Origin of the sequence: Pseudomonas sp. PS1(2021) (genome assembly GCF_020405165.1) — a bacterium.
Taxonomy (GTDB): domain Bacteria; phylum Pseudomonadota; class Gammaproteobacteria; order Pseudomonadales; family Pseudomonadaceae; genus Pseudomonas; species Pseudomonas aeruginosa.
The window spans coordinates 2,542,571-2,599,472 of sequence record NZ_CP084484.1 but is presented as its reverse complement, the minus strand read 5'-3'; the positions used below and the strand labels follow the sequence as shown (position 1 = coordinate 2,599,472).

48 protein-coding genes (2 of these 48 cut by a window edge) are annotated in these 56,902 nt (G+C 68.1%); 20 read left to right on the top strand and 28 right to left on the bottom strand.

Features of this window, described 5'->3' with window-relative positions; genetic code table 11:
- The 3 genes in view from LE197_RS12265 to LE197_RS12255 are tightly spaced (at most 22 nt apart) and all read right to left on the bottom strand, a layout consistent with a single transcriptional unit that may run on beyond the window.
- Positions 1-1,072, bottom strand: partial view of an MFS transporter gene (locus LE197_RS12265; RefSeq protein ID WP_003161607.1) — the 5' portion only. It extends 98 nt beyond the left edge of the window; 1,072 of the gene's 1,170 nt are visible here — the first part of the coding sequence; it begins with the start codon at positions 1,070-1,072; its stop codon lies beyond the left edge, outside the window.
- Positions 1,073-1,076: 4 nt separating this feature from the next.
- On the bottom strand, positions 1,077-1,319 hold the full coding sequence (locus LE197_RS12260) for a DUF1272 domain-containing protein (protein ID WP_003088038.1): 243 nt from the start codon (positions 1,317-1,319) through the stop codon (positions 1,077-1,079).
- 22 nt (positions 1,320-1,341) lie between these two features.
- On the bottom strand, positions 1,342-2,346 hold the full coding sequence (locus tag LE197_RS12255) for a GlxA family transcriptional regulator (RefSeq protein ID WP_023099698.1): 1,005 nt from the start codon (positions 2,344-2,346) through the stop codon (positions 1,342-1,344).
- A gap of 248 nt (positions 2,347-2,594) precedes the next feature.
- Between LE197_RS12255 and LE197_RS12250 the strand changes: the two genes are divergently transcribed.
- Positions 2,595-3,800 carry a sensor domain-containing diguanylate cyclase gene (locus LE197_RS12250; RefSeq protein ID WP_003108722.1) on the top strand — a complete coding sequence of 402 codons (1,206 nt, stop codon included), beginning with the start codon at positions 2,595-2,597 and terminating at the stop codon, positions 3,798-3,800.
- A gap of 49 nt (positions 3,801-3,849) precedes the next feature.
- On the opposite strand, the gene LE197_RS12245 is transcribed toward LE197_RS12250, so the two are convergent.
- A complete protein-coding gene (locus LE197_RS12245; RefSeq protein ID WP_003098204.1) occupies positions 3,850-4,125 on the bottom strand; it encodes a hypothetical protein in 276 nt (91 codons plus the stop codon).
- A gap of 284 nt (positions 4,126-4,409) precedes the next feature.
- On the opposite strand from LE197_RS12245, the gene LE197_RS12240 reads away from it, so the two are divergent.
- Positions 4,410-5,273, top strand: a complete 864-nt coding sequence (locus LE197_RS12240; protein ID WP_003098205.1) for a LysR family transcriptional regulator — start codon at positions 4,410-4,412, stop codon at positions 5,271-5,273.
- Here the strand turns inward: LE197_RS12240 and LE197_RS12235 are convergent.
- The 6 genes from LE197_RS12235 to LE197_RS12210 form a co-directional block, all read right to left on the bottom strand.
- Complete coding sequence (locus tag LE197_RS12235) at positions 5,261-6,418, bottom strand: HPP family protein (RefSeq protein ID WP_003113608.1); 1,158 nt, start codon at positions 6,416-6,418, stop codon at positions 5,261-5,263. The genes LE197_RS12240 and LE197_RS12235 overlap by 13 nt on opposite strands.
- 91 nt (positions 6,419-6,509) lie before the next feature.
- A complete protein-coding gene (locus LE197_RS12230; protein WP_023108909.1) occupies positions 6,510-6,731 on the bottom strand; it encodes a hypothetical protein in 222 nt (73 codons plus the stop codon).
- Positions 6,732-6,733: 2 nt separating this feature from the next.
- On the bottom strand, positions 6,734-8,176 hold the full coding sequence (gene ccoN, locus LE197_RS12225) for a cytochrome-c oxidase, cbb3-type subunit I (RefSeq protein WP_023108908.1): 1,443 nt from the start codon (positions 8,174-8,176) through the stop codon (positions 6,734-6,736).
- 331 nt (positions 8,177-8,507) lie between these two features.
- Positions 8,508-9,431 (bottom strand): DUF808 domain-containing protein, encoded by a 924-nt coding sequence (locus tag LE197_RS12220; RefSeq protein ID WP_003098208.1) that lies wholly within the window; start codon positions 9,429-9,431, stop codon positions 8,508-8,510.
- Positions 9,432-9,546: 115 nt separating this feature from the next.
- Positions 9,547-10,374, bottom strand: coding sequence for an aminoglycoside phosphotransferase family protein (locus LE197_RS12215; protein WP_023108907.1), 828 nt, complete (start codon positions 10,372-10,374; stop codon positions 9,547-9,549).
- 8 nt (positions 10,375-10,382) lie between these two features.
- The gene (locus LE197_RS12210) at positions 10,383-11,270 is read right to left on the bottom strand and encodes a LysR family transcriptional regulator (RefSeq protein WP_003098210.1); all 888 of its coding nucleotides are present in this window, start codon (positions 11,268-11,270) and stop codon (positions 10,383-10,385) included.
- A gap of 85 nt (positions 11,271-11,355) precedes the next feature.
- On the opposite strand from LE197_RS12210, the gene LE197_RS12205 reads away from it, so the two are divergent.
- Positions 11,356-12,183: a class I SAM-dependent methyltransferase gene (locus LE197_RS12205; protein WP_003098211.1), complete on the top strand. Its 828-nt coding sequence runs from the start codon at positions 11,356-11,358 to the stop codon at positions 12,181-12,183.
- Positions 12,184-12,204: 21 nt separating this feature from the next.
- Here LE197_RS12205 and modC read toward each other — a convergent pair whose 3' ends face one another.
- From modC to LE197_RS12185, 4 genes are all read right to left on the bottom strand, one after another.
- The gene (modC, locus tag LE197_RS12200) at positions 12,205-13,290 is read right to left on the bottom strand and encodes a molybdenum ABC transporter ATP-binding protein (RefSeq protein ID WP_023089047.1); all 1,086 of its coding nucleotides are present in this window, start codon (positions 13,288-13,290) and stop codon (positions 12,205-12,207) included.
- A 1-nt stretch (position 13,291) separates the two neighbouring features.
- Positions 13,292-13,978 (bottom strand): molybdate ABC transporter permease subunit, encoded by a 687-nt coding sequence (modB, locus tag LE197_RS12195; protein WP_196752387.1) that lies wholly within the window; start codon positions 13,976-13,978, stop codon positions 13,292-13,294.
- 12 nt (positions 13,979-13,990) lie between these two features.
- Positions 13,991-14,746, bottom strand: coding sequence for a molybdate ABC transporter substrate-binding protein (gene modA / locus LE197_RS12190; RefSeq protein WP_003117674.1), 756 nt, complete (start codon positions 14,744-14,746; stop codon positions 13,991-13,993).
- Between the two features lie 114 nt (positions 14,747-14,860).
- The gene (locus LE197_RS12185; protein WP_003098214.1) at positions 14,861-15,511 is read right to left on the bottom strand and encodes a TetR/AcrR family transcriptional regulator; all 651 of its coding nucleotides are present in this window, start codon (positions 15,509-15,511) and stop codon (positions 14,861-14,863) included.
- A gap of 133 nt (positions 15,512-15,644) precedes the next feature.
- On the opposite strand from LE197_RS12185, the gene fan1 reads away from it, so the two are divergent.
- The 8 genes from fan1 (at position 15,645) to lasA (ending at position 25,533) form a co-directional block, all read left to right on the top strand.
- Positions 15,645-17,324, top strand: a complete 1,680-nt coding sequence (gene fan1, locus LE197_RS12180) for a nuclease Fan1 (protein WP_226034051.1) — start codon at positions 15,645-15,647, stop codon at positions 17,322-17,324.
- A complete protein-coding gene (locus LE197_RS12175) occupies positions 17,317-19,593 on the top strand; it encodes an ATP-dependent DNA helicase (RefSeq protein WP_023108906.1) in 2,277 nt (758 codons plus the stop codon). Before fan1 ends, LE197_RS12175 begins: the two co-directional genes overlap by 8 nt.
- Positions 19,594-19,682: 89 nt before the next feature.
- On the top strand, positions 19,683-19,892 hold the full coding sequence (locus LE197_RS12170) for a hypothetical protein (protein ID WP_003088087.1): 210 nt from the start codon (positions 19,683-19,685) through the stop codon (positions 19,890-19,892).
- Positions 19,893-20,033: 141 nt separating this feature from the next.
- A complete protein-coding gene (locus tag LE197_RS12165; RefSeq protein ID WP_003113617.1) occupies positions 20,034-20,561 on the top strand; it encodes a type VI pilus biosynthesis protein in 528 nt (175 codons plus the stop codon).
- On the top strand, positions 20,548-22,878 hold the full coding sequence (gene gspD, locus LE197_RS12160; protein WP_023108905.1) for a type II secretion system secretin GspD: 2,331 nt from the start codon (positions 20,548-20,550) through the stop codon (positions 22,876-22,878). Before LE197_RS12165 ends, gspD begins: the two co-directional genes overlap by 14 nt.
- 167 nt (positions 22,879-23,045) lie before the next feature.
- Positions 23,046-23,285: an acyl carrier protein gene (gene acpP, locus LE197_RS12155; RefSeq protein ID WP_009876275.1), complete on the top strand. Its 240-nt coding sequence runs from the start codon at positions 23,046-23,048 to the stop codon at positions 23,283-23,285.
- 282 nt (positions 23,286-23,567) lie between these two features.
- Entirely contained in the window at positions 23,568-23,993 is a 426-nt protein-coding gene (locus LE197_RS12150) for a hypothetical protein (RefSeq protein ID WP_003088094.1), read from the top strand.
- A gap of 283 nt (positions 23,994-24,276) precedes the next feature.
- Positions 24,277-25,533 (top strand): elastinolytic metalloprotease LasA, encoded by a 1,257-nt coding sequence (lasA, locus tag LE197_RS12145; protein WP_023108904.1) that lies wholly within the window; start codon positions 24,277-24,279, stop codon positions 25,531-25,533.
- A gap of 114 nt (positions 25,534-25,647) precedes the next feature.
- Here the strand turns inward: lasA and LE197_RS12140 are convergent, their stop codons facing one another.
- Both LE197_RS12140 and LE197_RS12135 read right to left on the bottom strand, forming a co-directional pair.
- Complete coding sequence (locus LE197_RS12140; protein WP_003106675.1) at positions 25,648-26,439, bottom strand: EcsC family protein; 792 nt, start codon at positions 26,437-26,439, stop codon at positions 25,648-25,650.
- A 60-nt stretch (positions 26,440-26,499) separates the two neighbouring features.
- Complete coding sequence (locus LE197_RS12135) at positions 26,500-27,522, bottom strand: transporter (RefSeq protein WP_003113619.1); 1,023 nt, start codon at positions 27,520-27,522, stop codon at positions 26,500-26,502.
- 500 nt (positions 27,523-28,022) lie between these two features.
- Between LE197_RS12135 and LE197_RS12130 the strand changes: the two genes are divergently transcribed.
- From LE197_RS12130 to LE197_RS12115, 4 genes are read left to right on the top strand one after another with little or no spacing between them, the layout of a single operon-like run.
- Positions 28,023-36,167, top strand: coding sequence for an Ig-like domain-containing protein (locus LE197_RS12130; RefSeq protein WP_042173286.1), 8,145 nt, complete (start codon positions 28,023-28,025; stop codon positions 36,165-36,167).
- On the top strand, positions 36,167-37,444 hold the full coding sequence (locus LE197_RS12125; RefSeq protein ID WP_003122808.1) for a TolC family protein: 1,278 nt from the start codon (positions 36,167-36,169) through the stop codon (positions 37,442-37,444). The genes LE197_RS12130 and LE197_RS12125 overlap by 1 nt, the downstream gene beginning before the upstream one ends.
- Complete coding sequence (locus LE197_RS12120) at positions 37,434-39,605, top strand: type I secretion system permease/ATPase (protein WP_226034050.1); 2,172 nt, start codon at positions 37,434-37,436, stop codon at positions 39,603-39,605. Before LE197_RS12125 ends, LE197_RS12120 begins: the two co-directional genes overlap by 11 nt.
- Complete coding sequence (locus LE197_RS12115; RefSeq protein ID WP_003102741.1) at positions 39,595-40,782, top strand: HlyD family efflux transporter periplasmic adaptor subunit; 1,188 nt, start codon at positions 39,595-39,597, stop codon at positions 40,780-40,782. The genes LE197_RS12120 and LE197_RS12115 overlap by 11 nt, the downstream gene beginning before the upstream one ends.
- A gap of 107 nt (positions 40,783-40,889) precedes the next feature.
- Here LE197_RS12115 and LE197_RS12110 read toward each other — a convergent pair whose 3' ends face one another.
- The 4 genes from LE197_RS12110 to LE197_RS12095 form a co-directional block, all read right to left on the bottom strand.
- Positions 40,890-41,468 (bottom strand): HD domain-containing protein, encoded by a 579-nt coding sequence (locus LE197_RS12110; RefSeq protein ID WP_003114949.1) that lies wholly within the window; start codon positions 41,466-41,468, stop codon positions 40,890-40,892.
- A gap of 88 nt (positions 41,469-41,556) precedes the next feature.
- Entirely contained in the window at positions 41,557-42,111 is a 555-nt protein-coding gene (locus LE197_RS12105; protein WP_003088112.1) for a helix-turn-helix domain-containing protein, read from the bottom strand.
- A 157-nt stretch (positions 42,112-42,268) separates the two neighbouring features.
- Entirely contained in the window at positions 42,269-44,464 is a 2,196-nt protein-coding gene (locus tag LE197_RS12100; RefSeq protein ID WP_023108900.1) for a xanthine dehydrogenase family protein molybdopterin-binding subunit, read from the bottom strand.
- 4 nt (positions 44,465-44,468) lie between these two features.
- Positions 44,469-44,930: a (2Fe-2S)-binding protein gene (locus LE197_RS12095; protein WP_003102736.1), complete on the bottom strand. Its 462-nt coding sequence runs from the start codon at positions 44,928-44,930 to the stop codon at positions 44,469-44,471.
- A gap of 330 nt (positions 44,931-45,260) precedes the next feature.
- Between LE197_RS12095 and LE197_RS12090 the strand changes: the two genes are divergently transcribed.
- On the top strand, positions 45,261-45,584 hold the full coding sequence (locus LE197_RS12090; RefSeq protein ID WP_003102734.1) for a DMT family transporter: 324 nt from the start codon (positions 45,261-45,263) through the stop codon (positions 45,582-45,584).
- Positions 45,585-45,596: 12 nt separating this feature from the next.
- Positions 45,597-45,995: an NADH-quinone oxidoreductase subunit A gene (gene ndhC, locus LE197_RS12085; RefSeq protein ID WP_003088123.1), complete on the top strand. Its 399-nt coding sequence runs from the start codon at positions 45,597-45,599 to the stop codon at positions 45,993-45,995.
- Here the strand turns inward: ndhC and LE197_RS12080 are convergent.
- Complete coding sequence (locus tag LE197_RS12080; protein ID WP_003102727.1) at positions 45,992-46,543, bottom strand: helix-turn-helix domain-containing protein; 552 nt, start codon at positions 46,541-46,543, stop codon at positions 45,992-45,994. The two genes, ndhC and LE197_RS12080, sit on opposite strands and share 4 nt — an antisense overlap.
- A gap of 85 nt (positions 46,544-46,628) precedes the next feature.
- Here LE197_RS12080 and LE197_RS12075 point away from each other — a divergent pair, with 85 nt between their 5' ends.
- Positions 46,629-47,162 carry a GNAT family N-acetyltransferase gene (locus LE197_RS12075; RefSeq protein ID WP_003102722.1) on the top strand — a complete coding sequence of 178 codons (534 nt, stop codon included), beginning with the start codon at positions 46,629-46,631 and terminating at the stop codon, positions 47,160-47,162.
- A 68-nt stretch (positions 47,163-47,230) separates the two neighbouring features.
- Positions 47,231-49,594 (top strand): DNA polymerase II, encoded by a 2,364-nt coding sequence (locus tag LE197_RS12070; RefSeq protein ID WP_079280291.1) that lies wholly within the window; start codon positions 47,231-47,233, stop codon positions 49,592-49,594.
- Positions 49,595-49,597: 3 nt separating this feature from the next.
- Here the strand turns inward: LE197_RS12070 and LE197_RS12065 are convergent, their stop codons facing one another.
- From LE197_RS12065 to LE197_RS37125, 3 genes are all read right to left on the bottom strand, one after another.
- Positions 49,598-50,266, bottom strand: coding sequence for a hypothetical protein (locus LE197_RS12065; RefSeq protein WP_003102715.1), 669 nt, complete (start codon positions 50,264-50,266; stop codon positions 49,598-49,600).
- Positions 50,250-51,659 carry an alpha/beta fold hydrolase gene (locus LE197_RS12060; protein WP_003132715.1) on the bottom strand — a complete coding sequence of 470 codons (1,410 nt, stop codon included), beginning with the start codon at positions 51,657-51,659 and terminating at the stop codon, positions 50,250-50,252. Before LE197_RS12060 ends, LE197_RS12065 begins: the two co-directional genes overlap by 17 nt.
- 373 nt (positions 51,660-52,032) lie before the next feature.
- The gene (locus LE197_RS37125) at positions 52,033-52,320 is read right to left on the bottom strand and encodes a hypothetical protein (protein ID WP_003088136.1); all 288 of its coding nucleotides are present in this window, start codon (positions 52,318-52,320) and stop codon (positions 52,033-52,035) included.
- 165 nt (positions 52,321-52,485) lie between these two features.
- On the opposite strand from LE197_RS37125, the gene LE197_RS37120 reads away from it, so the two are divergent.
- Positions 52,486-52,872, top strand: a complete 387-nt coding sequence (locus tag LE197_RS37120) for a hypothetical protein (RefSeq protein WP_003115740.1) — start codon at positions 52,486-52,488, stop codon at positions 52,870-52,872.
- A gap of 13 nt (positions 52,873-52,885) precedes the next feature.
- Here the strand turns inward: LE197_RS37120 and LE197_RS12050 are convergent, their stop codons facing one another.
- The 4 genes from LE197_RS12050 to LE197_RS12035 all read right to left on the bottom strand — a co-directional run.
- Positions 52,886-53,509: a glutathione S-transferase family protein gene (locus LE197_RS12050; protein WP_003088140.1), complete on the bottom strand. Its 624-nt coding sequence runs from the start codon at positions 53,507-53,509 to the stop codon at positions 52,886-52,888.
- A gap of 88 nt (positions 53,510-53,597) precedes the next feature.
- Positions 53,598-53,987, bottom strand: coding sequence for a hypothetical protein (locus LE197_RS12045; RefSeq protein ID WP_003088144.1), 390 nt, complete (start codon positions 53,985-53,987; stop codon positions 53,598-53,600).
- Complete coding sequence (locus LE197_RS12040) at positions 53,984-54,721, bottom strand: hypothetical protein (protein ID WP_003102703.1); 738 nt, start codon at positions 54,719-54,721, stop codon at positions 53,984-53,986. Before LE197_RS12040 ends, LE197_RS12045 begins: the two co-directional genes overlap by 4 nt.
- Positions 54,718-56,902 carry the 3' portion of a penicillin acylase family protein gene (locus LE197_RS12035; RefSeq protein WP_003144639.1) on the bottom strand. It continues 245 nt past the right edge of the window, so the window shows 2,185 of its 2,430 coding nt (coding positions 246-2,430); the start codon falls outside the window, past its right edge; it ends in the stop codon at positions 54,718-54,720. The genes LE197_RS12040 and LE197_RS12035 overlap by 4 nt, the downstream gene beginning before the upstream one ends.

Genomic DNA, 56,902 nt, shown 5'->3' with positions numbered 1-56,902 from the left:
GGCTGGTGATCAGGGCGCCGGAGCCGAACGACATCAGCGCCGCCACCAGGCTGTTGCCTTGCTCCATCAATCCTTGCGCGGCGCCGCGCTCGCTTTCGGCGTGGCCCTCGCCGAGCAGGGTGGTGCCGGCGATGAGCATCAGGTTCCAGCCGCTGCCCAGGGCCAGCGAACTGAGCAGAAAATGCATGACCGACTGCCCGCCCAGGGCGATGCCGGCACTTGCGGCGAGCAGGAACGCGCCGAGCAGGGCGACGCGACGGTTGCCGATGCGGTCGACCAGCGCTCCGGCGAAGAACGCCGGAAGGAACATTCCCAGCACGTGCCACTGGATGACCCGACTCGACTGTTCCAGCGGCAGGCCGCAGAAGCTCATGGCCAGCGGCGTGGCGTTCATGATCAGGATCATCAACCCGTGTCCGGCCGCGGTGCAGGCGATGGCCGCGCGGACCACCGGCCGCCGCAACAGGCCGCCTATGTCGCGCCAGGCGAGCCGTGCCGGGCGTGGCGCCTGGCCTTCGCGGAGCAGGGCCATCAGCAGCAGGCCGGCGAGGGCCAGCACGGCGATCAGCAGATAGGCGCCGACGAAGGGCTGGGCCAGCGCGTTGCGCGACCACAGCGCCAGGCTCGGCGCCAGCAGCGCGGCGAGTACTCCGCCGGCGAGCACGTAGGCGCTGGCGCGGCCTTTCCGCCCGGCATCCACCGCCTCCAGCGCGGCGAACCGGTAGTACATGGCCGAGGCCTGGTAGACCCCGATGCCCAGCGCGCCGAGACAGAACCAGAGGAAATCGCCAGTCCAGACACCGGCGGCGCAGACCAGGCCGCCGAGCACGCCGCCGCCGGCGCCGAGCATCAGCCCGGGACGTCGGCCGTGGCGCTGCATGAAGTGCGACAACGGCTGCACCGCCAGCAGGTTGCCCAGCACCAGCAGGGCCAGGGGCAGGGTGGCCAGGCTGTTCAACGGCGCCAGCTGGACGCCGACCAGGGCGGTCAGGGTTATGCCGATCAGCGAACAGGACCAGTACAGGGCCTGGCCGCAGAACAGCAGGAGCAGGGTCGGGTTGCGTAGCAGCATGGCGTCACTCCGGACAACCGCCGGGCCTGACGACGCGCCGGCTGGAGGCGGGCTGACGGACCAGCGCATCCCGCGGACGCCTTGGCCGGGCCAGCAGTTCGCCGCCGCAGTTCGGGCATTGGCCGCCCAGGCGGGTCGTCGCGCAGTCGCGGCAGAAGGTGCACTCGAAGGTGCAGATCAGCGCGTCGCCGCTGTCGCCGGGCAGGTCGCGGTCGCAGCACTCGCAGTTGGGGCGCAGTTCCAGCATGGGAAGGTCCTCGATGGGAGCGTCAGGCCAGCATGCCGAAGCGTTCGGCGTATTCCTGGGGGCTGACCGAAAGATGCTTGTGGAACGTCCGCCGGAGGTTTTCCGGATGGCCGAAGCCGCACAGCCGGGACACCGTGGCGATCGATGCCTGGGCGTCCTGCAGCAGGGCGCGCGCGGCCTCCAGGCGAACCCGCTCGACGTAGCGACCGGGCGCCACGCCCAGTTCCTGGAGAAATACCCGGGACAGCGTACGCGGGCTCATGCAGGCCCGGTCGGCGAGGGCTTCCAGGGACAGGTCGCCGGCGAGGTTGGCGGGAATCCACTCCAGCAGCGCGGCCAGGCGCGGGGTGCGGCTCGGTTCCGGGGTCAGCCAGGCGCTGAACTGGGCCTGGCCGCCAGGACGCTTGAGGAACATCACCAGGCGTCGCGCGACGCTGAGCGCCAGGCTGCGGCCGAGGTCGGCCTCGACCAGCGCCAGGGCCAGGTCGATTCCCGCCGTGACGCCGGCCGAGGTGAAGATGTGGGCGTCGCCGTCGCGGCACCGCGGGTCGTAGGTGTGCAGGCGGTCGCCTTGCACATGGACGCCGGGAAACCCCTGGCGCAGCGTCGCCACGTCGGCCCAGTGGGTGGTCGCCGGGTGCCCGTCGAGAACCCCGGCGGCGGCCAGGATCAGCGCTCCCGAACACACCGAGCCGAGCCGCCGTATGCGCGGTTCGGCGGCTTTCAGCCAGGCGAGCAGGTCGGCGTTGCGGGTCTGCGCCTCGACACCGAGGCCGCCGGGCACCAACAGGGTGTCCAGGCTTTCCGGCGGACAGTCGCGCCAGGCGAGGTCGGCGCAGATGCGGATGCCCGCGGAACTGGGCACCGCTTCGCTACGCTCGCCGAGCACCTGTATCCGGTAGAAAGGCGGCAGACCCTGGCGCTGGCGTTCGACGTTGGCCGAGGCGAATACCTGCAGCGGTCCGGTCACGTCCAGGCTCATCACGTCGGGATAGATCAGGCAGGCAATCAGGCGTGGTTCGGGCATGGCATGACCTCATGGCGATGGCGGCAGTCTGGCGTCCTTCGGACCTGGCCGCAATGCCAGTTGGCCCACGGATCTTGCCATTCGCTCGCCGGGGCGTCCCGCTGCGCCGATGGCTGGTATCGCCTCGGCACGCCGCATGCCCTATTGTCTGGTAACGGGTGATGGCTTTTTGACTCATCGCTGTAGAGGCGCCAGGGTATTGTCGTCCAGGCCTGTTCCAGCGTTCGGTCCGAGGTAGGGGAGTCAGCATGCTTGCACGCGACGGCCTGGTACAGGCTGGTCTGCCGGATAATCCGTATGCGCGCCAGTTGCGCAACGGTTTTCGTTGGTTGCGGTTCGAAAAGGAGCTGGAAAACGAGTTTCGCGAGTTTCTCAGTTGGAACTCGCTGATGCAGCGGCGTGCTGCCATCGGGGTGGCGTTCCTGATCTGGACGCTGTTCATCGTGGCCGACTGGTTGATGGTGGACATCCGCCTGCATCCCAACCTGTTCGAGCAACTGCTGGGCGTGCGCCTGGGAATGATCGGCCTGCTGCTGGTGGTCTGGCCGGCGGCCTTCCTGCCCAGCCTGCGCAAGGTCGGCGATGCCATCGCGCCCTACTGCCTGCTGCTGATCAACCTGGCGGTGCTGGCCTGCGACGTGCTGTTCGAGTGGCATGGGGTGCCACGCTTCACCCAGTTGGGCGCGACCCTGGGCATCCTCGCGGTGTTCTTCCCGCTCGGCCTGGCGTTCTGGGCCTGCGTGCGCCTGGCGTTGCTGTGCCTGGCCCTGAACCTGGCGGTATTCCTGCTCTTCGGCGGCGAAGAGAACCTGCGCACCAACCTGCTGAATACGCTCTACAACGGCCTGGTGGTCTTGATCTGTTCGTTCGCCCTGTACCTGCAGGACTACGCCCAGCGCGAGCAGTTCCTCGGCCGGCGGCTGCTGGGCATGATGGCCGAACAGGACAGCCTCACCGGCCTGGTCAACCGGCGCTACTACGAGCTGCTCGCCCAGCGGGCCCTGGAGCAGGGCGCCCGCGAGGAAAAGGGGGTGGCGCTGATCCTGGTGGATGTCGACGACTTCAAGGCTTACAACGACCACTACGGGCATCCGGCCGGCGATGCCGCCCTGCGCCAGCTTGGCGTCGTGCTCCGGCAGGGCGCGCGGCGGCCGCTGGATATCGCCGCGCGCCTGGGCGGGGAGGAGTTCGCCGTGTTGCTCTACGACAGCGAGGAGGGCAACACCCTGGCCATCGCCGAGCGCCTGCGGCAGGCGGTGGAGGCGCTGGGCATCGAGCACCTGGGCTCCAGCGCCGGCCCCTACCTGACCATCAGCCTGGGGGTGGCCTATTCGACCTCCGGCATGGGCCTGGACGCGCTCTATCGCGAGGCCGATCGCGCGCTCTACGAGGCCAAGGATGCAGGGCGCAACGCGGTGCGCGTGGCGTTCCGGCAGCACGACCGCCTCGAATAGAGGAAACGAAAAAAGGCGCCCGTGGGCGCCTTTCGTCGTATGGAACGGCTCAGCCTTGGCTGGGCATACTCCAGTCCTGCAGGTTGTAGCCGTTGTGGCTGAGTTCTTCGCGTGCCTGTTGCAGCAGGCCGGCAAGCTGCTCCGGATCGGAGTAGGCGGAGCTCGGAATGCGCGCACGGCCCAGCAGGCGGGTGCCGGTGCGATCGACTACGGACAGGCTCAGGCCGCCGTCACTGCCTAGCTCGGACCAGGCAACGCACTGGTATGGCTGGAAGGCGCGCCCGGTGATCAGCAAAGCCTCGTTGAAACGGAGCGTAGCGTTCATGGGAGTCGGTCTCTCTCGTTCATGTCTGTGTGGAACATGGGTGGCGCTTCCCGGCTCCACCGTGTTCGGTCACGCTAACTGATGCTTTCGAAAGCGAAAAAGTCACGGCGTGGCGCGTTTGTGCAACAGGTTGTCGCTTTTTCGAAGGGTTTAGGCGTGCCGAAGCGGCTAGGCGCGGTGTTTTGTCGCAGATTTCCAGGAGGGCGGCCAGGCCGCCTTGCGCTCGCCGCCCGCGCCTGCACAGCCTAGAATGGCGGCCCACCTGTGGCAGCGGACCGCTTCGCATGGATATCGACCTCGCCCGTACCTTCCTGGAGATCGCCCGCAGCGGTAGCTTCGTCGCTGCCGCGGAACGCCTGCACCTGACCCAGACCGCCGTCACCGCGCGCATCCAGAACCTCGAAGGGCAACTCGGCTGCCGGCTGTTCGTGCGCAACCGCGCGGGCGCGCGCCTGACCGCCGACGGCGAGCACTTCCTCGGCTACGCCAGCCAACTGGTGCAGACCTGGGATGCGGCGCGACGCGACCTGCCGCTGCCGGACGGCTTCCGCAACCTGCTCAACCTCGGCGGCGAGGTCAGCCTGTGCAATCCGCTGCTGCTGAACTGGATGCGGCGCCTGCGCGAGGCGATTCCCGGCCACGCCGTGCGGGTCGAGATCGGCCAGGGTGCCGACCTGCTCAAGCAACTGGAGCAGGGCGCGCTGGACGCCGCGCTGGTCTACCAGCCGGAATACTGGCCGGGGCTGCAGGTCGAGCAGTTGCTGGAGGAAAAGCTGGTGATGGTGCGTTCCGTGCTATCCGCGGAGCCTTATCTGTATGTCGACTGGGGCCCGGATTTCCGCAGCCAGCACGATGCCGCGCTGCCGGACCGGGCCAAGGCCGCGCTGGCCTGCAACCTCGGTCCGCTGGCCCTGCAGTACATCATGCAGAACGGCGGCAGCGGTTATTTCCGTACCCGGGTGGTGAGCAGCTACCTGGATGGCGGCACCCTGCAACGGGTCGAGCAGGCGCCGGAGTTCGCCTACCCGACCTACCTGGTGTACTCCCGCGAGCGCCTGTCGCCGACCCTGCGCCATGCGTTCCAGTTGCTGCGCGAAGTGGTCCGCGAGGACAGCGACTGGTCGCAGCGCTGGGACTACGTGATCTGATCGGCCTGGCCCAGGTGCTGCAGCCAGTTGCGGTAGAGCGCGGCGATCAGGTCGGTCTGGCTGACGATGCCGACCAGGTAGCCGGCCTCGTTGAGCACCGGCAGGCAGTGCAGGCCTTCGTCGGATAGCAGCGAGACCAGTTCGACGGCGTGGGTGTCGGCCTGTACGCAGACCACCGGGGTGGTCATGATCGTCTTCAGCTTGGTCCCGCGCAGGAAGCGCAGGCGCTTGAACGGGCTGCCGTCGGGGCGGAAGTGCTTGAGCAGGTCGCTCTGGGTGACGATGCCGGCCAGCCGCCGATGCTCGTCGAGCACCGGCAGGGCCTTCAGACGGTGTTCCTGCAACTGCTTCCAGGCGTCGTCGATGAAGGTCTCGGTGCTGGCGGTCTGCACGTCGCGGGACATGATCCGTGCCGCGGTCAGCTCGCCCATGCGCCGGCGCAAGGCGTAGCGCTCGGTATGGTGGATCAGTCGCTCGAGATCGTCGCGGGTGATGTCGACGTATTCGCCGAAATCCTGCAGCGCCTGGTCCAGGTCCCGGGCGGAGAAGTCCGTACGCGCGCTCGGCGCCAGGTCGCGGGTGCCATGGAGATTGGCCCGCGGCGACTGGTAGGGGCGCGGGTAGGGAGAGCGCATCAGGTTGTTGTAGAGCAGCGCGCAGCCGATCAGCACCAGGGTGGAGAGCAGGATCGGCCAGACCACGTCGATGCCGAGTTCGCTCAGGGACGGGTTGAGGGCCACGCTCAGGGCCAGCGCGCAGCTCGGCGGATGCAGGCAGCGCAGGGCGAACATCAGCAGCATGCCGAGGGCCATGCCGACCAGGGCCGGGGCCAGATCGTGTCCGAACCAATAGGCGCTGAGGCCGCCGGCCAGGGCGGCGACCAGGTTGCCGCCGAGCATCGACCAGGGTTGCGCCAGGGGGCTGGAGGCGAGGGCGAACAGTAGTACGGCGGATGCGCCGAGCGGCGCTGCCAGGCGCAGCGCCAGTTCGCTGCCGAACAACGCCTGGCAGGCGAATACCGCGGCGAGCGCGCCGATGCAGGCACCGAGTCCGGCGCGCAGGCAGTCGCGCGGTCGAGCGTTCAGGGTCAGGGGGCGGAAGCCTTTCAGCCAGGTGCGTACGGCGGTGCTGGGGGAGTCGTTCATGGAACTCTTCGAAGCGAAAGAAAGGGGCCGTTGCCGGCCCCGTAAGGCACTTTCGTGCTGGAGGCATCCATCCCTGGATGATGGAGTCGGTTCAGGCGAGGAACGGCGGGCCGGCGGCCTCGCGGGATTCCTCGAGGGGGCGGACCACCTGCCGGCAGATCTTGCCGGTATCCCGGGCGACCCGGCGGGCGGCCTCGGGATCGTCGGCGAATGGCAGCAGGGCGGCCTGTTCGCGTTCCTCGCGGGTACTGCCGACGAGGCTGAGCGCGAGGCCGAGCACCAGGGTGGAGAGGCACAGCAGGGACAACAGCATGTTCAGGCCCCCTGGCCGGCCGCCAGGACCGGCTGCCGCTGGTCCTGCGCGCTGCGCAGGGTCCGCCAGGTGTTGTAGGCCATCAGCAGCATGCCGCTGGCGAAGGTGGCGCCGCCGAGCAGGCGCACCACGTAGCCCGGATGGCTGGCCACCAGCGCCTCGACGAACGAGTAGGTGAGCGTGCCGTCCTCGTTGACCGCCCGCCACATCAGGCCCTGGGTGATGCCGTTGACCCACATCGAGGCGATGTACAGCACGGTGCCGATGGTGGCCAGCCACAAGTGCGCGTTGATCAGGCCGACGCTGTGCATCCGCTCGCGGCCCCAGAGTTTCGGGATCATGTGGTAGAGCGTGCCGATGGAGATCATCGCCACCCAGCCGAGGGCGCCGGCGTGGACATGGCCGATGGTCCAGTCGGTGTAGTGGGACAGCGAGTTGACCGTCTTGATCGCCATCATCGGGCCTTCGAAGGTGGACATGCCGTAGAACGCCAGGGACACCACCAGGAAGCGCAGGATCGGGTCGTCGCGCAACTTATGCCAGGCCCCGGAGAGGGTCATCATGCCGTTGATCATGCCGCCCCAGCTCGGTGCCAGGAGGATCAGCGACATCACCATGCCGAGCGACTGCGCCCAGTCCGGCAGCGCGGTGTAGTGCAGGTGGTGCGGACCGGCCCAGATGTAGATCGAGATGATCGCCCAGAAATGCACGATGGACAGGCGATAGGAGTAGATCGGTCGCCCGGCCTGCTTGGGCACGAAGTAGTACATCATGCCGAGGAAGCCGACCGAGAGGATGAAGCCGACCACGCTGTGCCCGTACCACCACTGGATCATCGCGTCGGTGGCGCCGGAATAGGCCGAGTAGGACTTGCCCAGGCTCACCGGCAGCAATGCGTGGTTCACCATATGGACCATCGCGGTGACGATGATGAAGGCGCCGTAGAACCAGTTGCCGACGTAGATGTGCTTCACCTTGCGACGGGCGATGGTGCCGAAGAACAGGTAGGCATAGACCACCCAGACGATCGCCATCCACAGCGCCAGCGGCCATTCCATCTCGGCGTATTCCTTGGAGGTGGTATAGCCCAGCGGGTAGCTGACGATCATCCCCACGATCGCCGCCTGCCAGCCCCAGAACACGAAGCGCGCCAGGGCATCGGAGATCAGCCGCACGCCGCTGGTGCGCTGCACCACGTAGAAGGAGGTGGCGAACAACGCGCTGCCGCCGAAGGCGAAGATCACCAGGCTGGTGTGGATCGGGCGGATGCGGCCGAAGCTGGTCCAGGGCAGGTCGAGGTTGAGCGCCGGCCAGACCAGTTGGGCGGCGATGAACACCCCCAGGCCCATGCCGAGGATGCCCCAGACCAGGGTCATCAGGGTGAACTGGCGGACGACGTCGTAGTTGTAGCCGTCCGGATCTTTTCTGCTATCCGTATCGTTCATGGTCGCTGGCACGCCGGGCCCCGGGGTCCGGCCGGCTGGCGAGCAGGCGCGACCCTCGGGTCCTCGTTGGGTTATCGGTATTTTTCTGGGTATCCCGTTGCCGGGTCGATGGAGTGCGGAGGTCGGATCTTCGTCTGGAAGGCTCGGAACAGACGGCTCATGGCACTGGTGGCCATTCTAGGAGGGGAGCTTTATTCGTCTCCAACGAATAATGTTGCTATTACAGTGCAAAATTATTGAATTGAAACGGAGGAGGACTTCCGGGGCAGGGCGCACAACCGCTTCGTGGGATGTGCGCCAGGGCGGCTATCCGCCCTCCGCGATGGCAGGCTCAGCCAGTCTTTTTCTTCTTCGGCAGCAGGCGCTTGACCAGCAGCACCCCCGCCAGGACCACCGCGCCGGCGACGATGCCGAACAGGAAGTTCAGCAGGGTCGGGGTGATCGCCGCCAGCAGCGGGCCCAGCGTGGCGATGCCGGCGACGCTCTGCGCGGCCTGTTCGATGGCGTGGTGGACCACCGGGATACCGTGAGTGAGGATGCCGCCGCCGACCATGAACATCGCCGCCATGCCGACCACCGAAAGGCCTTTCATCAGGTATGGCGCGGTGCGCAGGATGGCGCCGCCGAGCCCTTGGGCAAAGCCGCTGTCGCGCCTGGACAGGTAGAGGCCGGCGTCGTCCAGCTTGACGATGCCGGCGACCAGGCCGTAGACGCCGATGGTCATCACCAGGGCGATGCCGACCAGCACCAGTACCTGGGTGGTGAAGCTGGACTCGGCGACGGTACCCAGGGTGATGGCGATGATTTCCGCGGAGAGGATGAAGTCGGTACGGATCGCGCCGCCGATCTTCTGCTTTTCCAGGGCGGCCACGTCGACATTGGCCGCCAACGCTGCCTCGTCGGCGTGCTCGTCGTCATGGGGCAGATACTTGTGGGCGATCTTCTCGAAGCCCTCGAAGCACAGGTAGGCGCCGCCGAGCATCAGCAGCGGGATCACCGCCCAGGGCGCGAAGGCGCTGATCAGCAGGGCGGCGGGAACGAGGATCGCCTTGTTCCGCAGCGAGCCCTTGGCCACCGCCCAGACCACCGGCAGTTCGCGGTCGGCGTTGACCCCGGTGACCTGCTGGGCGTTGAGGGCCAGGTCGTCGCCGAGGACACCGGCGGTCTTCTTCGCGGCGACCTTGGTCATCAGCGAGACGTCGTCGAGCACCGCGGCAATATCGTCGAGGAGGGTGAGGAGGCTGGCTCCGGCCATCTTGGGTTTCCTTACTGGGTGGTGGGCACCGCCATCTTGGCGGGGTGTGTATTTGACACCGGATCGCGGCGGCGGAACAGTGCCTCGCGTTGGAGCGCGGGAGCCGCCGCACAGTTCATTGCGCAGGCGTTCGAGCGAGGTTTGCCAGGGCCAGGCGGGCGATGGCCAGCTCGGCTTCGGTCTCCTCGCGGCTGCCGTCCTCGTCGAACCAGGCCGCCGAGAGTCCGGTCCAGGCCAGGATCCACAGCAGCAGGCGGCGGCGTTGCAGGCCGCTGGCGGCGACGACGATCTCCAACTGGCGCTCGAAACGGCCGGGCGCCTGGGCGGTCTTCGCGTCGGGATTGGTGAACAGGTTGGCGTAGTCGTAGCCGCGCTCGCCGTAGAGCCGCTTGGGGTCGATGACTTGCCAGCCGCGCTCGCCGAAGTCGAGCACATTGCCGTGGTGGATGTCGCCATGCAGCGGGCGCTGTTCGCGAGCGGTCTCCAGCAGGTAGCGGGCGGCGTTCGCGCAGTCGACGTAGAGCCCGCCGTAGCGGCGCTCGGCGGCATACAGCGAGTCGAACCAGCGCTCCAGCGGGGTCAGTTCCGGCAACGGACCCGGGCGCGGGGCATGGATGCGTTCGATGGCCTGGCAGAGGATACGCGTAGCCTCGTCGTCGTCGCCGCGCTTGACCATCTCCAGCAGCGAGCGCCCGCCGGTGGCACGCTCCATCAGCAGCGCCTGGTGGTCGTAGGCCAGCACCCTGGCCGCGCCCTGGCCGTCCCACCAGTTGAGCAGTACGTGGCCGAAACGCTCTTCTTCGGCACTGGATATCTTCAGCATCGCCGCTGCGCCGCGATGGCGCACCGGCAGCAGGCGGCTGCTGTGGGTGGCGAAGGGCTCGCCGTCGGGTTGCAACGCCCAGCGCTCGAGGTAGGGCGAGAAATCGAGGGATTCGTTCACGGTCGGTCTCAGGCGCCCAGGCGCTGCTGGATGAAGTCGAGGAAGCACTGGATGCGCAGCGCCAGTTGCGAGTTGCGATAGTAGACGGCGTGGATCGGTTGCCGGTATTCGCTCATCTGTTCGGCGAACAGCGGCACCAGGCGCCCATCCTGGATATCGCGGTCGGTCATGAAGCTGGCCAGGCAGGCGATGCCCTGGTGGCTCAGGGCCAGTTGGCGGAGCGTCTCGCCGCTGGAGGCAGAGATATCCGGCTGGATCTCCAGGCGATCGCCGTCGGCGTGCACCACCGGCCAGCGGTTGAGGTGCTCGGGCTGGGTGAAGCCGAGCAGGGTGTGCCCTCGCAGCCCCTCGATGCTCGCCGGCGTGCCGTGGCGGGCCAGGTACTCCGGGCTGGCGAGGATGTGCAGGCGGCTGGCGCCCAGCGGCCGCGCGTGCAGGGTGGAGTCGCTGAGCGCGCCGATGCGGATCGCCACGTCGGTGCGTTGCTCCAACAGGTCGATGATCAGGTCGTTGGTGTTGAGTTCGAGCTGGATGTCCGGGTACAGCCGGCGGAACTCGCCGATGTGCGGCACCACCGCGTGCAGCATGAAGGGCGAGGCGGCGTTGATCCGCAGGCGCCCGGCGGGGCTCTGCCGGCGCAGGGCCAGGCGTTCCTCGAGCGCCTCCATCTGCTGCAGGATCTGCCGTGCCTGGTCGAGGAAGTAGCGGCCTTCCTCGGTCAGCTCCATGCGCCGGGTGGTGCGGTTGAGCAGGGTGGTGCCGAGCTTGTGCTCGAGGCGCGAGAGGGTCCGGCTGACGGCCGAGGCGGTCAGTCCCATCTGTTCCGCGGCGGCGCTGATGGAACCGCTGTCGACTACACTGACGAAGCTTTGCAGTTCATCGGAGTTGGCTTTCATTCGTGACTCCAGGGCAATCATTGCCGAAGCATAGCGATGTTTTCGGCAAGGACTGAAGAGGCACGCGTGCCCGCAGGAGGTTTTCATGCCCGGCCACCGCATTACCCTCACCGGAGAAAAGCAGACGCTCCTGATCACCCTCTACGCCAAGGCGCTGGATAGCCGCCTGGACGATTCCATCCTCCATGACCGTTTCGCCGAGGCGGCGGTGCGGCAGATCGACTTCGACTTCTCCAGGGTCGCCCTCGGCAAGGGCAACGAACGGGCCCTGGCCATGCGCTCGCATTACTTCGACCAGGCCTGCCGCGAGTTCCTCGACCACCATCCCGAGGGGCAGGTGCTCAACCTCGGTTGCGGCCTGGACAGCCGTATCTACCGGGTCGACCCGCCGGCCGAGCTGCCCTGGTTCGACCTCGACTATCCGGAAGTCATGGACCTGCGCGATCGGCTCTACCCGCCGCGCGCCGGCGCCTATCGGGCGCTGCGCCACTCGGTGGACGACGACGGCTGGCTGCAAGGGGTGCCGCGCGAGCGGCCCGCCCTGGTCCTGGCCGAGGGGCTGATGCCTTATCTGCGGGAGTCCCAGGTGCGACGCCTGGTGGAACGCCTGGTCGACCACCTGGGTAGCGGCGAGCTGCTGTTCGACGGCTACGGCCGCCTCGGCATCATGCTGCTGCGCCTGTATCCGCCGCTGCGCGAGACCGGGGCGCAGGTGCATTGGAGCATCGACGACCCGCGCGAACTCGAGCGGTGGCATCCGGCCCTGCGCTTCATCGAGGAGGTCACCGACTATGACCCGCAGGACGTCGCCAAGCTGCCGCAGTCGTCGCGGCTGATGCTGCCGATCTACAACGGCTTCGCCTTCCTGCGGCGGATGGGCCGGCTGATCCGCTACCGTTGGCCCAGGGTCTAGGCGCCGCAGGCGAGGCCGGGGTCAGGCGAGCACCGCCACCGACTTGATCTGCGCCCACAACAGCTGGCCGGGTCGTAGTTGCAACTGGTCCCGCGAGTAACGGGTGATCCGCGCCAGCAGCGGATTGCCGCCGGCATCCAGGCGCACCAGGACGTGGGCCGCGGTGTCGGTATCGACCAATTCCAGGACCCGTACCGGCAGGCGGTTGAGGATGCTGCTCTGGGCGTCGTCGCGCAGGTTCAGGCTGACGTCGCGCGCCTGTACCTTGAAGCGCAGGCGCTTGCCGGGGGCCAGCGGGGCGTGGGCGACGCGCATTTGCAGCGCACTGCCGGGCAGGACCAGGGTCAGCAGGCCGTAGGCCGGGTCGTGGTCGCTGACCGTGCCCTCGATCACCACCCCGGCATCGTCGTCCAGCGCCAGCGGCAGGTCGACTCGCGCCAGGGTTTCGCCGATCGGCCCGCTGGCGCGGACCTTGCCGTTCTCCAGCAGCACCAGGTGATCGGCCAGGCGCGCCACTTCGTCTGGCGAGTGGCTGACATAGAGCACCGGGATGTCCAGTTCCTCGTGCAGGCGCTCGAGATAGGGCAGGATCTCGCCCTTGCGCTTCAGGTCGAGGGATGCCAGAGGCTCGTCCATCAGCAGCAGGCGCGGGCTGGTGAGGAGGGCCCGGGCGATGCCGACGCGTTGCTGCTCGCCGCCGGAGAGGCGTTCCGGCATGCGTTCCAGCAGGTGCTCGATGCCCAGCAGGGCGCAGGCCTGTTCCAGCTCGACGCGGCGTTCGGCGGCGGCGATGCGCTTGAGACCGAAGGCCAGGTTGCGCCGCACCGTCAGGTGGCGGAACAGGTTGGCATCCTGGAACACGTAGCCGAGGGCACGCCGGTGGGGCGCGACGAAGAGGTTGCGGCGGCTGTCCTGCCAGGTCTCGCCGTTGATCGTCACCTCGCCCTCGGCGGCCTTTTCCAGGCCGGCGATACAGCGCAGGCAAGTACTCTTGCCGGAGCCTGAATGGCCGAACAGAGCGGTCACGCCACGACCGGGAAGAGCCAGGTCGATGTCCAGTTCGAAGCCGGGGTAGGCGCGGCGGAAGTGCAGGCGCAGGCCGTCCATCTCAGGCCCAGCCCGGCCGGCGGCGCCGGCCCGAATAGAGGGCGAGGAGGACGACGAAGGAGAACGCCACCATGCCGCCGGCCAGCCAGTGGGCCTGGGCGTATTCCATGGCTTCGACGTGATCGAATATCTGCACCGAGACCACGCGGGTTTTCTCCGGGATGTTGCCGCCGATCATCAGCACCACGCCGAACTCGCCGACGGTATGGGCGAAGCCGAGGATCGCGGCGGTGACGAAACCCGGCCGGGCCAGCGGCAGGACCACGCTGAAGAAACGGTCGGCGGGGCTCGCGCGCAGGGTCGCGGCAGCCTCCAGCGGTTTCTCGCCGATCGCCTCGAAGGCGTTCTGCAACGGTTGCACGACGAAGGGCAGCGAGTAGAACACCGAGCCGACCACCAGACCGGCGAAGGTGAAGGGCAGGGTGCCGAGACCGAGGCTCTGGGTGAGCTGGCCGATGAAACCGTTGGGACCCATGCTGACCAGCAGGTAGAAGCCGATCACCGTCGGCGGCAGCACCAGCGGCAGGGCCACCACCGCGCCGATCGGCCCCTTCAGCCAGGAGCGGGTGCGCGCCAGCCACCAGGCGATGGGCGTGCCGATCAGCAGCAGGAGGAGGGTGGTGAGCGAAGCCAGCTCGATGGTCAGCCAGATGGCCGCCAGGTCCGTACTGTCGAGTGGCAACGCCATGCAGGTCCCGCCTTAGAGTTCGTAGCCGTAGGACTTGATCAGCGCGGCGGCCTTGGCGCCCTTCAGGTAGTCGACCAGGGCCTTGGCGGCGGCGTTGTCCTTGCCCTTGTTGAGGATGACCGCGTCCTGGCGGATCGGGTCGTGCAGCTCGGCGGGAACGATCCAGGCCGAGCCGGTTGCGACTTTACCATCCTTGTAGATCTGCGACAGGGCGACGAAGCCCAGTTCGGCGTTGCCGCTGGAAACGAACTGGTAGGCCTGGCTGATGTTCTGGCCTTCCACCAGCTTCGGCCCGAGCGTGGCGGCGAGGCCGAGCTTGTCCATCGCCTGGGTGGCGGCGAGGCCGTAGGGCGCGGTCTTCGGGTTGGCGATGGACAGGTGCCTGAAGCTGCCACTCTTCAGCACCTCACCCTTGGCGTCGACGTAGCCGGCCTTGGGCGACCAGAGTGCCAGGGTGCCGATGGCATAGGTGAAGCGCGAGCCGGGCACGATCTCGCCTTCCTGCTCCAGTTTCGCCGGAGTGCTGTCGTCGGCGGAGAGGAAAACCTGGAACGGCGCGCCGTTCTTGATCTGCGTATAGAACTGGCCGGTGGCGCCGTAGGCGGCGACCAGCCTGTGCCCGGTGTCTTTCTCGAATTCCTTGGCGATGGCCTGGATCGGCGCGGTGAAGTTGGCCGCGACGGCGACCTGCACCTCGTCGGCGCTGGCGGCCAGGGATACGGCGCTGGCGAGGAGGGCGAGCAATAGCTGGGGCAGGCGGGTGGTCATGGAGTGCTCCTGTGGGGGCGAACGAAGTTGGCGGACGGGGCTGGCGCAAGCTTAGGGGTTCGCTATGGCTTTTGGAATATAGCGCTACGCGGAAATTGATCCGGCGCAAGTCGCTCAGCCGGCCAGCGCGCGGAAACGCCGACGCGGCGCGGCCTCGCCGGGGAGTGCCAGGCAGCCGGCGCAGACCAGGCGGACGATGTTTTCCGCCGCCTGCCGGTAGTCGCTGGCGTCCAGCCCGGCCTGGCCGGTGAGGCGCGCCAGTTGCCAGCCGCCAAGGGCATAGGACTCGGTCATCGCCCACAGGTTGAGCAGCAGGTGGTACGGATCCAGCGGCGCCAGCAGGCCTTCGTCGATCCACTGGCGGATGCGCTCGGCGTTGCGTTCCGCCTGGGCGTCGAGGCGTTCCAGCAGCGGCGCCGGCATGCGCGGCGCGCCGCGCATGATCTCGCAGGAGAAGACCCTGGCCGCGTGCGGCCGCTCGGCGCCGATGCGCATCTTGTTGTCGACGTAGGCGCGTAGCGCCTCGGCGGGCGGCTGGTCGCCGGCGAATGGCCGGGAGGCTTCCAGCAGGGGCTCGACGATGCTGTCCAGCACCGCCTCGTAGAGTTGCGCCTTGGAGCGGTAGTAATAGAGCACGTTGGCCTTCGCCACGCCGGCGCGCTCGGCGACGTCGCTGAGCCGGGCGGCGCTGAAGCCGCAGTCGGCGAAGACTTCGCAGGCGGCGTCGAGGATCAGTTGCAGGTTGCGTTGGCGGATCTTCTTCATCGGGACCGATACGGGGCAGGTTTCGTTGTTAATATTTTTATATAACGAACGCCTTGTGCCTGGATAGTCGTCGTCAGGCCGGCGACGCTTGATCGGATGCGCATTGCCAAGCCGTGGGGGCGCTGGTATCTGTATGCATGAACAGTACCAGGCTCCGCTTCCCGTGAATTCCCCAGCGCTTCCCGAACCCTTCTACTACCTGCACAACTTCCGCGCGGTACTCGCCTGGATCGGCGAACGCTATGCCGATCTGCTCGACGATCAGGAACGTGCCTTCATCGCCGCGTTCGCCGAGCTGCCCGAGGCCAGCCAGGCCCTGCTGGTGCGCATGGTGATGCGCAAGGGCACGCTGTTCCGCGAAGGCAAGCTGGCCTATGCCGAGATCGGCGACACGCGCGCCGCCGTGCAACCGCTGTTGGCATTGGGCTGGGTGGACGCGCAGCCGACCCTGGAACTGGCGCAACTGTTCGGCTTGCTGAAGAAGGACGAATTGTCGCAGCTGTTCAGGGACCATCTCGGGCGCGCGAACCTGCGCAAGGATGCGCTGCTGGAACGGCTCCAGCCGTTGTTCCCCGAGGCGCGGCGGCTCGCCGAGTGGCAGGCCGACTTCGCCGAACCGGTCTACGAGTTGCGCTGCATGGCGCTCTGCGACCGCTTGCGGTTGATGTATTTCGGCAACCTGTGGCAGGACTGGTCGGAGTTCGTCCTTGCCGACCTGGGTATCTATCGTTACGAAAGCGTCGAGTTTTCCGCCGACTCTCGCGGCTTTCGCCTGCGCGCCGACGTCGACGCCTATCTCCACCTGTTCGACTGCCGCCAGCGCTTCGACCTCGGCGAGCCGCTGGAGGAACTGCTCGCCGGCCTGCCGGGCGAACCCTACGCCAATCCCTGGCTGGAAGGGCGGCGGGTCAAGCTGCTGTTCCAGTTCGCCCAGCACTGCGAAAAGCAGCGGGATTTCGACCTGGCCCAGCGGCTCTATCGCCAATCCAGCCACCCCGGCGCGCGCCTGCGGGCGATTCGCAGCCTGGAACGCGGCGAGCGCTTCGCCGAAGCCCATGCATTGGCGCGGGAGGCCAGCTGTGCGCCGGAAAGCGACGCCGAACGCCAGGGCCTGGCCCGATTGCTGCCGCGCCTGCAAGGCAAGCTCGGCCTGCCGCGACAGGCGCGGGCGGCGGCTCCGGAAATCGACCGCCTGGACCTGTGCCTGGCGTTCCCGAGCGAACCCTGTAGCGTCGAGTGGGCGGTCCGCGAGCACCTGGAAGAGCCCGATTGCGCGGTGCACTACGTCGAGAACGGCCTGATCAATTCGCTGTTCGGACTGCTCTGCTGGGAGGCGATCTTCGCCGCCATTCCCGGGGCGTTCTTCCATCCCTTCCACAGCGCGCCGGCGGACCTGCACAGCGCCGACTTCCGCCAGCGCCGCGCCGCCCTGTTCGAGGCCTGCCTGGGACGGCTGGAGGACGGCAGCTACCGCGACGCGATCCGCTGTCGCTACCGCGACAAGTTCGGCCTGCAGTCGCCCTTCGTCTACTGGGAACTGCTTGGCGAGGAACTGCTCGAACAGGCGCTCGATTGCCTACCGGCGGCCCACCTGCGCGCCTGGTTCGAACGCCTGCTGGAGGATATCCCGGGCAACCGCGCCGGCCTGCCGGACCTGATCCAGTTCTGGCCGGCGCAGCGGCGCTACCGGATGGTCGAGGTCAAGGGACCGGGCGACCGCCTGCAGGACAACCAGTTGCGCTGGCTGCAATTCTGCCGCGAGCGGGAGATGCCGGTGGCGGTCTGCTACGTGCGCTGGCATATCGATGACTGAGCAGGGCGGCGAGGCGCTGTACCAGGTGGCGGTGCGCGCGCTTTGCGAGTTCAGCGCCAAGCGCGGCGACCTCGACCTGCGCTTCACCCCGTCGCCCAGCGCCCTGGAAGGCATCGCCGGACATACCCTGGTGACCTCCCGGCGCCCCGCTCACTACCAGCGCGAAGTGGCGCTGGACGGACGCTATCGTCACTTGCAGGTGCGCGGCCGGGCGGATGGCTACGATCCGCAGGCGAACTGCCTGGAGGAAATCAAGACCCACCGCGGCGACCTCGCCCTGCAACCGGCCAACCACCGGCACCTGCACTGGGCCCAGGCCAGGGTCTACGGCTGGCTGCTCTGCGCCGAACGGAAGCTGGAGGAAGTCGAACTGGCGCTGGTCTACCTGGAGGTCGGCAGCCAGAAGGAGACCCGCTTCGTCGAGCGGGTGCGGGCCGACGAGCTGCGGCTGTTCTTCGAGAGCCAGTGCCAGGCGTTTCTCGCCTGGGCCGAGCAGGAACTGGCGCACCGCCAGCGGCGCGACCGCGAACTGGCCGCGTTACGCTTTCCCCACGCCGAATTCCGCCACGGCCAGCGGCAACTGGCGGAGGCGGTGTACAAGGCCGCCTCCGCCGGTTGTTGCCTGATGGCCCAGGCGCCGACCGGGATCGGCAAGACCATCGGCACGCTGTTCCCGCAACTCAAGGCGATGCCCGGGCAGCGCCTGGACCGGCTGTTCTTCCTGGCCGCCAAGACCCCGGGCCGGGCCCTCGCGCTGCATGCCCTGCGTAGCCTGGAAGGGGAGACCGGCGGACTGCCGGTGCGGGTGCTGGAACTGGTGGCGCGGGACAAGGCCTGCGAGCACCCGGACAAGGCCTGCCACGGCGAGTCCTGTCCCCTGGCCCAGGGCTTCTACGAACGCCTGCCGGCGGCCCGCGCCGCCGCCGTGGAGGCGCGCTGGCTGGACCAGGCGCGGTTGCGCGAGGTGGCGCTGGCGCACCGGGTCTGTCCCTACTACCTGGGCCAGGAACTGGCGCGCTGGTGCGACCTGGCGGTGGGCGACTACAACTACTACTTCGATCTCGGCGCCATGCTCCATGGCCTGGCCCAGGTCAACCAGTGGCGGGTGGCGGTACTGGTGGACGAGGCGCACAACCTGGTGGAGCGCGGCCGGCGGATGTATTCCGCCGAACTCGACCAGGGCGATTTCCTCGGTGTGCGCAAAACCGCCCCGGAGGCCCTGAGGAAACCGCTGGAGCGCATCCAGCGTGCCTGGAACGAACTGGCCAAGACCCAGGCGGACGACTACCAGGCCTACGACGAGCCTCCGCAGAAGCTGCTCCTGGCCTTGCAGAACGCGGTGGCGGCGATCAACGACCTGCTCGCCGAGCAACCGCAGGCGCTGGAGCCGGCGTTGCAGGAGTTCTACTTCGCGATCCTGCAGTTCGGCCGTCTCGCCGAGCTGTTCGGCGAGCATTCGCTGTTCGACATCGAGAAGCGCCCAGGCCGCAACGGCCGCAGCCTGGCCCGGCTGTGCCTGCGCAACGTGGTGCCGGCGGCGTTTCTCGCCGAGCGCTTCGCCGCCAGCCGCTCCACCGTGCTGTTCTCCGCTACCCTCGGGCCGCGCGACTATTACGCCGACCTGCTCGGCCTGCCGGCGGGCACGCCCTGGCTGGAAGTGGACTCGCCATTCAGCGCCGAGCAACTGGAGGTGCACATACAGCGTCGGGTTTCCACGCGCTATGCGCAGCGCCAGGCATCCCTGACGCCCATCGCAGCGATTCTCGGCGAGCAGTTTCGCCAGCGGCCGGGCAACTACCTGGCCTTCTTCAGCAGCTTCGATTACTTGCAGCAGGCGCTGGACGTCTTCCGCCAGGCATACCCGTGGGTGCCGTGCTGGAGCCAGACGCCACGGATGGACGAGGCGGAGCGCCGGGTCTTCCTCGAGCGCTTCGTCGCGGGCGGCGAGGGCATCGGCTTCGCCGTGCTCGGCGGTGCCTTCGGCGAAGGCATCGACCTGCCTGGCGAGCGCCTGATCGGCGCCTTCATCGCCACCCTCGGGTTGCCCCAGGTGAATCCGGTGAACGAGCAGATCCGCCTGCGCATGCAGCGCCTGTTCGGTGACGGCTACGACTACACCTACCTGTATCCGGGACTGCAGAAGGTGGTCCAGGCCGCCGGGAGGGTGATCCGCAGCCGCAGCGATCGCGGCGTGGTGCACCTGATCGACGACCGTTTCGCCCAGGCCAAGGTGCGCCGGTTGCTACCGGGCTGGTGGCAACTGCGTTGACCCGTGGCGATACGCCGGCAGGTGCTGCCGGACAGCCGGGCAGCCATGTATAATCGCGTCCCCACGATTTCCCCCGATCCGGATACGCCATGGCTTCCGCTCCCGACGCTCTTCCCCAGGCCCTTTCCTCCGACGACGCTCCGGCCCAGGCCGCGCCGAGCGACGCCAGCGCGTTGCTGAAGGCCGCCCTGGCGAAGAAGAACCAGGCCCAGCTCTATCCGCAGCGGAAGATCCACGACAAGGGCCAGCGTCCCGGCATGGCGCCGCGCGGTACCCGTCGTTCGATGGGCAAGCGCTGAGGCCTTTCCCGCGCCTGGCGTTTTGTGGGCCAGTTCCCGCCACGAAGGATCAAAGCGGGCAGCCTTAACAGTTTTGCCCTTTCGCGGCCGTAGGCCGCAGCCCCATCCCTTATGCTCGCCGCCCCTGGGCGAGCCGCGTCGATGCAGCGCGCCCGTTTGCCGGAATCCGCCTGCTGCATGTCGCGTCACCTTCCATCGTCTTTCGTTTCCCTGCGCAGCCTGGCCGGGCATGCGCCCGCTGTGCTTTGCGTGCTGCTGCTGGCGTTGCTCAGCGCCAGCCTGGCCAGCCAGACGCGCTCGCTGCGCCGCGAGCTGGCGGAATTGCCCGCCGCAGCGGCCCCGGCGCCGCCAGCCAACCCTTCAGCGGCCCCGCGCGCGGCGTTAGCCGGCTTGTTCGGTGGCGCTCCGTCGCCGCGCGGCGCGACGGCGGGCGAGCGTCTGCAATTGCGCCTGCTGGCCTGCTTCCTGGCGCGTCGCGAGGACCGCTCGGCGGCGCTGATCGCGGTGGCCGGGCGCTCGCAGCGCTTCCTGCCGGGCGCCGAAGTGCGCCCCGGCACCGTGCTGCTGGCGGTTCATCGCGACCATGTGGTGCTGCGCGACCAGGGTTATGAAGAACGTCTGTATTTCCCCAAAGCCGAAGGGGCAGAAACCACCCATGCCACGTTGTAGTACCCGTTCCGCCCAGCGCCTGTCTCCGCTGTTCCTGGTCCTGTCGCTGGCCGTCCTCGGCCTGGCGCCGCCGGTCCATCCGGCACCTGCCGAGACTGCCGCCGCGCAAGAGGAAGAGCAGTGGACGATCAACATGAAGGATGCCGAGATCGGCGACTTCATCGAGCAGGTATCGAGCATCAGCGGCCAGACCTTCGTCGTCGATCCGCGGGTGAAGGGGCGGGTCACGGTGGTATCCCAGGCGCGGCTCAGCCTGGCGGAGGTCTACCAACTATTCCTTTCGGTGCTCGCCACCCACGGCTACGCGGTGCTGCCGCAGGGCGACCAGGCGCGTATCGTGCCGAACATGGAGGCACGCCAGGACGCCGCGCAGAAGACCGTCCGCGATGGGCCGGGCAGCCTGGAGACGCGGGTGGTCCAGGCGCAGCAGACCTCGGTGGCGGAACTGATCCCGATGATCCGGCCGCTGGTCCCGGCCCATGGCCATCTGGCCGCCGTACCGTCGGCCAACGCGCTGATCGTCAGCGACCGCCGCGCCAACATCGAGCGCATCGAGGCGATCGTGCGCAGCCTCGACCGGGCCGGCGAACATGACTACAGCATCTACGACATGCGCCATGCCTGGGTCGCGGAAATCGCCGAGGTGCTCGATCGCAGCGTCACCCCGGCCGCCGGGAAGAGCGCCGCCACCGTCCAGGTCCTTGCCGACAGCCGCAGCAACCGCCTGGTCCTGCTCGGTCCGCCGCAGGCGCGAGCGCGCTTGCTGCGGCTGGCGCAGTCGCTCGACGTCCCCTCGTCGCGGTCGGCGAACAGCCGGGTGATCCGCCTGCGCCATGGCGACGCCAAGACCCTTGCCGCCACCCTCGGGGAGATCGGCGAATCGCTGCACGGCGAGCGGGGCCAGGATGGCCGGGGAAGCGGCAAGCGCGGCCTGCTGGTGCGCGCCGACGAATCGCTGAATGCCCTGGTGATCCTCGCCGACCCGGAGGATGTCGGCCTGCTCGAGGACATCGTCCGCCAGCTCGACGTGCCGCGCGCGCAACTGCTGGTGGAGGCGGCGATCGTCGAGCTGTCCGGCGAGATCGGCGACGCCCTCGGGGTGCAATGGGCGCTGCGTAGCGGGCATGTCGCCGGCGGCGCTGGCTTCGCCGACAGCGGGTTGTCCATCGGCACCCTGCTGGGCGCGTTGCAGGCCGGCAAGCCGCCGGCAGAGCTGCCCGACGGTGCGATAGTCGGCCTCGGCAGTCGCGATTTCGGCGCGCTGGTCACCGCGCTGAGCCGCAATAGCCGCAGCAACCTGCTGTCGACGCCGAGCCTGCTGACCCTGGACAACCAGAAGGCGGAAATCCTGGTCGGCCAGAACGTGCCGTTCCAGACCGGCAGCTACACCACCAGCGTCAGCGGTTCGAGCAATCCGTTCACCACTGTCGAGCGCAAGGATATCGGGGTGACCCTCAAGGTCACGCCGCACATCGGCGAGGACCGCATGCTGCGCCTGGAGATCGAGCAGGAAATATCCTCCATCGCGCCAACCGCCACCCTGGCGGCGAAGGCGGTGGACCTGGTGACCAACAAGCGCTCGATCAAGAGCACCGTACTGGCCGACGACGGCCAGGTCATCGTCCTCGGTGGATTGATCCAGGACGACCTGCTGCGCAGCGATTCGCGGGTACCGCTGCTGGGCGACATCCCCGGCGTCGGCCGGCTGTTCCGCTCGTCCCGCGAGACCCGGGTGAAGCGCAACCTGATGGTCTTCCTGCGCCCGAGCATCGTCCGCGATGCCGCCGGCCTGGAGCGCATCAGCCATGGCCGTTACCGTTCCATCCAGTTGCTGCGCGGTGTCGCCGGCGAACCGGCGCGCCCGCTGTTCGAGGATGCCGGCGCCATCGACCTGCGTCCCGCCGCCCAGGTCGCACCGGCACCTATTGGCTCGCCGCGCAGCTATCCGGCTCCAGCCCCGGTGCTGATGGAGAAGCCGCGCCTGGCGGACCCGGCGTCCCTGGGCGACGGTCGCGGCGGCGAGGTACCGGAGGTTCGCCAGGGCACGCACGCGCCGCAGCCGCCGTCACCCCAGCGCTACGCCGTGCGATTGGTCGAGGGCAGCAGCGAAGCCTTCATGCGCGCGCTGATCGAGCGGCATCCGGGTCTGTCGTTGCGTTTGCGCCGCGAACTGCGCGATGGCCAGGAGCTGTTCGCGGTGGAACGGGGCGACTACCTCGACCCGGAGCAGGCACGCCGGGCCCTGGCGGAACTGCCCGAAAGCCTGCCGCGAGGGAAGGCGCGGGTGATTGCGCATACGCCGGGAAGCGCCCTGTGACGGACTTCGAATCCTCGCGTCGCGCTCCGTCCACCGGATTGTCCGGCGCGCTGCGGCGGCCGCGCTCCAGCGCAGCGCCACTGCCAGATCTGGCAGTTGTCGCTGGCGGGGACGGAGGCTTTAGTAGCCGCACTTTTTTCCAGGGCCGGGCAGTGGGACCGCAATGCATGGACGACATCGAGACCAGAGTGAGGAAACTGGTAGCCGCCCGGTTCGGCGTGGAGGAATGCGACATCCGGTTGGACAGCGACTTCCGTAACGACTTCGGTGCCGAGTCGCTCGAGGTGGTCGAACTGGTCATGGCCCTGGAAACGGAGTTCGGCGTCGAGATCGCCGATGACGATGCGGAACGGATCGAGACCGTGCGCCAGGCCATCGACTATCTCGAGGAAGCCGTGCCGACCTGACTCCCCCTGGACCACCGGCCGATGCCGTGGTCATTCCCTGCGAAACGCTGTGCGCCACCTCCCGCCCGTGCCGGCGGCAAGGTGCGCGACGTCCCGCGCTTCGATTACGCCGGATCGTCCAGCCCGCCCCGGGCCGATCCGGCTTTTTTTTGCCCGCCACCGCGGTAGCGAGGCAGCCGCCGTCGGTTGGATTTCCTGAATCTTCCGGCGCCTCGCCGGTCGACCGGACAGGGGCGATGCGCCATTCGCGGTGCGCGCCCGCCATTCGTAACGGAGGTCGCCATGGCTACACGACGGAAAACCACACCCCAGGAAATCGACGACATTCAGGACCGCATGGGTTCGATACGCGAACTCGATTTCGACGAGCGCCGCCAGGCGCGCAAGGCACGGATCGGCGACGAGCGGCCCGAGGCCGAGGTGGAAGCCGAGTTTTCCCCGCGGCGGGTACGCGAGGCGGGCCACGCCGGCGGGCAGCCAGACGAGGACGACGGTTACCAGGATAACGTCGGCATGGACGATCTGGCGCCGGAAACCCTGATCGACGAAAGCGGCGCCCGCTCGCCGGCCGAGCGCGGTGGCGAATCGCCCGCGGACAAGCGCCTGAGGGTCGTGCATGGCAACGAGATCGGCGCTGGCCACGGCCTCGACGAAGCCGAGCTGGCACGTCGCGATCCGCTCGACGGCTCCTCCACCGAGGAACGCTGAGCGCGCGCAGACTGTATCGAAGTATTTCCGACGCCTGGCGTTCTGTGATCGATTCGGCTCGGTTGGAGTGCGCTGCCGCACGCTTTACAGCCGGACGGAGCGGGGCACCGGATCTACTGCAAAAGCTGATAGTTGTCTTCCCGGGTGACGGCGTTGCACGGTCCTGCGGCGTGCAACCCGGCCTGGGCGAAATACCGGCGGAGCGGACCAGGCTATCCCGTCGGAGGCGATGTCGCCGGGCTGCTGGCTTTCAAGGTTTCCCTTCGATGACCAGGAGCTACCCATGCAGCACAAAAGATCCCGCGCGATGGCGAGTCCGCGCTCGCCGTTCCTCTTCGTCTTGCTGGCGCTCGCCGTGGGCGGTACGGCCAATGCCCATGACGATGGCCTGCCGGCCTTCCGCTATTCGGCGGAGTTACTCGGCCAGTTGCAACTGCCCAGCGTGGCCCTGCCGCTGAATGACGACCTGTTCCTCTACGGTCGCGACGCCGAGGCGTTCGACCTCGAGGCCTACCTGGCGATGAATGCGCCGGCGCTGCGCGACAAGAGCGAATACCTGGAGCACTGGAGCGGCTACTACAGCATCAACCCGAAAGTGTTGCTGACCCTGATGGTCATGCAATCCGGGCCGTTGGGGGCGCCGGACGAGCGCGCCTTGGCGGCGCCGCTGGGACGGCTGTCGGCGAAACGCGGCTTCGATGCCCAGGTCCGCGACGTGTTGCAGCAGTTGTCGCGGCGCTACTACGGTTTCGAGGAATACCAGTTGCGCCAGGCGGCTGCGCGCAAGGCCGTCGGCGAGGACGGCCTGAACGCGGCATCGGCCGCGCTGCTCGGTCTGTTGCGAGAGGGGGCGAAGGCCTCCGCCGTGCAAGGCGGCAATCCGCTCGGCGCCTACGCTCAGACCTTCCAGCGCCTGTTCGGCACCCCGGCCGCGGAACTCCTGCAGCCGCGCAACCGCGTGGCCCGGCAACTCCAGGCGAAGGCCGCGCTGGCGCCGCCATCCAACCTGATGCAATTGCCCTGGCGCCAGGGCTATTCCTGGCAGCCCAACGGAGCGCATTCGAACACCGGCTCGGGCTATCCGTACTCGTCCTTCGATGCGTCCTACGACTGGCCGCGCTGGGGCAGTGCGACCTACAGCGTGGTCGCCGCCCACGCCGGTACGGTACGGGTGCTGTCGCGCTGCCAGGTACGGGTGACCCACCCCAGCGGCTGGGCGACCAACTACTACCATATGGACCAGATCCAGGTGAGCAACGGCCAGCAGGTCAGCGCCGACACCAAGCTCGGCGTCTATGCCGGCAACATCAACACCGCGCTCTGCGAGGGTGGCAGCTCCACCGGACCGCACCTGCATTTCTCGCTGCTCTACAACGGCGCCTTCGTTTCCCTGCAGGGAGCCAGCTTCGGTCCGTACCGGATCAACGTCGGCACCAGCAACTACGACAACGACTGTCGCCGCTACTATTTCTACAACCAGAGCGCCGGCACCACCCATTGCGCTTTCCGTCCGTTGTACAACCCCGGCCTGGCGCTCTGAGTCGGCGCGGGGCCCGGCTCCAGCCGGGCTCCGCCGCGAGCGAAACGGCGCTGAACAGCTGGCGCGTCGCTGCCGCCGCGCCCGGCGCCAGGCTGACCGCGTGGGCCGGCATGCTCAGCCGCGCCGGGGCAGCAGGGCGTAGGCGTCGCGAACCACATCCTTGCCGTAGTGGCGTTCCAGGCGGCGGACGACGAAGTGACCGCGCGCCATGGCCTGGAAATGGTTCATGAACACCGTGTTGATCGCCGCGCCGCCGAGGGCACCGACGATGGGCACGATCTGCGCCGCAAGCTTTTCCGAATACTGCACGCCCAGGCGCTCGGCGACCTTGCGCACCAGGGCCAGGAGCATCGGCGCGGCCTTCTTGCTGCCGGCGTCCTTGCCGAGGAAGTCGGCGGCCGCCTTGACCTGCTGGGCCAGCGCCGTACGCACCGCGTAGTAGCCGGACTCCGACGCGTCGTCCGAGGCGGATTTGCCGCCGAGGGCGAAGACTTCGATACAGGCCATCAGGGTGTCCATGTCCCTGATCGACTCGCCCTCGCTGCGCGCGATGTCGGCGATGGAACGGAAGATGATGCCGGTGGTGACCGGCACCTCGACCAGCATCGCCAGCGGCCCGAAGAAGCCGCCGACGCCACCGGAAACGGCGGCGCCGAGGGTATGCAGGCGGTTCGCCGGCTGACCGCTGGCGTTTTCCTGGAGGGTGGCGGTGGCCGAGCGGGCGACTTTCAGCAGCGCTCCCTCGATCACCGAACCGAGCTTCTCGTTGACCTTCCGCGGCAACTTCTTCAGGCCATATTCGATCGGCGTGCCCAGCAGGCTGGTGAGTTGCGCGGTGAGTCCAGGGTTTTCCAGCAGGTTCTTGGCGGCCTGGAGTTGCTTGAGATCGGCGGGGGAAAGGCTCATGGAAGGTCCGGCTGACGGTGGTCGGTCAACCTAACCACTGTCCACCGGCGTTGTCCACGCTCAATAGTCGCCACGCTTGCGGAAGGCCCAGCGGCCGGCAAGGAAGGTGAAGCTGGCGACCAGCACGAGCATGATCCAGAAGCCTTCAGGATCGTCGGCGAAGGGAATCCCGCCGACGTTCATGCCGAAGAAGCCGGCGACGATGTTGATCGGCAGGGCCAGCACCGTGACCATGGTCAGGGTGAAGAGGATGCGGTTGTTCTGTTCGTTGAGCTTGGCCGCGATCTCTTCCTGCAGCAGCTTGATCCGTTCGCCCAGGGCGGTCAGGTCGCTGATCACCAGGGAGAACTCCTCGGTGGCTTCGCGCAGCTCACGCAGGTCGGCATCCTGTAGCCATTCCGGCGGTCGGTTGAGCAGGCGCAGCAGCGAACCGGGCTCCAGCGCCAGCAGGCGTTGCAGGCGTACCAGCACGCGCCGCATGGCGCCGAGGTCGGCGCGGTTGGCGGAGAGGCGCAGGGCCAGTAGCTGGTCCTCGATGCGGTCCACTGCGACGCTGGTTTCGCGGACGATCTGGGTCAGCACGTCGCCCTGGTCGCGCAACAGGTGGATCAGCAACTGCAGGGGCGAACGGAAAGGTTCGCCGTGCTTCACCGAAGAGCGCAGCTTGTCCACCGAGCGCAGCGGTTGCGCTCGTGCACTGACCAGCAGCCGGCCACGGGCGCAGACCCACAGGGTGGCGACGTCCGAAGAGACCAGGCCGAAGTTGAAGACCACGTCGTTGACCACTGCCAGCAGCGCCGAGTCGACGTGTTCGATGCGCGTCGAGCGCGACCCCTCGCGCAGGCTTTCGAAGAAATAATCCGGCAGTTCCAGATGCTTCTTCATCCAGCGCTCGCAGGCGGCATGGGCGAGGTTCAGGTGCAGCCAGAGGAACTCGTCCGGCGCCTCCTCGCGAGCCTGCCGCAGGCAGGCGAGGGCGGTAACCGAGTCGATTTCCCGCCCCGCTTCGCCGGGGCGGAAACGGAAACCGTAGATCAGGCCGAACAGGTCGGCGTCCTGGGGCGGGGAGATACCGTGATGCATGGTCGCTCGCGGGAGAGGATCGGTTGGATAACTTGGCATCGTGACGATGACGCTTTGATTGCAGGACGATGAAGGCCGCTTCGCGGGATGCCCGGCGATGCTTTCCGTTGGAACTGTCGGGGTCGTCTTGCCGTCGCCTCGCGCCGACGAACTACGAGGTGCCGGGAAGTGCTATTTCATTTCTCCCGGTTTTTTATGAAATACGCATCGTAGAGTTCTGATATTTGCCCGCTGGGTTATTTAGTCGATTTGCCGTGCCAGGTGATGGGGGTTGTTTATAAAGTATTATAACTTTTTGATTATATATTGTTTATCAATTAGATAGGCGTGTGATGGCTAAATGGCTGCATGTTTTACAGGGGTTATCTAAATTGAATTTTTCATGGGGGTTTTCTTAGTCGTTATATATAAAGTCAGACTCGCCTTTTATTTAAAAGCTGCTATTTCTGGATTACATGGTGCGGCCGTTCGGTCGCTGCTTGACAAGAGGAATGTCGGAAATGTCGATCCAGGCGAAAGTTACCCCTATCGATCAGAGTATTTCTTCTGCGGCTGCCGTCGAGGTTCCGGAAAACGGGATACTCAAACTCTCCCAGAGCAGTAATGTCGCGCTCGATGTCGCACCGGAGTCGGTGGCGGGATACTCGAAGAGCGGTTCGGACCTGATCGTCCAGCTGAAGACCGGGGAAAGCGTACGCATCGCCAACTTCTATGCGGAAGGCCAGCCTTCCAGCCAGCTGTTCCTGGCCGACAAGGACAAGCTGGTGGCGGTAGACCTGCCGCCGGTCGCCGCCGACGGGCCGCTGATGGCCGGCTACATCCCGCAGGAAAGCCTGGCCGGTTTCGAGTCGCTGACCGGCGCCGGTGTGCTCGGTGGCATGAGCGCAGGGACTGCGCTGCTGGTCGGTGCGGCGGCCATCGGCGCCGGGGTGGCGATTTCCAACAGCAGCGGCGGCGGTGGCGGCGGCGGTTCTTCGGTGCCCCCGGACACCACTCCGCCGAAGGCGGCCAGCGGCCTGAAGATAGCGCCTGACGGCAGCAGCATCAGCGGCCAGGCCGAGGCCGGCGCGAGCGTCGGCATCGATACCAATGGCGACGGCAAGCCGGACCTCACCGTGATCGCCGATGCCAACGGCAATTTCACCGCTCCGCTGAACCCGCCGCTGACCAATGGCCAGACGGTCACCGTGGTGGTCACCGACCCGGCTGGCAACGCCAGCCCGCCGGCCCAGGTCACCGCTCCGGACACTACCGCCCCGGCGCCGGCTACCGACGTGCAGGTGGCGCCGGACGGCAGCAGCGTCACCGGCAAGGCCGAACCCGGCTCGACGGTGGGCGTCGATACCGACGGCGACGGCCAGCCGGACACCACCGTGGTGGTCGGCCCCGGCGGCAGCTTCGAGGTTCCGCTGAACCCGCCGCTGACCAATGGCGAGACGGTGACGGTGATCGTTACCGACCCGGCCGGCAACAACAGCACCCCGGTGACCGTCGAGGCGCCGGACACCACCGCCCCGGCGCCGGCCACCGACGTGCAGGTGGCGCCGGACGGCAGCAGCGTCACCGGCAACGCAGAGCCGGGCGCCACCGTCGGTGTCGACACTGACGGCGACGGCCAGCCGGACACCACCGTGGTGGTCGGTCCCGGCGGCAGCTTCGAGGTTCCGCTGAACCCGCCGCTGACCAATGGCGAGACGGTGACGGTGATCGTTACCGACCCGGCCGGCAACAGCAGCACCCCGGTCACCGCCGAAGCCCCCGACTTCCCCGACGCGCCCCAGGTCAATGCCAGCAACGGCAGCGTCCTCAGTGGTACGGCGGAAGCGGGCGTGACCATCGTGATCACCGACGGCAACGGCAATCCGATCGGCCAGACCAGCGCCGATGCCAACGGCAACTGGAGCTTCACCCCCGGTAGCCAACTGCCGGATGGCACCGTGGTCAATGTGGTGGCCAGGGACGCCGCCGGCAACAGCAGCCCGGCGACCTCCATCACCGTCGACGGCGTGGCGCCGAGCGCGCCGGTGGTCGAGCCGAGCAACGGCAGCGAACTCAGCGGGACTGCCGAACCGGGCAGCAGCGTGACCCTGACCGACGGCAATGGCAATCCGATCGGCCAGACCACCGCCGATGCCAACGGCAACTGGTCTTTCACGCCGTCCACCCCGCTGCCGGACGGTACCGTGGTCAACGTGGTGGCCAGGGATGCCGCCGGCAACAGCAGTCCGCCGGCCAGCGTTACCGTGGATGCCGTCGCGCCGGCCACGCCCACCGTCGATCCGAGCAACGGTACGACCCTCAGCGGCACCGCCGAGCCGGGCGCTACCGTGACCCTGACCGACGGCAACGGCAACCCGATTGGCCAGGTCACCGCCGACGGCAGCGGCAACTGGACCTTCACCCCGAGCACGCCGTTGCCCAACGGCACGGTGGTCAACGCCACGGCTACCGACCCGTCCGGCAACGCCAGTTCGCCGGCCAGCGTCACCGTGGACGCCGTGGCACCGGCCACGCCAGTGGTCAACCCGAGCAACGGCACCACGCTCAGCGGCACCGCCGAGCCGGGCGCCACCGTGACCCTGACCGATGGCAACGGCAATCCCATCGGGCAGGTCACCGCCGATGGCAGCGGCAACTGGAGCTTCACTCCGACCACGCCGTTGCCCAACGGCACCGTGGTCAACGCCACGGCCACCGACGCCTCCGGCAACACCAGTGCAGGCAGCAGTGTCACCGTGGACTCGGTAGCCCCGGCCACGCCAGTGATCAACCCCAGCAACGGCACCACGCTCAGCGGCACCGCCGAGCCGGGCAGCAGCGTGACCCTGACCGATGGCAACGGCAACCCGATCGGGCAGGTCACCGCCGACGGCAGCGGCAACTGGAGCTTCACCCCGTCCACGCCGCTGGCGGATGGAACCGTGGTCAACGCCACGGCCACCGATCCGGCGGGCAACACCAGCGGCCAGGGCAGCACCACCGTCGATGGCGTGGCGCCGACCACGCCGACCGTCAACCTGAGCAACGGCAGCAGCCTCAGCGGCACTGCGGAACCGGGTAGCACGGTGATCCTCACCGACGGCAACGGCAATCCGATCGCCGAGGTCACCGCCGACGGCAGCGGCAACTGGACCTACACCCCGTCCACGCCGATCGCCAACGGCACCGTGGTCAACGTGGTGGCCCAGGACGCCGCCGGCAATAGCAGCCCGGGCGCCAGCGTCACCGTGGACTCGCAAGCCCCGGCGGCGCCGGTGCTCAACCCGAGCAACGGCACCACGCTCAGCGGCACCGCCGAGCCGGGCGCTACCGTGAGCCTGACCGACGGCAACGGCAACCCGATAGGCCAGGTCACCGCCGACGGCAGTGGCAACTGGAGCTTCACGCCGGGCACGCCGCTGGCTAACGGCACCGTGGTCAACGCCACGGCCAGCGACCCGACCGGCAATACCAGCGCTCCGGCCAGCACCACCGTGGACTCGGTGGCGCCGGCCGCGCCGGTGGTCAATCCGAGCAACGGCGCGGAGATCAGCGGCACCGCCGAACCGGGCGCCACCGTGACCCTGACCGATGGCAGCGGCAATCCGATCGGGCAGGTCACCGCCGACGGCAGCGGCAACTGGAGCTTCACCCCGTCCACGCCGCTGGCGGATGGAACCGTGGTCAACGCCACCGCTACCGACCCGGCCGGCAATACCGGCGGCCAGGGCAGCACTACCGTGGACGCCATCGCGCCGGCCACGCCGACCGTCAACCTGAGCAATGGCAGCAGCCTCAGCGGCACTGCGGAACCGGGCAGCACGGTGATCCTCACCGACGGCAACGGCAATCCGATCGCCGAGGTCACCGCCGACGGCAGCGGCAACTGGACCTACACCCCGTCCACGCCGATCGCCAACGGTACTGTGGTCAACGTGGTGGCCGAGGACGCCGCCGGTAACAGCAGCCCGCCGGCGACGGTGACCGTCGATTCCAGCGCGCCGCCGGCGCCGGTGATCAACCCGAGCAACGGCGTCGTCATCAGCGGCACCGCCGAGGCCGGTGCCACCGTGACCCTCACCGATGCCGGCGGCAACCCGATAGGGCAGGTCACCGCCGACGGCAGCGGCAACTGGAGCTTCACGCCGGGCACGCCGCTGGCCAACGGCACGGTGATCGTCGCCACGGCCACCGACCCGACCGGCAATACCGGCCCGCAGGCCGCCACCACGGTGGACGCGGTGGCGCCGCCGGCGCCGGTGATCGATCCGAGCAACGGCACGACCATCAGCGGCACCGCGGAGGCCGGGGCCAAGGTGATCCTCACCGACGGCAACGGCAACCCGATCGGCGAAACCACCGCCGACGGCAGCGGCAACTGGACCTTCACGCCCGCCACGCCGCTGGCCAACGGCACGGTGGTCAACGCCGTGGCCCAGGACCCTGCGGGCAATACCGGCCCGCAGGGCAGCACTACCGTGGACGCGGTGGCGCCGAACACGCCTGTGGTCAATCCGAGCAACGGCAACCTGCTCAACGGTACCGCCGAGCCGGGCAGCACCGTGACCTTGACCGACGGCAACGGCAACCCGATCGGCCAGACCACCGCCGATGGCAGCGGCAACTGGAGCTTCACGCCCGGCTCGCAACTACCCAACGGCACCGTGGTCAACGTGACCGCGAGCGACGCCGCCGGCAATACCAGCGCTCCCGCTACCACGACGGTGGATTCCTCGCTGCCGTCGATCCCGCAGGTGGATCCGAGCAACGGTTCGGTGATCAGCGGCACCGCGGACGCCGGCAACACCATCATCATCACCGATGGCAACGGCAACCCGATTGGCCAGGTCACCGCCGACGGCAGCGGCAACTGGTCCTTCACTCCAGGCATCCCGCTGCCGGATGGCACGGTGGTCAACGTGGTGGCGCGCAGCCCAAGCAATGTCGACAGTGCGCCGGCGGTGATCACGGTGGATGGCGTGGCCCCGGCGGCGCCGGTGATCGATCCGAGCAACGGCACCGAGATAAGCGGTACCGCGGAGGCTGGCGCGACGGTGATCCTCACCGATGGCGGAGGCAACCCGATTGGCCAGGCTACCGCCGACGGCAGCGGCAACTGGACGTTCACCCCGGGCACCCCGCTGGCCAACGGCACCGTGATCAACGCCGTGGCCCAGGACCCGGCCGGCAACACCAGCGGTCCGGCCAGCGTCACCGTCGATGCCATCGCCCCGCCGGCGCCGGTGATCGATCCGAGCAACGGAGTCGTCATCAGCGGTACGGCGGAAGCCGGGGCCACGGTGATCCTCACCGACGGCAACGGCAACCCGATCGGCCAGGTCACCGCCGACGGCAGCGGCAACTGGGCCTTCACGCCCGCTACGCCGTTGGCCAATGGCACGGTGATCAATGCGCTAGCCCAGGACGCCGCCGGCAACAACAGCAGTCCCACCAGCGCCACCGTCGACTCGCTGGCGCCAGCAGCCCCGGTGATCGATCCGAGCAACGGTAGCGTGATCGCCGGTACCGCCGAGGCTGGTGCCACGGTGATCCTCACCGACGGCAACGGCAACCCGATCGGCCAGGTCACCGCCGATGGCAGCGGCAACTGGAGCTTCACGCCCGGCACGCCGCTGGCCAATGGCACGGTGGTCAATGCGGTGGCCCAGGACGCTGCCGGCAACACCAGCGGCCCGGCCAGCACCACGGTGGACTCGGTGGCGCCGGCCGCGCCGGTGATCGACCCGAGCAACGGCAGCGTGATCGCCGGTACCGCGGAAGCCGGTGCGACGGTGATCCTCACCGATGGCGGCGGCAACCCGATCGGCCAGGCCACCGCCGACGGCAGCGGCAACTGGACGTTCACCCCGAGCACCCCGCTGGCCAACGGCACCGTGATCAACGCCGTGGCCCAGGACCCGGCCGGCAATACCAGCGGTCCGGCCAGCGTCACCGTCGATGCCATCGCCCCGCCGGCGCCGGTGATCGATCCGAGCAATGGAGTCGTCATCAGCGGTACGGCGGAAGCCGGGGCCACGGTGATCCTCACCGACGGCAACGGCAACCCGATCGGCCAGGTCACCGCCGACGGCAGCGGCAACTGGAGCTTCACGCCCGGCACGCCGCTGGCCAACGGCTCGGTGATCAATGCGCTGGCCCAGGACGCCGCCGGCAACGCCAGCGGCCCGGCCAGCACCACGGTGGACTCGGTAGCCCCGGCCACCCCGGTGCTCGATCCGAGCAACGGTACGGTGATCAGCGGTACCGCCGAAGCCGGGGCCACGGTGATCCTCACCGACGGCGGCGGCAACCCGATAGGGCAGGCCACCGCCGATGGCAGCGGCAACTGGAGCTTCACTCCGGGCACACCGCTGACCAACGGCACGGTGATCAATGCGGTGGCCCAGGACGCCGCCGGCAACACCAGCGGTCCGGTCAGCACCACGGTGGACGCGGTGGCCCCGGCCACCCCGGTGATCGACCCGAGCAATGGTGTCGAACTCAGCGGCACCGCCGAACCCGGCGTCCGGGTGATCCTCACCGATGGCAATGGCAACCCGATCGGCCAGACCCTCGCCGACGGTAGCGGCAACTGGACCTTCACACCGGGCACGCCGCTGGCCAACGGCACGGTGGTCAACGCCGTGGCCCAGGACCCGGCCGGCAATACCAGCGGTCCGGCCAGCACCACGGTGGATACGGTGGCGCCGGCCACGCCGGTGATCAATGCCAGCAACGGCAGCGTGATCACCGGCACCGCCGAGGTCGGCGCCAAAGTGATCCTCACCGACGGCAACGGCAACCCGATCGGCGAGACCACCGCCGACGGCAGTGGCAACTGGACCTTCACCCCCGGCACGCCGCTGGCCAACGGTACGGTGATCAACGCCGTCGCCGAAGACGCCGCGGGCAACGCCAGCGGTCCGGCCAGCACCACGGTGGACTCGGTGGCGCCGTCCGCTCCGCTGCTGAGCATCAGCGCCGACGGCGCGCTGCTGACCGGCACCGCCGAGCCGAACAGTCAGGTGCGTATCGTGGTCAACGGCGACACCGCCAACCCGATCACGGTCACCGTCGACGGCGCCGGCAACTTCAGCCTGCCGTTCGCGCCGCCGCTGATCACCGGCGAACTGATCGCCGGGGTTGCCGTGGACGCCGCCGGCAACGTCAGCGGGCCGGCCACCATCAACGCGCCGGACCTGGCGCCGCCGACCATCAGCGTGCCGGAAGCCGCCGATACCTGGATCAACGCCGCGGAGATCGGCGACGGCATCCAGGTCGATGTGACGGTCCGTCCGACCATGCAGGTCGGCCAGGTGGTCACGGTCAAGTTCGCCGGGCAGAACGGCTACGAGGCCGAGGTCAGCCATACCCTCACCGCCGGCGACATCGCCGCCGGCAACCTGACCCTGACCCTGACGCCTCCCGGCGGCATGGGCCCGTTCCCGGAGGGCGCCTCGACCGTCACCGCCGACATCAACGGCGGCACCGCGTCGACCCCGGTGCCGTTCACCATCGACACCATTCCGCCGGCGACCCCGGTGCTGTCCCTGGTCGGCAACATCCTGACCATCTCGGCGGAGCCAGGGACCGAGTTGACGGTGACCGTCGACGTCGGCGGGGTGACCGCCACCGCCACGGTGACCGCCGACAACAGCGGGCTGGCGTCGCTGAACCTGCTCACCGACCTGGACATCGACTTCAGTTGGGACCAGTTGCTCAATGCCCAGGTGTCGGTGGTCGGACGCGACCCGGCCGGCAACCCGAGCAACACGGCGAGCATCGGCGTCGGCACCAGCATCGAGCAACCGGTGACCATCGGCAACTTCGGCCTCGACGTCAGCCTCAACCCGCTGAACCCGCGTTTCGGTTTCAGCGGAACCACCGAGCCTGACTCCAGCGTGGTGATCCGGGTCATCACCCCGGCGTTGAACGTCGAATTGCTGCCGATCCAGGCGGATTCGTCCGGAAACTTCTCGCTGAACCTGCTGAGCCCGACCATCCTCACCCAGTTGGGGCTGAACATCACCGACATCCTCAACCTCGGCTCGCAGATCTCGTTCAACCTGGTGTCCACCGACTCCAATGGCAACGACAGCGCCGCCTACGGGATCACCCTGACCCCCAACGGACTGTCGCTCAATATCGGCCAGATCGATGTCAACGGTACTTCCGGCGACGACGTGCTGTCCGGCGCCAACGGCAGTTCGGAGTACATCAACGGCGGCGACGGCAGCGACCTGATCTTCAACGTGGGCACCGGCGATCACGTGGTGGCCGGCAACGGCAACGACACCATCCAGATCACCGCGACCGATTTCGTCAGCATCGATGGCGGCGCCGGGTTCGACACCCTGGTCCTGGCCAACGGCATCGACCTCGACTACAACGCCGTCGGCGTCGGCACGCTCAGCAACCTCGAGCGCATCGACCTCGGCAAGGGCGATTCGGGTAGCGTGCTGACCCTGACCGCGGCGGAGGTGGATGCCATCACCGATGCCAACAACACGTTGCAGATCACCGGCGAGAACAACGACACCCTGAACGTGGTGGGCGCGGTGAATACCGGTACCACGCAACTGATCAACGGCATTACCTACGACGTCTACACCTTCGGCAGTACCACCCTGCTGATCGAGGACAACACGGTACAGGTCGTGGTCTGATGCGCGGGCGCAGGCAGTACGCGCGCAAGGGACGGCGGCATGGGAAGGGAGCCATCTGGCTCCTTTCCCTGGGTCTGCCGATGTTCGCGTCGGCCATGCCCCTCGACCAGGCGGTCAGGGCAGGGCTGGCGATCCACCCGGAAGTACGATCCGCGATGGCCGAAGCGGACCGTGCAGGCACCGAGGTGGAGATGGCCAAAGGGGGGTACTACCCCTCCGTGACGATGTCCGGGGGGCCGCAGGAGTTCGACTTCGGCGAGATCGTCTACGATCTCACCGCGTCGCAGATGCTGTACGACTGGGGTCGGGTGACGAGCAAGGTCGACAGCGCCAGCGCGACCCAGCGCAAGCTGTCCGAGGCGGTGCTGGTGGCGCGCGACGATGCGGCGCTGGATATCGTCGAGACCTACCTCGACGTGCTTGCCTCGGAGCGCCGGGTGGAGGCGGTGCGCGAACACATCCAGCGCCTCGACGGCATCCGCGAGATGACCCAGGCGCGCGGCGGCGACGGCTACGCCGACCGCAGCGAGCTGGATCGCGCCAATCTGGAACTGTCGCGGGCCCAGGAGCAGTTGTCGCTGGAGAAGGGCAACCTGCAGGACGCGCGCAACCAGTACGCGATCCTGGTCGGCCAGGAGCCCGCCGACCTGGTGGAGCCCGAGCCGATGTCGCTGCAACGCTACCTGGCGGCCAGCGATATGGCGCGGGTGATCCGCGAATCGCCTTTGCAGCGCAAGGCCCTGGAGGACGCCAATGTCGCCGAGGCCGAGGTCCGCGAGGCCAAGGCGTCGCTGCTGCCGCAACTGAACCTGGAGGCCAGCGCGCTGCGCCGGGAGATCGGCGGGCATCCGGAAAGCGACTCGGTGGTATCCCTGCGCTTCCGCATGGACACCTTCCAGGGGCTTTCCAACTTCCGCCGGCCGACCGCCGCGCAGCAGCGCCTGGAGTCGGCGCAATGGACCGCCGACGCGATGCAGCGCGACATCCGCCGGCAACTGCAGAACCTCTTCGACAACGGCGACACGCTGCGCTGGCGGGAACAGTCGCTGACCCAGCAGGTGACCGAGTCGGAGCAGGTCGGCGAGTTGTATCGCGAACAGTTCGAGGTTGGCCGGCGCGACGTGATCGACCTGCTCAACGTGCAGCGCGAGCGGTTCGAGGCAGAGCGGCAACTGATCAACCTGCGGATCGAACGCAAGCGCATCGAGTATCGGGCGGCCGCGCAAGTCGGCCTGTTGGGTCCGCTATTGGAGAACCGGCTGAATCATGGAAGCTGAGAAAACCCCGGATAACGTCGTGATCCTCAACCACGACCCCATCGTCGACCCGTTGCGCCAGGGCTTGTTGCTGCTCTGCCGGCAGCTTGGCCGACCGCTCGGTGACGCCGAACTGGTGGACGGCATGCCGCTGGAGCACGGTCGCCTGCCGTTGCACCTGGTGGCCCGCGCGTTGCGCCGCGCCGACATCACCGCCCAGGTCACCCGCCAGCCGTTGCGCCGGATCGATCGCTACCTGCTGCCGGCCCTGCTGCTGCTCGACGACGGCCGCGCCCTGGTGCTGGTGGGCAACGACGGCGAGCACGCCGAGGTGCTGGTACCGCAGAGCGACGGCGGAAGCCAGAGGATGCCGCTGGCCGAGCTGGAAGCGCTGTACAGCGGCACGGCGGTCTTCGCCAAGTGCCGCTACCGCCCGGACGGGCGGGTCGGCGACTACGCCAGCGCCTTGCCCGAACACTGGTTCTTCGGCCCGCTCAAGCGGCTCTGGCGTTCCTACGCCGAGGTCACCGCCGCGGCGTTGGTGGCCAACGTCCTGGCGGTCGCCTCGGCACTGTTCGCCATGCAGGTCTACGACCGCGTGGTGCCCAACGCGGCGTTCGACACCCTGTGGATCCTCGCCAGCGGCGTGGCCCTGGCGATCGTCCTCGACGGTGTCCTGCGGATCATGCGCGGCCACCTGCTCAACGTGCTCGGCAAGCGCCTCGACCTGCAACTCTCGACCCTGCTGTTCTCCCGCGTGCTGAGCACCCGGGTCGCCGCCAAGCCGGCGTCGATGGGCGCCTTCAGTACCCAGGTGCGGGAGTTCGAGTCGGTGCGCGAGTTCTTTACCTCGTCCAGCGCGGCGCTGATCAGCGACCTGCCGTTCGTGGCGATCTTCCTGCTGATCATCGCCGTGATCGGCGGCCATGTGGTCTGGGTGCCGCTGGTGGCCTGCGTGCTGATGATCCTGCCGGGGCTGCTGACCCAGCGCCTGCTCGGCCACCTGTCGCGGCAGAACCTGCGCGAAGGGGCGATGAAGAACGGCGTGCTGCTGGAAGCCTTCGAGCACCTGGAGACGGTCAAGGCGACCCGCGCCGAAGGCCGCTGCCTGCACCAGTGGGAAACCCTGACCGGCGAACTGGCCGGTACGGCGATGAAGACCCATACCCTGGCCTCGACCCTGAGCTACTCGGCGAGCATCGTCCAGCAGCTCTGCTACGTCGGCGTGGTGGTCTTCGGCGTCTATCGGATCAGCGAGGGCGCGATGACCGTCGGCGGCCTGGTGGCCTGCTCGATCCTCGCCTCTCGGGCCATCGCACCGCTGTCGCAGGCGGCCGGCATCCTCGGTCGCTGGCAGCACACCAAGGTGGCGATGGAAGGCCTCGACCAACTGATGAGCGCCGAGCAGGAGCGACCCCAGGGCAAGCGCTTCGTGCACAAGGAGCGCCTGCAGGGACATTACTGCCTGGAGGGCGTGCGCCTGGCCCACGGCGACAGCCCGCCGGTGGTCGACGTGCAGGCCCTGAACATCCGCGCCGGCGAGCGGGTGGCGCTGCTCGGCGGCAACGGCGCCGGCAAGTCGACCCTGCTGCGCCTGCTCAGCGGCCTGCTCGACGCGCAGGCGGGACGCCTGCTGCTGGACGACGTCAGCCTGACCCAGATCGACCCGGCCGACCGCCAGCGCGGTATCGGCTACCTGCCGCAGGACGTGGCGCTGTTCCATGGCAGTCTGCGCGACAACCTCAACCTGGAGAACGCCGCGCTGGGCGACGAGGAACTGCTGGAGACCCTCGACGGGGTCGGCCTGGGCGCTTTCGTCCGCGGCCACCCGCTGGGGCTGGACATGCCGATCCAGGGCAACGCCAGCCTGTCCGGCGGCCAGCGCCAGGCCGTCGGGCTGGCCCGGGTGCTGCTACAGGACCCTCCGATCCTGCTGCTCGACGAGCCGACCGCGGCCTTCGACCAGGGCAGCGAGAAACAGGTCATCGACTACCTGCAGCAATGGTTGGGCAAGCGCACCCTGGTCATCACCACCCACAAGAAAAGCATGCTCGCCCTGGTCGAGCGTGCGGTGGTCCTGCGCCAGGGCAGGGTGATCATGGACGGCCCGCTGGAGCAGGTGGTGCAGGGCAACCAGGTACAGGCACCGCAGGCCGCCGAAGGAGGCAACCATGGACTCTGACCGCGACGCCGCCGCCCTGCGCCGGCAACTGGCCGACCCGTTGCTGGCGGCTACCCACCCGGTCTACCGGCCGCTGCTCTGGACCCTGCTCGGTTGCGTGCTGCTGTTCATCGGCTGGGCGGCCTGGGCGCAACTGGACGAGGTGACCCGCGGCGACGGTCGGGTCGTGCCGTTCAGCCGCATCCAGAAGATCCAGAGCCTGGAGGGCGGCATCCTCGACCGCCTGCTGGTGAAGGAGGGCGACCTGGTGGAAGTCGGCCAGCCGCTGGTGCGCCTCGACGAGACGCGCTTCCTCACCAACTTCCAGGAGTCGGCGAACCAGGCCAGCGTGCTGCGCGCGGCCATTGCCCGGCTCGACGCCGAGGTGCTAGGCAAGAAGAGCATCGAGTTCCCGCCGGACGTCGATCCCGAGGGGCCGCTGGCGCGTTCCGAACGCGAGCTGTTCAAGTCGCGCCGCGACAAACTGGTGGAGGGCACCCAGGCGATCCAGCGGCAGATTCACCTGGCGCAGAGCCAGCTCGACCTGGTTCGCCCGCTGGTGGCCAAGCGTGCGGTGAGCCAGATGGAGGCGCTCAAGCTGAGCCAGGACATCGCCACCCTCAGCGGCAAGCTGACCGAGCTGAAAAGCACCTATTTCCAGGATGCCTATACCGAGCGCGCCCAGCGCAAGGCCGATCTCAGCGCCCTGGAACCGATCGTCCAGCAGCGCCAGGACCAGTTGCGCCGCACCGAGATCCTGTCGCCAGTGCGCGGGCGGGTGAACACCGTGCTGATCAACACCCGCGGCGGGGTGATCCAGCCCGGCGAGCCGATCATGGAAGTGATCCCGGTAGAGGAGCGTCTGCTGGTGGAGGCGAAGATCAAGCCGCGCGACGTGGCCTTCCTGGTTCCCGGCATGCCGGCCAAGGTGAAGATCACCGCCTACGACTACACCATCTACGGCGACCTCAAGGGCACCCTGGAGCAGATCAGTGCCGACACCATCGAGGAGGACACCCCGCATGGCAAGGAGTCCTACTACCAGGTGCTGATCAAGACCGATGGCAGCCAGTTGAAGCGCGGCGAGGAGGTGTTGCCGATCATTCCGGGGATGGTCGCCGAGGTGGACATCCTCAGCGGCAAGCGCAGCGTGCTCAACTACCTGCTGCGGCCGCTGATCAAGGCGCGCCTTTACTGAGGCGTGCAGGACAGGCCCGGTCGGTGGAAACGTGCCAGCCGCTTCCCTGTAGCCATGGCGAGCTACGTAGGCGGTGGCGCTGGTAACGCTGCCCGGGCGGGCGCACGCTAGGCGTCGCGCCGAACTGCGAGGCGCTGTCGGGTCCTGGCGTCGAGTAGCTCGCGCAGGGTCTTGAACAGCGGTGCGCGGTCGGTATAGCGACGGCCGTAGTCGAGGTTGAAGGCATAGTCGAAGTCCGCCGGATTGTCGCCCTGGGTGTGCTGGAGCAGGGTTTCCAGCTTGTCCAGGGCCTTCACTGCCAGGGCTTCGGCGGACTCGCCGCGCTCGTATTCGTCCCACAGGGCGAGCAGGCGGTCGCGCAGCGGCGCGTCGAGGTGACGGGTCAGCTGCAACAGGTCGGCGCGTTCCTGTTCGCCTTTGTCCGGGTGCGCGGCCTGCTCGACGGCGGGGATGTCGCCGTGGATCGCTTCGCCGAGGTCGTGGACCACGCACATGCGCAGGACCTTGCCGAGGTCCAGGCCGGCCAGTTGGTCCTCGAAGGCCAGTGCCATCAGGCACAGCCGCCAGCTATGTTCGGCGGTGCTTTCCGGGCGGCCGGAGGAGGTGTGCGCGGAGCGCAGGACGTCTTTCAGGCGTTCGGCTTCGCGGAGGAATTCGAGGCGGTTGCTCAGCAGTTCGAGGGACATGGCGCGGGCTCCGCTACCGGTGAAACGAGCCTGCAAGCCTAGGCGCGGCGGTGCTGAAGGTCCATGGATAAAATATCCGCGGCGACGTTCAGAGGGTTTCCACCAGGCGCACCGCGCGTCCGTCCGAGAGGGTCATGCGGGTCCAGCGGCAACGGCTGCGCCGGATCGGCACGATGGCCGAGGCGTTCGCTCCGCTGGCGAACTCCAGCGCCGGCGGTGCCAGCAGTTCGCGCCAGCCGAGTTCCTCGAGGGTGGCTTCCTGGCGGAGGATTTCCTCGCTGCAATAGGGCCACAGCGAACGGTCGAGCAGTTCGCCGAGAGGCACGCCGAATTGCGCGGCGCGTGCCGGCGAACAGGCCAACAGGCGATGGGTGAGGTCGCAGATCAGGTGCACGGGTTGCGGGTTGGCCTCGACCAGGCGGGCCAGTGCCTGGTCGGCGGCGGCTTCCAGGCGGGCGCCGAGCAGACGCTCCAGGCGTGCCCGTTCCTCCACCAGCAGCGCCTGGGTACCGGACTCCCAGCGCGAGATGGTCGATTGCGCCACGCCGAGCAATTCGGCGGCATGCGTTTGCTTGACCCGGTGCAGCAGGCGCCAGCGACGCAGGGCGGGGCCCAGGGACGAAGAAGGGAGAGGCTCGGTCATGCTTGGCTACGCGGGCGAATGGAGGCTGAAGTCTGCGCCCGACGCCGGGCGGAGGCAAATCGGCGCGACACCGGGGGGACCCGTATGGTCGGCGGCGAACCTCGGAGGGCCGCCCGCGCCGCGCCGGCAGCCGTGGAGCTGCCGGCGGGCGTCTCGCTCAGGCCTTGGCGAAGGAGGTGGGGAAGGGCAGGTTGTACAGGCGTTGCCCGGTGGCGGCGAAGATCGCATTGGCCAGCGCCGGGCCGATGGGCGCCACACCGGGTTCGCCGACCCCGGTGGGCGCTTCGCCGGAGGGCACGATGTGCACTTCGACCTTGGGCATCTCGGCGATCCGCAGCACCTGGTAGCCGTCGAAGTTGTTCTGCTCGACCTTGCCGTCCTTCAGGGTGATCGCGCTGTGCAGGATCGCGCCGAGGCCGAAGCCGATGCCGCCCTCCATCTGCGCGGCGATCACGTCCGGGTTGATCGGGATGCCACAGTCCACCGCACAGACCACCCGCTCGACCTTCAGCTTGCCGTCCTTGTCCACCGAGACCTCGACCACCTGGGCGACGAAGGTCTTGAATGCCTCGGTCACCGCGATCCCGCGCCCGCGCCCGGCGGGCAGCGGCCTGGACGGGTCCCAGCCGGCCTTTTCCGCAGCCAGTTCGAGCACGCCGCGCAGGCGCGGCTGCTCTGCCAGCAGGTCGCGGCGGAACAGGTAGGGGTCCTTGCCGGCGGCCTGCGCCGCCTCGTCGATGAACGCCTCCACCGCGTAGACCGTGTGCGAGCTGCCGACCACCCGCCACCACAGGACCGGCACGCCGACCTGGGTGGTGCTCAGCTCGACCGAGACATTGGGCACCGCATAGGGCAGGTTGGCGGCGCCTTCCACCGAGGTGGCGTCGACGCCGTCCTTGACCATCACCGCGGCGAACGGCGTGCCTTCCAGGATCGACTGGCCGACGATGCGATGTTGCCAGCCGACCAGCTTGCCGTCGGCGTCGAGCCCGGCTTCGAGCCGGTGGTAGTACATCGGCCGGTAGAAACCGCCGTGGATGTCGTCCTCGCGGGTCCATTGCAGCTTCACCGGCACGCCGTTGGCGCCCAGCGCCTTGGCGATCGATACCGCCTCGACGATATAGTCCGACCAGGCGTTGGCGCGCCGGCCGAAGCTGCCGCCGGCGTAGAGCGTATTGATCTTCACCTGCTCCGGCTTCAGCCCGGCGGTGCGCGCCGCGTTGCCCTGGTCGACGGTCTGGAACTGGTCGCCGGCCCAGATCTCGCAGCTGTCGGCGGTCAGCCTGACCACCGCGTCCAGCGGCTCCATCGGCGCATGGGCGAGGAACGGGAACTCGTAGCTGGCGGCGATCCTGCGGGTCGCCCCGGCCACCGCCTTGGCGGCGTCGCCGTCCCTGCGCGCGGGCTTGCCGGGTTGCTCGGCGAGCTTGCGGTACTCCGCCATCAGCGCCTCGGAACCACGCTTCTCGGCCTTGCTCTCGTCCCACTCGACCTTGAGCGCGTCGCGGCCTTGCTTCGCCGCCCAGAAGCCCTTGGCGACCACCGCCACGCCGTGCGGCACCTGGACCACCTCGACCACCCCCGGAATCGCCCTGGTCGCCGTGGCGTCGAACGATTTCACCGTGGCGCCGAACAGCGGCGGGCGCTGGAGCAGGGCGACCAGCATGCCGGGCAGGCTGACGTCGAGGGTGAATTGCGCACTGCCGTCGGTCTTGCCGGGAACGTCGACGCGCGGCGCCTGGTGACCGATCAGGCGGAAGTCCTTGGGATCCTTCAATTGCACGTTTTCCGGCACCGGCAGTTCCGCCGCCGCAGCGGCCAGCGAACCGTAGCTGGCCTTGCGCTGGCTGGCCGGATGTTCGACGAAGCCGTCGCGGGTGCGCAGTTCGGTGGCCGGCACTCGCCACTGGCGGGCGGCGGCCTCGACCAGCATCGCGCGCGCCTTGGCCCCGGCCTCGCGCAATTGCATCCAGGAGTTGGCCATCGCCGAACTGCCGCCGGTGCCCTGCATGGTGCCGAAGGCCAGGTTGGCGTAGCGCTTGGCGTCGGCGGGCGCGCTTTCCACGCGGACCTTGCTCCAGTCCGCGTCGAGTTCCTCGGCGACGATGGTGGCGATACCGGTATAGGCGCCCTGGCCCATCTCCACGTGCTTGGCGATCACCGTGACACTGTCGTCCGGAGCGATCCGCAGGAAGGCGTTGGGCGCGAAGCCGGCGTCCGGCAGGGCCGCGGCGAGGGCACGCCGGGCTCCGCTCCACTGGAAGCCGATGGTCAGGCCGACCACCGCGGCGCCTTTGAGGAAGCCGCGGCGCGAGCCGGGCAGGGCGTTGCTCAGATCGATCTTGCTGTTCATGGCGTCAGGCCTTCAGGGTGTCGGCGGCTTCGTGGATGGCGGCGCGGATCCGCACATAGGCGGCGCAGCGGCAGATGTTGCCGTTCATCGCGGCATCGATGTCGGCGTCGCTGGGGCTGGCGTTCTGCTCCAGCAGCGCTGTGGCGGACATGATCTGGCCGGACTGGCAGTAGCCGCACTGCGGTACCTGGAGCTTGACCCAGGCGTCCTGCACGGCCTTGCCGGGCTTGCTCTGGATACCCTCGATGGTGGTGACGCGCTTGCCGGCGACCGCGGAGACCGGCAGCACGCAGGAACGTACCGCGGTGCCGTCCAGCTGCACGGTGCAGGCGCCGCACTGGGCCATGCCGCAGCCGAACTTGGTGCCGTGCAGGCCGGCGCTTTCCCGGATGGCCCAGAGCAGGGGCATGTTGGGATCGACGTCGAGGGTGACGTTCTTGCCGTTCAGGACGAGCGAGGTGGGCATGCTGATTCTCCACGGAAAGGCCCGGGCAGGGCGTTATCTCTTATCAGGCAGGGATGCATCGGGCGAAGTGTGCGCGAAGGACGAAACGGACGCCTTGCACGATCCTGCGAAAGTCTAGATCAATCCTGCCGAGCGTCCCGGCGGGCGCGGCGCGGAAACGCGGCGAAACAACTCCGTCGGCGCAGGCGTTCACCCGGCATCGGCAACGCGCTAGGATCGCTGCCGTCGGTGACTGACGCCCGCCCGGGCGGCACGCACTTTCAGCCGGAAGCGGGACGACCCGTTTTCCCTCTTTCATTGCGCGGGGACGACCCTGCAGAGAGGCTGAAAATGGCGTGGATCTATCTCTTGCTCGCCGGTGTCTTCGAAATCGTCTGGGCCACGGCCATGAAGGAGTCGGCCGGCTTCACCCGCCTGTGGCCAAGCCTGGTCACCCTGCTGTTCATGATCCTCAGCTTCGGCCTGCTGGCCGTTTCCATGAAAACCCTGCCCCTCGGCACGGCCTACACCATCTGGGTCGGCATCGGTGCGGTCGGCGCCTTCGCCCTGGGCATCCTGCTCTTCGGCGAAAGCCCGAGCCCGTTGCGGCTGCTGGCGGTGGGGCTGATCGTGGCCGGCATCGTCATTCTCAAGCTGGCGACCCGTCAGGGCTGAGGGGCGACCATCATGTACGCATCCTTCGCTCCCGCGACCTGGGCCTTGCTCGCCTACCTCTTCGGCGCGCTCGCCCTTTGCCTGCTCATGCTGGGGTTGGGCCGGGTGCTGGGCGGCCGATCGCATGGCCGGGCGAAGAACCTGCCGTTCGAGTCGGGGGTGGATTCCACCGGCTCGTCGCGCTTGCGCTTCTCGGTCAAGTACGCGTTGGTCGCCATGCTGTTCGTGATCTTCGGCATCGAGATGCCGTTCCTCTACCTCTGGGCGGTGTCGCTGCGGGAGAATGGCTGGGCGGGTTTCGTCGAGGCGACGCTGTTCGTCTCCCTGCTGCTGGTCGGACTGTTCTACCTGCACCGGGTCGGCGCCCTCGACTGGTCGCCGGAGCGCCGGCGGAAAAAGCCGCACGACTAGTCGTGGAGGATCACCAGCAGGTAGCGGCAGGCTTGCCCGGCGGTGGCGAAGGTCACCGCGCGGTCGACGCCGAAGTCCAGGCGGTCGCCGCGTTGCAGGTGGAACGACTGCTCGCCGTAATCCACCCGCAGCGCACCCTCGACCAGCCACAGGCGCTGTCGGTAGGGCCGGCCGCCCCAGCGAGGATAGTCGAGGCGGGCGTTCGCCGGGATCTCCACTTCCACCATCTCGCAGCCGCTGCGCGGATCGCGAGCGCCGACCTGGCGGCGGCGGTAGCCGCTGGCCGGGTCTTCCCACACTTCCTGCTGCGCGCGCCGGCAGAGCGGTTCGGCCGGTGCCTGCGCGTCGCCGAGCAGCTCGGAGAGGGCGACCCCCAGGCCGCCGGCGAGACGGCCGAGGACGCTGGCGGTGGGGCTGCTTTGGTTGCGCTCGATGCGCGAGATCATCGCCTTGCTCACCGCGCAGCGTTCGGCCAGTTGGGCGAGGGTCAGCTCGCGCTCCTTGCGCAGGGCGGCTAGGCGTCGGGCAATCAGTTCGTCGATATCCATGAGTGGCCCTGGCGGATTTTTCTCGTCCATGATAGTCACTGTCCAATATATTGGAAATTCGCCCTTGCATTGGAGCTTGCCCGCGATGACCGAACCGACGATTCGCCGCCTGGCTGGCGAGGAGATCCTGGCGCGCCTGGACGAACTGGCCGAGGTACTGCTGGACTGCGTGGAAGGCGGGGCTTCGGTCAGCTTCATGTGGCCGTTGCCGCGGGAGCGGGCGCTGGCCTTCTGGCGCGGCGTCGGCGAGAGCGTGGCGGGCGATGAACGCCTGCTGTTGGTGGCGGAAGCGGAGGGGCGGATCGTCGGTACCGTGCAACTGCTCCTCGACCAACCGCCGAACCAGCCGCACCGCGCCGACGTGGCGAAGATGCTGGTGCACCGGCGTGCGCGTCGGCGCGGCATCGGCGAGGCGCTGATGGGCGAGCTGGACCGGCTCGCCCGGGCCTGCGGCAAGTCCCTGCTGGTGCTGGACACGGTCAGCGGCAGCGCCGCCGAACGGCTGTACCTGAAGACCGGCTGGACACGGGTCGGGGAAATTCCGGACTACGCCCTGATGCCGGACGGCACGCCCTGTCCCACCACCTATTTCTACAAGCGCCTGGCTGCTGCCGGCTGACCGAAGATGCCAGCGTTCCCAAGGCAGGCCGGGTAGAATCGGCGGATGCGAGAGATTCGGGGTCGATGGTGGAGTTACTGCAAGGGTTCGTCCTGACCCGGCACTGGCGCGATACGCCGGCCGGCGCGGAAGTCGCGTTCTGGCTGGCGACCGAGCAGGGCCCGCGGCAGGTGCGGCTGCCGCCGCAGCCGTCGGTGGCGTTCGTCCTCGCCGAGCAGCGCGGGCGCGTCGAGTCCCTGCTCGCCGGGGAGACTGGCGCCGAGCTGCGGCCGCTGGCGCTGCGCGACTTCCAGCAGCGGCCGGTGCTCGGCCTGTACTGCCAGCAGCATCGCCAACTGATGAATCTGGAGAAACGCTTGCGCCAGGCCGGCGTCGAGGTGTTCGAGGCCGATATCCGGCCGCCGGAGCGCTACCTGATGGAGCGCTTCATCACCGCGCCGGTCAGCCTGGAGGCGAGTGTCGAGGCTGACGGCAGCCTGCTCGCCCGGCGCCTGAAGCCGGCTCCGGACTATCGCCCGCGCCTGCGCCTGGTGTCGCTGGACATCGAGACCAACGCCCGCGGCGATCTCTACTCCATCGCCCTGGAAGGCTGCGGCCAGCGCCAGGTATACATGCTCGGCCCGGCCAACGGCGATGCCGCGGCCGTGGATTTCCGCCTCGACTATTGCGACAGCCGTGCCGGGCTGCTGGAACGTCTCAACCAGTGGCTGGCCGAGCACGATCCCGACGCCATCATCGGCTGGAACCTGGTGCAGTTCGACCTGCGCGTCCTGCATGAGCATGCCCAGCGCCTGAAGGTGCCGCTGCGCCTGGGGCGTGGCGGCGACGAAATGGGCTGGCGCGAGCACGGCAGCCGCAACAACCACTTTTTCGCCGCGGCGGCCGGCCGCCTGATCATCGATGGCATCGAGGCGCTGCGCTCGGCGACCTGGAGCTTCCCCTCGTTCAGCCTGGAGAACGTCGCCCGGACCCTGCTCGGCGAAGGCAAGGCGATCGACAATCCATACCAGCGGATGGACGAGATCGATCGCATGTTCGCCGAGGACAAGCCGGCCCTCGCGCACTACAACCTGAAGGACTGCGAACTGGTGACGCGGATCTTCGCCCGTACCGAACTGCTCGACTTCCTCCTCGAACGGGCCACCGTCACCGGCCTGCCGGCGGACCGCAGCGGCGGCTCGGTGGCGGCCTTCACCCACCTGTACATGCCGTTGATGCACCGCGCCGGCTTCGTCGCCCCGAACCTCGGCGAGAAGCGCCCGGAAGCCAGTCCCGGCGGCTTCGTCATGGACTCGCGGCCGGGCCTCTACGAATCGGTGCTGGTGCTCGACTACAAGAGCCTGTATCCGTCGATCATCCGTACCTTCCTGATCGACCCGGTCGGCCTGGTGGAAGGCCTGCGCCAGCCGGACGACGAGCACTCGGTGGAAGGTTTTCGCGGCGCCCGCTTCTCGCGTACCCGGCATTGCCTGCCGGCCATCGTCGCACGGGTCTGGGAGGGCCGCGAGGCGGCCAAGCGCGAACGCAACCAGCCGCTCTCGCAGGCGTTGAAGATCATCATGAACGCCTTCTACGGGGTGCTGGGTTCCAGCGGCTGCCGCTTCTTCGACCCGCGCCTGGCCTCGTCCATCACCCTGCGCGGGCATCGGATCATGCGCCGTACCCGCGAGCTGATCGAGGCCGAGGGCTATACGGTGATCTATGGCGATACCGACTCCACCTTCGTCTGGCTCGGCAGCCCCCGCGCCGAGGAGGAGGCCGCGGCCATCGGCCGGGCGCTGGTGGCGCGGGTCAACGACTGGTGGCGCGAGCACCTGAAAGAAGAATTCGGCCTCGACAGCGCCCTCGAGCTGCAATTCGAGACCCATTACCGGCGTTTTCTCATGCCCACCGTGCGCGGCGCCGAGGAGGGCAGCAAGAAACGCTACGCCGGCCTGGTGCGCCGCGCCGACGGTGGCGAGGAGATGGTCTTCAAGGGCCTGGAGACCGTGCGCACCGACTGGTCGCCGCTGGCCCAGCGCTTCCAGCAGGAACTCTACCTGCGCATCTTCAACCGCCAGCCCTACCAGGACTACGTGCGCGATTACGTACGACGGACCCTGGCCGGCGAGCTGGACGACCTGCTGGTCTACCGCAAGCGCCTGCGCCGGCACCTCGACGATTACCAGCGCAACGTGCCGCCGCATGTGCGCGCGGCGCGCATCGCCGACGACTACAACCTCGAGCGCGGGCGCCCGCGGCAGTACCAGAGCGGCGGCTGGATCAGCTACGTGATCAGCGTCGCCGGTCCCGAGCCGCTCGAGGCGCGGCGTTCGGCCATCGACTACGAGCACTACGTGGGCAAGCAGTTGCAGCCGGTGGCCGACGCCATCCTGCCGTTCGTCGGCGATGATTTCGCCACTTTGGTCGACCGGCAGATGGCACTATTCTGAGGCTCATTGGCGGATGAGCCGCTGGTCCAGCTGGCGCAGCCGTTCCCGGTCGAGGTTGCGCGGCAGGACGAGAGTGTCCGAGCCGTTGGTCAACGGCGATTCCACGGGCCTGTTGAGTGGGATGACGATACGCTCGGCGTCGTAACGGATTTCCTTGGCGTCGGTCAGGCCCTGCTTCTGTAGCTGATGGATGGCTTCGAGGCGGGCGTCGGCGTCGGCTGCGCTGGGCGCCGATTGCATGACCTTCAGGTAGATGTCCAGTGCCTCCCGGCCATTGAACGGACCTTGCCCCAGGTGCTTCACGAATACCCGGTAGACGCCTCCCACCGCGCGGCACAGGCGGCTGTTGCCGTTCTGTGCGGCGATGTCGGCCTGCAGCCTGGCGTCGCACTGCTGCTTGCTCATGTTGCGGGCTTCGGACTTTTCGCTTTGCGCGCAGTAGGCGCTGCCGTAGAGGTCGCCGTCCTTGTCGCAGCGGCCGTAGCAGATATCGTGCAGGCGGCAGGCCTCGCTGAGCGAGCAGCCCGCGACGTCGTCCGGAACCAGATACTGGGTGAAGCCGGAGCCGCAATAGGTGGCCTTGTCTTCGGCGGCGCTGGCGGCGGGCGCCATCCGCGGGGCGAGCAGAACGACGGCGAAGCCGATCAGGAGCAGGCTAGAGAGGGTTTTCATAGAGGACGTCCTGTTCGCTGCGGGTGCCGGGTTCCGAGAGTTGCCGTTGCAGCCGCCGGTGCATGGCCGTGGCTTTGAGGTAGTGGAAGTCGAAGCACTTGCCGAACGAGAAGTTCTTCCGCACCGGGTCGTGGCACTCCCGGTAGTAGGAGGCGCCAGCCGTACGTTCGTAGATGGCCTTGCTGACGGCGGTGGCCATGAAGGCGATCACCTGGTCGTTGAAGATATCGTTGTGGTCGGCGATGAAGGACTGCGAGGTGTAGATGAAGTTGACCGGCTCGTTGCTGTAGCAGGGCATGCGCGGCAGCGCCGGATCGGCGTTGCCGCCGTCCGCGCTGCAGAAGCTCCTGAAGCGCCATTTGCCGATATCGGTGTCGTCGATCACCCGTGGTTCGGGCGGTCTTGGCGCGCAGTTGTCGCTGCCATCCGGCAGCGGGCACTCGCGGTCGATCAGCAGGGCGGTCCGATACAGGCTGTAGTTGCCGAGGGCGGTGGTATCCAGGTCTTCTTCCCGGAGGCGATAGCGGGTTCCGTTGTAGGTCCTGTCCAGGTCCACCTGGCTCCAGGTGAGGTTGACGCCGACCCATTGGCCGAGCGGGAAGGCGAAGTGGGTGGCGCTGTCGCCGTGCGAACTGATGACGTACAGCAGCGGCGGCGGCTGGGTTCCCAGGGCGCCGACCTTGAGGCTGTTCTCCTTAAGCAGCAGGCCCTGATTGGCCTCTATCGCCGGATTCAGCATGATTACCGCGTCGCCGAAGGCGCGTATCCGCTGACCGTCCTGGAGAGCCAGCAGGCGTTCGAGCAACGGGTCGTGAAGTGCGCCGAGGGTGATTGCGCCGCCGAAGCTGTGGCCGACGATCACCAGATAGTTCCTGTCCTTGCGATCGATCCGTTCCAACTGGGCGAGCAACTCGGCGACGCCACCCCGGCCGACTTCCTCGGCGACGGCCTTCCTGTCCCAGTAGGTCAAGTTCTCGCTATACAGGCCATGCATCGACTTGCCCCGCCAGCCAACATAGAGGCCGACCAGCCTGCGTTTGCCCAGCACCCCGGAGGAGGCGAGATTGGCGAGTGCCTTGTTGAAGCTGGCGACGTTGCCGTCGTCCCGTCCCGCGTTGTGCTTCCAACCGTGAATGAACACCACCATGGCGATGTCCCCCCGGGCGGAGTAGCGCTTTAGCTGGTCGATCAGGCGTTGCGTTCTGGCAGGCGCGAAGTCGTTGCCGCGCTCGCTGTATTCGACGAAGCCGATCTCGTAGTTCGGATGGCGTTCGTAGTAGCTGTCGCTGCAAGGCCGCATGTCGGCGCAGGTCGATTCGCTGTCATCGCGCAGCGGGGCGTTGGCGGCGCAGCCTGCCAGCAGGCAGGCTGCGAGAAGGGCGAGTATTTTCATGACGATTCCCGCGTGGAGATTCTTTTCCGGCGCGCCAGAACTCGACCGGTCGCTACCCGTTACGCAGGCCGGTCGGTACGCTCTGGCGCTGTCGGTGCCCGTGTCGCCGGCCGGGTGCTGTCATGGGGGATGGGAGAGCGCAGGCGGAGAAGTCGTCCCGCGAAAGGCTGGGGAGGCGTGTGTCCTGGTCCCCTGGAAGCGGGCCTGGGATATCCCGGAAAGGCTCGTCGTGGGGCGAACTGTCGAAGACGTTGACATGCTGAACCACCACTTCCGTGTCTGTTCTGCAACTGTCTATAGACCGCCGGGGGATGGGTGTCAAAGTGCCACTTCGCAGCCTTCCGCATGGTGGATGGCTGCGAAGGAGAGTCGATCAGGCCAGTTGCGCCGGGTCGAGCATGTCGCTTTCGAAGGTCATCCAGCCGCCGTTCTCGCTGGCCGCGCCGTCGAGGATCGGGCCGTAGTAGGTGAGGCCGATGGTCAGGCTGAAGCAGATGTGGGTAGCGTTCTCCGGGGCGTCCAGCTGGCCTTCGAAGTGCAGCTTGAGCACGCCCGGCTCGACGCTTTCCAGGCCGATGGCGACGTTCGGGTTGTCCACGGCCTCGCTTTCGCGGCCGCGTTGCTCGGCGCTGACGGTGAGGGTCACGGTGTCTCGGTACATGTCTTGCTCCAGTTGGCGTGGGGCCGGCGTCGCCAGCGCGGCGGACAGACTACTGGCAGACGCGCCGGCTGGCCAGTGCTGGCTGCGGTAGGCGCCGCGCGGGGCCTGGGAATCATTCGCCGGCGGCGCAGTCCAACTGCGCATCACCAACCGACCCCCGAGGGGATGATGAAGCTACCCGTGCTCGCTGTATTGGGCGCCGCGCTGCTGTTGAGCGCCTGCGCGAAGAAGGAGGCCGAGGCCTGTGCCTCGCCGGACGTGAAAGACCAACTGATGCGGATCTTCCTCCAGGGCGCGATCACCGAGCGCTCGCCGGAGTTCAAGGACAGCGCGTTGCGCGACGTGGCGATCCTCGAGAAGGATCCCGACAGCGGCGTGCTGTCCTGCGTCGGCACCCTCAGCGTGCCGGCCGGCCAGCAGGTGGTCGAGGGCGTCCTGCAATACCGCATCGCCCCGGTGGCCAAGTCCGACTACGACTACCTGCTGCTGGATACCGCCGGCGCCAACACCACCGCCCTGGCGCAGCGCCTGAACAAGGCGCTCGGCCAGTAATCGCGCGCCTCGCTCAGGGTACGCCGTTGCGGCCGTGGGCGAGGAAGCCGGGACGGGCGCCGAGGCGCTCGTAATAGGCGCGCACCGCTGGCAGCGACGGATGCTCGAACGGCGTCTCGTACCAGCGGTTGACCGACAGGCCGATGGCGATGTCGGCCAGGCTGAAGGTCTCGCCGGCGACATAGGCGCCGGTGCGTAGCAGTTGTCCCTCGAGGATTTCCATGAAGCCCGTCCAGCCGCGCAACGAAGCCTCCACCTGGGCCGCGTCGCGGTGCGCCGGCGACTGCCGGACCAGGCTCATGAAGGCATAGCTCCACGAGCGGTTGAGGTCGGAGGCCTGCCAGTCCAGCCACTGATCGACCCGCGCGCGCGGCGCCGCCTGCTGCGGATAGAGGCGTTCGCCGGCATAGCGGTTGGCCAGGTAGCGGATGATGCTGTTGGATTCCCAGAGCACCAGTTCGCCGTCGCGCAGCACCGGCACCATGGCGTTCGGGTTGAGGGCGAGGAATTCCGCCGCGTGGGTGTCGCGGAAGCCGCTGCCCCAGTCTTCGCGGCGGTAGGGCAGGTCCAGTTCGGCGCAGGTCCAGAGCACCTTGCGCACGTTGATCGAAGAGGCCTTTCCGAGAATCTCCAGCATGGCGATGGCGCGTCCTTGGGCGGATAGGAAGGCTCCGAGTATACGGGCCGATCCCGCCGACGGGGAGCGGCTCGAGCGGGGGCGCCGGCTAGGCTCCGCTGGCTTGCCGGCGGCCCGGGCGGCGGCGCGCCCAGAGGGCGAAGTAGAGCCAGCCGATGACGAACGATGGCGCCACGCTCGCCAATGGATGCGGCGTGCCCGAGAGCCAGTGCAGCGCGGCCATCGGCGCGGTCAGCAGGAGCACCACCAGCAGGGGCGCCTGGCGTTGCGCAAGGCCGTGGCGGCGGCCGAGACATTGCAACAGGTACAGGCCGAAGCGCGTCGCCAGGAGACTCGCGGCGCCCTGGAGCAGGGCGGCGACGCCCATCCCGGCCAGGCCGCCGTCCTGGTTGGCATAGGCCGCCCAGGCGCCGTAGAGCACCGCGGCCGGCAGCGCCGCCAGCCACGGGTCGTCGGAGCGCTGCGCGAGTCCGCTCACCGGATGATCCTCTGCTGCACGTAGGGTTCGGCACCGGGCGCGAGGCGGACCATGCAGAGGATCTGGTCGCTGCTGCCGACGTGGGCGACGAAGTGGTCGTTGGTCCTGGCGTGGCTGGACATCGCCATGCGCGGGAAGAAATCCGGGGCGACGCTGCGTTGCCCGCCGGGTATCAGGCCGGTTTCCGCATCCAGACGCAGGTTGGCGGACAGCGTGCCGACCACGTCGAGGGCCAGGTCGACCATGTCCGGGTTCTGGCGCGGCGCTTCCAGGTCCGGGTACAGCGTCGCTCCCGGAATCCGCGCGCTGAGGGCGCGGAACATGTTGTAGACCACCGGGTTGTAGGTCTTCGCCACGATCAGCGGCGGCAGCCCGCCGTTGCGCTCGCTGACCTGGCGCAGGAAGAACTGGTTGATCCGCTTGAACAGGCTGGTGCGGTGGTAGCGGTCGACCACCATCGCCGTCCACAGGTAGAGGAAGCGCGTCGAGCCGCGGACGAAGTCCTTCGCGCCCAGGATGCCAATGATCCGTTCGCCCTCCGGGTCGGTCGCCAATACCAGGTGGTCGTAGGTCTCGAAGATATCCGGCTGGTTGCCGAAGTATTGCAGCACGTCGAACTGCGGCATTCCCTCTTGCAGGTCGGCGACTATCTTGCGCTTGAAGCCCTCGGGGAACTGCCGTTCGCGGCTGGAGTAGTCGAGGTCGAAGGCGTTTTTCTGCGGATCGCTGGTCATGGTCGTGGCTCGCCGGAGGAAGGGGCTGAAGGGCGCAGGACCAACTGGCGGTCCGTCGCGTCGGGGGCGTCGTCGGCGATACGGATGTACGCGCCGCGGGCCCAGAGTTCGTTGAGGTCGGTGGCGCCGTCGAACGGCAGCCCGGAGTTGCGGGTGGACAGCGCGTAGCGCGAGTTGTCGAAGTCCGCCAGGTCGATGACCATCCGCAGGGTCGCGGCGATCCGGGTGTTGAACGGGTTGGCCGGGTCGCTGTAGTCGAAGCGCCCGACGTTGACGCTGAAGTTGTCGCCGCCCTTGTTGTTCTTCAGGTCGAACAGCGCGCGCAGCGGGGTCTTGTGGAAGGGCACGTGCTCGGCGAGGGCGGCGTGCGCCTCGCCCCACTTCCAGCCGTCCGGCGCGCTTCCGTGGGCGGCTCGCAGTTCGTCGAGGGCGCGGCGCAGCGACTGGTTCAGCTTGAGGTCGCAGCCTTGTTCCTGGCCGCACCAGAAGCGCAGGTCGGCCTGGCCGTCGAGGATCAGCCGGAGGAATCCGTCGTAGTTGCGCTGGTTCCAGCCGCTGGCCAGCAACTGCGTGCCGATCCTCGGTTGCAGCAGCTCGCGGGTGAAGGCGCGTACCCAGTAGCCGGCGATCAGTGGCGCGGCCAGGTCGGCGGCGGCCTGGTGGTTCCAGCCCTGGAGCAGGGCGAAGGCCTCGCTGGCGCGCAGTTCGGGGTCGCTGACCTGCTCCAGCATCTTCGGCAACAGGCTCGCCATCACGCTGGAGAACTCGTCGTTCTGCAACTCCAGGCTGTCTTCCAGGGTGCGCTGGCCGGGGCCGCCGAGCCACTCGCGGATGCGGTCGTAGCGGTAGGGCAGGACCCAGTCGTGGCCGAAGTCGAAGGCATTGTCGGGCGGCACGATGCGCTGGTTCGCCGTGGCGATGAACCCTTCGCGCGGGTTGAGGCTGCGTGGCTTGGCGCTTTCCGGAACGTAGCCGACCCAGTCGTAGCGGCTCTCCCAGCCGGGCGAGGGGGCCAGGCCATGGAGGTCGTCGTCGGCGCCGCGGAGCGGTACGCGACCGGCGGAGACGTAGCCGATGTTGCCCTCGACGTCGGCATAGACCATGTTCTGCGGCGGTACGCCGAAGTCGGCGGCGGCGTCGAGGAACTGCTCCCAGCCTTCGGCCCGGTTGATCGCCAGCAGGCTCGGGAAGGTCTTGTCGTGATGGTCGAGGCCGGTCCAGGCGAGGGCGATCACCAGCCGGTCGCGCTGCGCCTGCGGCAGCCGCGCCGGTTCGTAGATGTCGCTGATCACCGGGCCGTGGCGGGTGCTGCGGACCTCCAGCGAGACCGGCTCGCCGTCGCGCACGGCGATGCGTTCCAGGCGCGTCTCGAAGGGCCGGTAGCCGTCCGGGGTCAGGTAGCGCCGCGGGTCCTGGGGATCGATGCGCTCCAGGTAGGCGTCCTGGATGTGCGAGCCGGTATTGGTGTAGCCCCAGGCGATGCGCTGGTTATGGCCGATGACGAACAGCGGGGCGCCGGCAAAGTTGGCGCCGGTGAGGCTCAGGCCGGGGATCTTCAGGCTGGCCAGGTAGAAGGCCGCCGGGTTGGTCAGGCGCAGGTGCGGATCGTTGGCCAGCAGCGGCTTGCCGGTGGCGCTGCGGCTGGCGGAGACCACCCAGTTGTTCGAACCGATGCCCTCGACGTTGGAACCGGGCAGTTGCCCCAGCAGCTTGCCGGCGTCCGGCGTGCCGCGCAGGGAGCGGTACAGGCTGGCGTAGTCGCGGGTGGCCGGGGGCCGCTCGCCCGGATAGGGGGCGAACACCTCGTTGATCCGCGCCAGGTCCAGGTGCTCGGCCAGCGCCAGGCGCTGCAACTGCATGCCCAGGTTGGCGCTCAGGGTCCAGGAATAGAGCAGGTGCAGGGACAGGCTGTCCACCGGCCCCCAAGGCCCCGGCCGTTCGTGGCGCACCAGGCTGAATTCCAGCGGCAGCGCCGCCGGGGCCAGCTCCAGGTAGGCGTTGATCCCGTCGCTGTAGCGTTGCAACAGGACGCGCGTGGGCGCGTCCAGGTTGGCGTAGATGCCTTCGGCGGTGCGTCGGAAGCCCAGGGTGCGGGCGAACCTGTCCATCGGCAGGGTCTTGGCGCCGAACACTTCGGAGAGCGTCCCGCCGGCATAGCGGCGGGCGAACTCCATCTGCCAC

What these genes read in the sequence shown, in the direction of transcription:
- LE197_RS12150 (WP_003088094.1), top strand. Translation starts at nt 23,568, where the DNA reads ATGGCTACACGACGGAAAACCACACCCCAGGAAATCGACGACATTCAG.
- fan1 (WP_226034051.1), top strand. Translation starts at nt 15,645, where the DNA reads ATGCATGAACAGTACCAGGCTCCGCTTCCCGTGAATTCCCCAGCGCTT.
- modB (WP_196752387.1), bottom strand. Translation starts at nt 13,978, where the DNA reads ATGGCGTTGCCACTCGACAGTACGGACCTGGCGGCCATCTGGCTGACC.
- LE197_RS12100 (WP_023108900.1), bottom strand. Translation starts at nt 44,464, where the DNA reads ATGAACAGCAAGATCGATCTGAGCAACGCCCTGCCCGGCTCGCGCCGC.
- LE197_RS12220 (WP_003098208.1), bottom strand. Translation starts at nt 9,431, where the DNA reads ATGGCCGGAGCCAGCCTCCTCACCCTCCTCGACGATATTGCCGCGGTG.
- LE197_RS12115 (WP_003102741.1), top strand. Translation starts at nt 39,595, where the DNA reads ATGGACTCTGACCGCGACGCCGCCGCCCTGCGCCGGCAACTGGCCGAC.
- LE197_RS12125 (WP_003122808.1), top strand. Translation starts at nt 36,167, where the DNA reads ATGCGCGGGCGCAGGCAGTACGCGCGCAAGGGACGGCGGCATGGGAAG.
- LE197_RS12230 (WP_023108909.1), bottom strand. Translation starts at nt 6,731, where the DNA reads ATGCTGTTGTCCCTGCTGTGCCTCTCCACCCTGGTGCTCGGCCTCGCG.
- LE197_RS12240 (WP_003098205.1), top strand. Translation starts at nt 4,410, where the DNA reads ATGGATATCGACCTCGCCCGTACCTTCCTGGAGATCGCCCGCAGCGGT.
- LE197_RS12120 (WP_226034050.1), top strand. Translation starts at nt 37,434, where the DNA reads ATGGAAGCTGAGAAAACCCCGGATAACGTCGTGATCCTCAACCACGAC.
- LE197_RS37120 (WP_003115740.1), top strand. Translation starts at nt 52,486, where the DNA reads ATGATGAAGCTACCCGTGCTCGCTGTATTGGGCGCCGCGCTGCTGTTG.
- gspD (WP_023108905.1), top strand. Translation starts at nt 20,548, where the DNA reads ATGCCACGTTGTAGTACCCGTTCCGCCCAGCGCCTGTCTCCGCTGTTC.
- LE197_RS12130 (WP_042173286.1), top strand. Translation starts at nt 28,023, where the DNA reads ATGTCGATCCAGGCGAAAGTTACCCCTATCGATCAGAGTATTTCTTCT.
- LE197_RS12260 (WP_003088038.1), bottom strand. Translation starts at nt 1,319, where the DNA reads ATGCTGGAACTGCGCCCCAACTGCGAGTGCTGCGACCGCGACCTGCCC.
- LE197_RS37125 (WP_003088136.1), bottom strand. Translation starts at nt 52,320, where the DNA reads ATGTACCGAGACACCGTGACCCTCACCGTCAGCGCCGAGCAACGCGGC.
- modC (WP_023089047.1), bottom strand. Translation starts at nt 13,290, where the DNA reads ATGGACGGCCTGCGCCTGCACTTCCGCCGCGCCTACCCCGGCTTCGAA.
- LE197_RS12110 (WP_003114949.1), bottom strand. Translation starts at nt 41,468, where the DNA reads ATGTCCCTCGAACTGCTGAGCAACCGCCTCGAATTCCTCCGCGAAGCC.
- LE197_RS12140 (WP_003106675.1), bottom strand. Translation starts at nt 26,439, where the DNA reads ATGAGCCTTTCCCCCGCCGATCTCAAGCAACTCCAGGCCGCCAAGAAC.
- LE197_RS12095 (WP_003102736.1), bottom strand. Translation starts at nt 44,930, where the DNA reads ATGCCCACCTCGCTCGTCCTGAACGGCAAGAACGTCACCCTCGACGTC.
- LE197_RS12205 (WP_003098211.1), top strand. Translation starts at nt 11,356, where the DNA reads ATGCCCGGCCACCGCATTACCCTCACCGGAGAAAAGCAGACGCTCCTG.
- acpP (WP_009876275.1), top strand. Translation starts at nt 23,046, where the DNA reads ATGGACGACATCGAGACCAGAGTGAGGAAACTGGTAGCCGCCCGGTTC.
- LE197_RS12090 (WP_003102734.1), top strand. Translation starts at nt 45,261, where the DNA reads ATGGCGTGGATCTATCTCTTGCTCGCCGGTGTCTTCGAAATCGTCTGG.
- LE197_RS12185 (WP_003098214.1), bottom strand. Translation starts at nt 15,511, where the DNA reads ATGAAGAAGATCCGCCAACGCAACCTGCAACTGATCCTCGACGCCGCC.
- LE197_RS12040 (WP_003102703.1), bottom strand. Translation starts at nt 54,721, where the DNA reads ATGACCAGCGATCCGCAGAAAAACGCCTTCGACCTCGACTACTCCAGC.
- LE197_RS12250 (WP_003108722.1), top strand. Translation starts at nt 2,595, where the DNA reads ATGCTTGCACGCGACGGCCTGGTACAGGCTGGTCTGCCGGATAATCCG.
- LE197_RS12135 (WP_003113619.1), bottom strand. Translation starts at nt 27,522, where the DNA reads ATGCATCACGGTATCTCCCCGCCCCAGGACGCCGACCTGTTCGGCCTG.
- LE197_RS12105 (WP_003088112.1), bottom strand. Translation starts at nt 42,111, where the DNA reads ATGACCGAGCCTCTCCCTTCTTCGTCCCTGGGCCCCGCCCTGCGTCGC.
- ndhC (WP_003088123.1), top strand. Translation starts at nt 45,597, where the DNA reads ATGTACGCATCCTTCGCTCCCGCGACCTGGGCCTTGCTCGCCTACCTC.
- LE197_RS12235 (WP_003113608.1), bottom strand. Translation starts at nt 6,418, where the DNA reads ATGAACGACTCCCCCAGCACCGCCGTACGCACCTGGCTGAAAGGCTTC.
- LE197_RS12050 (WP_003088140.1), bottom strand. Translation starts at nt 53,509, where the DNA reads ATGCTGGAGATTCTCGGAAAGGCCTCTTCGATCAACGTGCGCAAGGTG.
- LE197_RS12060 (WP_003132715.1), bottom strand. Translation starts at nt 51,659, where the DNA reads ATGAAAATACTCGCCCTTCTCGCAGCCTGCCTGCTGGCAGGCTGCGCC.
- LE197_RS12175 (WP_023108906.1), top strand. Translation starts at nt 17,317, where the DNA reads ATGACTGAGCAGGGCGGCGAGGCGCTGTACCAGGTGGCGGTGCGCGCG.
- modA (WP_003117674.1), bottom strand. Translation starts at nt 14,746, where the DNA reads ATGACCACCCGCCTGCCCCAGCTATTGCTCGCCCTCCTCGCCAGCGCC.
- LE197_RS12245 (WP_003098204.1), bottom strand. Translation starts at nt 4,125, where the DNA reads ATGAACGCTACGCTCCGTTTCAACGAGGCTTTGCTGATCACCGGGCGC.
- LE197_RS12165 (WP_003113617.1), top strand. Translation starts at nt 20,034, where the DNA reads ATGCAGCGCGCCCGTTTGCCGGAATCCGCCTGCTGCATGTCGCGTCAC.
- lasA (WP_023108904.1), top strand. Translation starts at nt 24,277, where the DNA reads ATGCAGCACAAAAGATCCCGCGCGATGGCGAGTCCGCGCTCGCCGTTC.
- LE197_RS12210 (WP_003098210.1), bottom strand. Translation starts at nt 11,270, where the DNA reads ATGAAAGCCAACTCCGATGAACTGCAAAGCTTCGTCAGTGTAGTCGAC.
- LE197_RS12065 (WP_003102715.1), bottom strand. Translation starts at nt 50,266, where the DNA reads ATGAAAACCCTCTCTAGCCTGCTCCTGATCGGCTTCGCCGTCGTTCTG.
- LE197_RS12255 (WP_023099698.1), bottom strand. Translation starts at nt 2,346, where the DNA reads ATGCCCGAACCACGCCTGATTGCCTGCCTGATCTATCCCGACGTGATG.
- LE197_RS12080 (WP_003102727.1), bottom strand. Translation starts at nt 46,543, where the DNA reads ATGGATATCGACGAACTGATTGCCCGACGCCTAGCCGCCCTGCGCAAG.
- LE197_RS12170 (WP_003088087.1), top strand. Translation starts at nt 19,683, where the DNA reads ATGGCTTCCGCTCCCGACGCTCTTCCCCAGGCCCTTTCCTCCGACGAC.
- ccoN (WP_023108908.1), bottom strand. Translation starts at nt 8,176, where the DNA reads ATGAACGATACGGATAGCAGAAAAGATCCGGACGGCTACAACTACGAC.
- LE197_RS12075 (WP_003102722.1), top strand. Translation starts at nt 46,629, where the DNA reads ATGACCGAACCGACGATTCGCCGCCTGGCTGGCGAGGAGATCCTGGCG.